Here is a 55,480-nt window from a genome sequence, read left to right on the forward strand (position 1 = left end):
GCAGGGGCTGTGCCTGCTGCCGGCGCACACCGCCGAGGTGGCCGGCTACGACCTCGTCGTCGCCGACACCGTCAACCACCTGCTGCGCGGCGTACGGCTGGCCGACGGCGAGGTGGTGACCGTCGCCGGCACCGGCCGGCAGTGGCGTTCCACGGTCGACGACCACTCGCACGACGCGCTCTCGGTCGACCTCTCCTCCCCCTGGGACCTGGCCTGGTACGACGACAAGGTCGTCATCGCGATGGCCGGCATCCACCAGCTCTGGTGGTTCGACCCGGTGAAGCGCACCGCCGGCATGTACGCGGGCACGACCGTCGAGGCCCTGCGCGACGGCCTGCTGGCCGAGGCGTGGATGGCGCAGCCGTCCGGCCTCTCCGTCTCCGCCGACGGCGCCCGGCTCTGGGTGGCCGACAGCGAGACCAGCGCGATCCGGTACGTCGAGAACGACGTCATGGGCACCGCCGTCGGGCAGGGACTCTTCGACTTCGGGCACGTCGACGGGCCGGCGGCGGAGGCGCTGCTCCAGCACCCGCTGGGGGTGTGCGCGCTGCCGGACGGCTCGGTGCTGGTGGCAGACACGTACAACGGGGCGGTCCGCCGCTTCGACCCGGAGAGCAACCGGGTCTCGACGGTCGCCGAAGGGCTGGCCGAGCCGAGCGACCTGGTGCTCACCCCGGCCGGCGAGGTGCTGGTGGTGGAGTCCGCCGCGCACCGGCTGACCCGGCTGGCGCCCGGCGCGCTCTCGGCGGCCGGCGCCAGCACCGTCGACGGTCCCCGGCACCGCACCGAGCGCAAGCCCACCGACGTGGCGGCCGGCGAGGTGGCCCTGGACGTGATCTTCACGCCCGCGCCGGGGCAGAAGCTCGACGAGACGTACGGCCCGTCGACGCGACTGGTGGTGTCGGCGTCGCCGCCGGAGCTGCTGCTGGAGGGGGCGGGGACCGGCACCGAGCTGTCCCGCCGACTGGTGGTCGACGGCACGGTGGCCGGGGGTGTGCTCCAGGTGACCGCGCAGGCGGCGACCTGCGACGCGGACGTCGAGCACGCGGCCTGCCACCTGACCCGCCAGGACTGGGGCGTACCGGTCCGGGTGGTCGAGGGTGCCGCCGCCCGGCTCCCGCTGGTGCTCAGGGGCCTGGACGACGCCTGACATCACGCGAACGGAGTGAGCGTCACCCCCGCGTCGATCAGGGCGGCGCGCACCAGTTCGGCGCAGCGGACCGCGCCGGGGGTGTCGCCGTGCAGGCAGATCGACTCGACCGGACACGGGACGACGCTGCCGTCGACCGCGACCACGGACCGCTCGGTGGCCATCCGCACGGCCCGGGCGGCCACCTCCTCCGGGTCGGTGACCAACGCCCCGGGTGCGGTGCGCGGCACCAGCGAGCCGTTGGGCAGGTAGCCCCGGTCGGCGAAGCCCTCGGCGACCACCCGCAGCCCGGCGCCGGCGGCGAGCTGGGCGAGGACCGAGCCGGGCAGGCAGAGCAGCGGCAGCTGGTCGTCGTAGTCGCCGACCGCCGCGACCAGCGCCGCCGCCTGGGTCTCGTCGCAGGCGGCGGCGTGGTAGAGCGCCCCGTGCGGCTTCAGGTAGCGGACCCGGGTGCGGAACAGCCGGCAGAACGCGTCCAGGGCGCCGAGCTGGTAGGTGACCTCGTCGCGCAGCTCCGCGAAGGCGTACGCGATGTGCCGCCGGCCGAAGCCGGCGAGATCCCGGTAGCCGACCTGCGCGCCGACGGCCACCCCGCGCTCGGCGGCGCCCTCGCAGACCCGGCGCATGGTGGACGCGTCGCCGGCGTGGAAGCCGCAGGCGACGTTGGCGGAGGTGACGAGGTCCAGCAGCGCGGCGTCGTCGCCGAGTCGCCAGATGCCGAATCCCTCGCCGAGGTCAGCGTTGAGGTCCATGGAACCTGACCGTAGTCCCTGGCCGGGCCTGCGCGAGCGGGGTCACGTCGTCCACCACCCCGACGACGGGGTACCCGCCGGTGGTCGGATGGTCGGCCAGGAAGATCAACGGTTGGCCGTCCGCCGGCACCTGCACCGCCCCGAGCACGATGCCCTCGCTGGGCAGTTCCCCGGCCACCGCGCGGGGCAGCGCCGCGCCGGTGAGTCGCGCGCCGACCCGGTTGCTGACCGGGCTCACCGTGTACGCGCTGCCGAACAGCCGGTCCAGCGCGGTGGCGGTGAACCAGTCGTCGCGGGGGCCGAGGCGCAGGGTCAGCCGCAGCTCGGTCGGGGTGGGCGCCGCGACGGTGACGTCCACCGGGGCGGGCGGTCCGGCCGGTGCGCCCAGGGGCAGCCGGTCGCCGTCGCGCAGTGGCGACGGGCCGAGCCCGGAGAGGGTGTCGGTGGCGCGGCTGCCGAGCACCGGCTCGACGGCGAACCCGCCGCCGACCGCGAGCCAGTTGCGCAGGCCGTCGCGGGGCGGGCCGATCCGCAGCACGGCGCCCGCCGGCACCGACAGCGGCCGACCCACGTCACCGGGGCGGTCGCCGACCCGCACGGCGGCCTCGGCACCGGTCACCGCGACCGCCGTCGCGCGGAGGAACCGCAGCTCGCAGCCGGTCATCGTGATCTCCAGGCCGGCGGCGGACTCCGGGTTGCCGACGAGCCGGTTGGCCAGCCGCAGCGCCGCCGGGTCGAGCGCGCCCGACCGGGGTACGCCGAGGTGCGCCCAGCCGGCCCGGCCCAGGTCCTGGACGGTGGTCAGCGCCCCGGCGCGGAGCACCTCGACCACCGGCGTCACGCGGCCACCAGGCGTACCCGGGTCCCCGGGGTGAGCCGGGCGGGCGGGTCGGCGTGCACGTCGAAGAGGCCCATCGTGGTACGCCCGACCAGCAGCCAGCCGCCGGGCGAAGCCGCCGGATAGATCCCGGCGTACGGGCCGGCCAGGGCGACCGAGCCGGCCGGCACCCGGGAGCGCGGGGTGGGCAGCCGGGGCACCGCCAGTTCGGCGGGCAGCCCGGTGAGGTAGGCGAACCCGGGGGCGAAGCCGCAGAAGGCCACCCGGAACGGGGTACGCCGCAACCGGTCGACCACCGCCGGCACGTCCACGCCCCAGTGCTCGGCGACGAGAGCCAGGTCCTCCCCGTCGTACGTCACCGGAACCTCGACCAGTTCGGCCGCGGCCTCGGGAGCCTCCCCGGCGACGGTCGGCGCGGCAGCGGCGGTCGGCGCGGCGGCGACGGTCGGCGCGGCGCTCCGCGGTGCGGCTGGTCCAGGCGGCCACGCGGCGATCCGCGCGGCCGCCGTGGCCGGGTCCGGCACCCCGTCGAGCAGGACGGTGGTGGCCGCCGGCACGATCTCGACGGCAGTCAGCTCACCGCGTTCGCGCCGCCGCCACAGCTCGGCCCGCCACGCCTCCACCTGGTCGGCGTCGGCACAGTCGATCAGCAGGGCGTGGGCACCGACGGGTCGGATCCGCATGCCGCCATACTCCCCGACCGGCGCATGGCACCAGGGTCGGTCGACCGTCGTCCCACGTGACCGGACGCACTACTTGAAAGTAACCTACGGTGTCGTAACCTAATGGCGTGACCACCCCCGCCCCGCTTCGACTGAAGCCGGTCGACATCGGTAAGCCCCGGATGCGCGGCTGGCTCCACACGTACGCATTCTTCGTCGCCGGACTCTGCGGCATCGTGCTCAGCGCCGTCGCCGCCACCCGGCCCGGCTGGGCCCCGCTGGCCAGTTGCCTCATCTACAGCCTGACGGTCTGCGGGCTCTTCGGCACGAGCGCGCTCTATCACCGGCGGGTGTGGTCCGAGCGCGGCTACCAGATCATGCGCCGGATGGACCATTCGATGATCTTCGTGTTCATCGCCGGCACCTACACGCCGTTCTGCGTACTGCTGCTGGAACCCCGACCGGCCACGATCATGCTGGCGCTGGTCTGGGGCGGTGCGCTCGCCGGCGTGGCGGTCAAGCTGGTCTGGCCGCACGCCCCGCGCTGGGTCTCCGCGCCGCTCTACCTGGCGCTCGGCTGGGTCTCGGTCGCGATGCTGCCCGACATCCTGCACCAGGGGGGCGTCACCGCCCTGGTGCTGCTCATCGCGGGCGGCGCGATCTACAGCGTCGGCGCGGTCTTCTACGCGCTCCGCCGGCCCAACCCCTGGCCCACCGTCTTCGGCCACCACGAGTTCTTCCACGCCTGCACGCTCGTGGCCGCGCTCTGCCACCACATCGCCATCTACTTCGCCCTCTTCGCCTGACGGACACGCATCCGGGGGCCCCGCCGCGTGGCGGAGCCCCCGGGAAAAGAAGCTGTCCCGTCCTGACGTCAGACGGTGCGGCGCGGCTGACGCACCTCGCGGTACTCCTCCACGACCCGGTCGTCCCGCACCGGCACGACCTGCTCGGCGACCACGCGCTCACCGCGCACCGGGGCGACCACGGCCCGACGGCGCGAATTCCAGAAGTGGAGGGTGAGCAGCAGACCGGCCACGCCGGCGAGCATCAGCACCCAGCCGACCACGGCCAGGTTGAGCCAGCCCAGATCCGCCTCCACGGCGAACGCGAAGATCGCACCCAACGCGATCAGGAAGATACTGCCACCAAAGCCCATCTCGTCGCCTCCTCGGCTGTCCCCTGGCGTTTCCTTCCGCCGCGGCCATCGGTGAGGTTGCGGCACCCATCGACTTACCCAAGCGCTCTGATCGCCAATCGGGCAAGCTGAGGACATGACCGACGCTTCCGCCCGGGGACGCACGCTGGTGCTGCTCCGGCACGCCAAGGCCGAGCCGCCCGGAGAGGTGGTGCCGGACGTGCAGCGTCCCCTGGCCGTACGGGGTCAGGCCGACGCGGCCGCGGCCGGCGCCTGGCTGGCCAAGCACGACCTGCTGCCGGACGTGGTCATCTGCTCGGCCGCCCGGCGCACCCGGGAGACGTGGCACGGCGTGGCGATGGGCATGACCGGCTCCCCACCGGAGGGCGGCTCGGCCGGCCCCGCTCCCGTCGTGCGCTACGAGGCCGACGCGTACGAGGCGCACCCGGAGGACCTGCTGACGCTGGTCCGGGACGTCGACCCGACCGCCCGTACGGTGCTGCTGATCGCGCACAACCCGGGCATCTCGCTCCTCTCGGCGCTGCTCGACCCGGAGCGGGCGGACCCGGACGGGTTGCGCACCAGCGACGTGGTGGTGCACCGGCCCGACGTCGACTGGCCGGAACTGGGCCCTCGCAGGGCACCGATCACCGACCGCCACACCGCACGCGGCTGAGCCACCCGCCGGTACGTGGCGGGTGGCTCAAGACGGTGACGCCACCAGTGGTGGCTCAGGACGGTGGTGCCGTCGGCGGCGGCGGATCGGGCGGCGGCGGCATCATCGCGGTCGGGTGCGAGAGCCGGTTCTCCTCGACGATCAGGGTCCGCGCCCGCTTCCGCCGGTCCTGCCAGAACCAGAGCGTGGTGAGCAGGACGCCCAGCCCGGCCAGGATGAACACCCAGCCGACCGCGCGCAGGTCGACCCACCAGACGTTGGCTCTGATGGCGAAGGTCAGGATCGCGCCGATGGCGATCAGGAAGATTCCGCTACCAATGCCCATGTGCGCTGCACTCCCCCGTGCGGTGGCTCTGGGCGTTCTCTGACGTGGCCTCGCGACGGTTACCCACCACACCGCCCGGCTACCCGGATGGCGTCCCCGAATAGCCGGCGGAACCCACACCGGCGGGCCAGCCACCGCTCTTCCGGACCGACCCGATTGTGCCGCCACGACTGCACACGGTGACTGCAACCCCAAAATCCGTGCCGCTACTCGCCGTAACTACGGCCACCAGGCAGCACCGCCCGCAAAAACGGGCATCATGCCTAATTGCTAACCACTGGATGCGACTGACACCCCCACCGGCACCCCTCCCCAGACGCTTTGCTTTGCATCCATGGACGCAACAGGCACCCAGAGTTGCTGGTGCCTCCGTGGATGCAGAGCAAAGCGTCTGGGGAGGGGCAAGTCGGAGAGGCGGCCGATTGATGACGCTGCGTGGTCGGCTTGATCCCAGACCCACTCCGCACCCGACCTGGGCCCAGCCCCGCCTCAGCCCCGCCCAGGCCCGGCCGCGCCCCTGCCCGCACTTCCGCACCCTTTTCGGTGTTGATCATGAGGTTATTGCCTTGGAATGCGCTTTCCGTAGGCCATAACTTCATGATCAACGTGCGCGGCGCGGCGGGGGGGTGGGGTGGGGTGGGGTGGACAGCGCCGGGCGGCGACCTGACGTGCCCTCGTGGTGCAGGGTGCGGGCCGCCGACGAAAGGCAGCGAACCAGGCTCGCGACGGTCGGAGGCAGCGAGACCAGGCTCGCGCGGAGGGGCGGAGGGGCGGAGGGGCGGAGGGGCGGAGGGGCGGAGGGGCGGAGGGGCGGAGGGGCGGAGGGGCGGAGGGGCGAAGGCAGCGGGAGCACGCTCGCGCGAGGGGGCGCTGGCAGCGCGGAGCGCGCTGGCGCGAGGGGCGGAGGCGGCGGGAGCACGCTCTTTCGGGGGTGACTCGCGTGCCTCCGACGACACCTTCGGCGACGCCCGGGGCGGTTTCGGGGCCGGCCGGCGGGTGGACGACGACGGCCGGCGAGCTGTTGCCCGCCGGCCGTCGTGCCGGTCATCTCCGGGTCGTTCCCGACCCCGCCGCCGCGCCGTGGGGCGCTACGGCGTACCTCAGAAGGCTTCCTCCGGGAGGTCCATGACGTCCAGGTCGGTGCTCTCGACGATCCGCCGGTCGGCGCCGATGCGGGGCAGCACCTCGCGGGCGAAGAACCGGGCGGCGGCCACCTTGCCGGTGTAGAACGCCTTGTTGGCGGCGGAGACCTCGCCGGCCAGGGCCTTCAGGGCCACGTCGGCCTGCTTCTGGAGCAGCCAACCGACGACCAGGTCGCCGATCGCCAGCAGGAAGCGGCGGCTGCTCAGGCCGACCTTGTAGAGCGCCCGGGTGTCGCCGCCCTGTGCCTCGCCCAGCCAGCCGGTCATGACGCCCAGCATGTTCTGGATCTCGGCGAGCGCCTTGCCCAGCGCCAGCCGCTCCTCCTTGAGCTGACCGTTGCCGGCCTCGGTGGCGATGAACTCCTGGATCTCGCCGGCGACCGCCATCAGGGCCTTGCCGTTGTCCCGGACGATCTTCCGGAAGATGAGGTCGAGGCTCTGGATCGCCGTCGTGCCCTCGTAGAGGGTGTCGATCTTCGCGTCCCGGACGTACTGCTCCAGGGGGTAGTCCTGGAGGAAGCCGGAGCCACCGAAGGTCTGCAGCGACTCGTGCCCGAGCAGCTCGTACGCCCGCTCCGAGCCGACGCCCTTGACCAGCGGGAGAAGCAGGTCGTTGACCCGCTTGGCGAGCTTGGTCGCCTTCTCGTCGCCCGCCGCCTCGGCGATGGCGACCTTGTCCTGCCAGGTGGCGGTGTAGCAGACCAGGGCGCGCAGGCCCTCGGCGTACGCCTTCTGCAGCAGCAGCGAGCGGCGGACGTCCGGGTGGTGGGTGATCGTGACGCGCGGCGCGGTCTTGTCCGCCATCTGGGTCAGGTCGGCGCCCTGCACCCGGCTCTTGGCGTACTCCAGGGCGTTCAGGTAGCCGGTCGAGAGGGTGGCGATGGCCTTGGTGCCGACCATCATCCGGGCGTTCTCGATGATCATGAACATCTGCCGGATGCCCTCGTGCTTCTCGCCCAGCAGCCAGCCCTTGGCCGGTACGCCGTGCTCGCCGAAGGTCACCTCGCAGGTGTTGGAGACCTTCAGGCCCATCTTGTGCTCGACGTTGGTGGCGAAGACGCCGTTGCGCTCGCCCAGCTCACCGGTGTTCTCGTCGAAGTGGTACTTCGGCACCACGAAGAGGGAGAGGCCCTTGGTGCCCGGGCCACCGACGCCCTCGACGCCGACCGGGCGGGCCAGCACGTAGTGGATGATGTTGTCGCTCAGGTCGTGCTCGGCGGACGTGATGAAGCGCTTCACGCCCTCGATGTGCCAGGAGCCGTCGGGCTGCTGGATGGCGCGGGCCCGGCCGGCGCCCACGTCCGAGCCGGCGTCCGGCTCGGTGAGCACCATCGTGGAGCCCCACTGCTTGTCGGCGAAGAGCTTCGCCCACCGCTTCTGCTGCTCGGTGCCCTCGACGTGCAGCACGTGTGCGAAGGACGGGCCGGAGGAGTACATCCACACGGCGGCGTTGGCGCCGAGGATCAGCTCGGCGAGGGACCACACGAGCGCCCGGGGCGCGTTGCTGCCGTCCAGCTCCGTCGGGAGCTCCAGCCGCCAGAACTCGGAGTTCATGAACGCCCGGTACGACTTCTTGAACGACTCCGGCAGCGGCGCGGTGTGCGTGGCCGGGTCGAAGACCGGCGGGTTGCGGTCGCTGTCCGTGTAGCTGGCGGCCAGATCCTCACGGGCGAGGCGGTCGACCTCGGCGAGGATGTCGCGTGCGGTGTCGACGTCCAGGTCCGTGTACGGCTCCTGGCTGAACGCCTGGTCCGCCCCGAAGACCTCGAAGAGGTTGAACTCGAGGTCCCGAAGGTTGCTCTTGTAGTGGGTCATGCTCGCTGGCCCCGCTTCCGGACAGGTGTTACCGATCAGTAACTCCAGACTGTATTACCGATGGGTAGGCAGCGACAAGCCGATCACCGAAGTGACGGCGATTACACACTTGTCGTTCGGGTTGCGAAGGCGGGCGCCGAGCGGCCCCGGCTCAGCTCTCGGCCGCGCCGACTTCCCAGCTGGGGACGGCCACCGTGGCGGCGCCGCGCGAGCCCGTGTACTCCATCAGGACCAGGGCGATGTCGTCGTCGAGCCGGCCGTGCACCCACTCGACCAGGGCGGTCTCCAGCGAGGCGAGCCCGTCGCCGACGGTGCCGTGGCCGAGCAGCCGCCAGGCCCGGTCGGCGGTCGGGAAGAACTCCCCGTCCCGGCGGGCCTCGCCGAGGCCGTCGGTGAAGAGCAGCAGCCGGTCGCCGGGCTCCAGCCGCTCGACCCGGGGGCGTACCACCGGCATGAAGCCCAGCGGCGGGGCGGGGGCCGGCGGTTCGAGCGGGATGACGGCGCCCCGGCGCAGCAGCAGCGGCGGCGGGTGGCCGCAGTTGACGATGGTGAGCGTCCCGCCCCGCTCCTCGACCAGCGCGGCGGTGACGAAGTCCTCGTCACCCACGCTCCGGGCCACCGCCCGGTCCAGGTCGGTCACGACGGCCCGCAGGTCCGCCCGCTCGTACGCCACGTGCCGGTACGAACCCAGCACGATGCTGGCGAGCCGCACCGCGTCTAGGCCCTTGCCCCGCACGTCGCCGATGATCATCCGCACCCCGTACGGCGTGTCGACCGCCTCGTACAGGTCACCGCCGATCTCGGCGGTGGCGGTGGACGAGATGTACCTGGCGGCCACCGAGAGCGTGCCGACCTGCGGCCCGAGCGGGCGCAGCACTGCCTGCTGGGCGACCGAGGCCAGCCGGGACAGCTCGGCGATGCGTTCGGCCTGCCGCTGCCGTACGGCCGCCGTGGCCACCGCGATGGCGGTGCCCAGCGCGATGCCCGCGACGGCGACCGTGGTGGGCAGCGCCGCGGTCGCCTCCCAGAGCGCGAAGCCGGTGCCCAGGGCCGTGGCGGCCAGGCCCACGCCGAGCACGATCCGCCACGACGCCAGCGCGGCGGTCAGGAACGGCGCGGCCACCATGAGCGCGATGTAGTTCGCCGGACGGCCGTCGGCCAGTTCCACGGCCGAGACGATCGCGAGCAGGACGAAGGCCGCGCCGAGGCCGGCGCGGGATCCGGGGCTCAGTGGGCCGGGGCCCGACTGGAAGGGTCGCGTGCGTACGAGGGACAGCATGCCTGATGGACGTGAGCGGGTGAATGAACCTGGCCCGTCGTCCGAGGATGTTCTGCCCACCCGGATCGTGTCGCCGGACCGATCGCCACCCGGCCGGCGCTCAGCCGAGCACCTCGTAACGGACCTCCACGTGGCCGGCATCGAGCGAGGCGATCTGGGCGAACGCGGCCCGGGACAGGTCGAGGCAACGCCCCTCGATGAACGGGCCACGGTCGTTGACGCGTACCGTCACGGACTTGCCGTTCGCCGGGTTGGTGACCCGGACCTTCGTGTTGAACGGCAGGGTCTTGTGGGCGGCGGTCAGCGCGGACGGATCGAAGTTCTCGCCGTTGGCGGTGAGCTGCCCCTCGGAGTAGAACGACGCGCCGCACGAGCCGCTGTCGACGACCGGGCGGGCGGTGCTGCTCTTCTTCGTCGCGGTGGGCTTCGGCGCCGCGGTGCGTGGCTTGCTCCGGGAGGGGGCCTGGGCGGACCGGCTGGCCTTGGGGGTGGCGGTCGCGCTCGGCGACGCGCTGGCGCTCGGCGATGCGGCCGGCGGGGTGGCCGGGGAGCTGGGGGCCGCGCTGGTCGGCAGGCCGGTGGGCGCGAGGTCGACCGCGGTCGGCCGGGTGGGCTCCGCGTCCGAGGTCAGCTGGACGGCGCCGACGGTGCCGCCGACGGCGAGGGCGACCCCGACCGCTGCGGTGGCCGCGATGCCGGCCGGCGAGGAGAACATGCGGGTACGGGAGTGCCTGCCAGCCACCGGCCCGGTCCTTTCGTCATCTGAACAAACCGGATCGGACCGTAACGAGAGAAGCACATCCGAAGTCAACGTGATCATGGTGGTATGACCGCAATTGCAGTGATACGTGTAGCCGATCATCCGATCCGACGTGGGCCGGGCGGCCCGGGTGCGGGACGGACCGCCGGCCCGGTCCCCGTCGGGGTCACCCACTCGACGGCCAGTCAGACCGCGTGGCGCAGGATGGGTCCATGCCCTCCGAGCTGAGCGGACGCCTCGCCGCGCTGGTCAGGTGGATCGATCCCGGCCCCGGCGCCACGCACCTGGTCAGCGACGTCTCCGGCTGGTGGCGGGACCCGGAGGTCCTCGCCCGGCTGGGACCGGCCCTCGTGGAGCCGTTCCGGGCCGCCCGGCCGACGGTGGTCGTCTCGCCGGCGGTCACCGGATACCTGCTCGGTCCGCTCGCCGCGACGGCGCTCGGCGTCGGCTTCGTGCCGGCCCACAAGCCGGGCGACGGTCGGCTGCCCGCCGGGGCGCTCACCTGGGCGCAGAGCCCGCCGGACTTCCGGGGCCGACGGGTCGACCTGGCCGTGCGGGACCACGGCCTGCAAGGGGGTGACCGGGTGCTGGTGGTGGACGACTGGGTGGCCACCGGGGCACAGGTCCGCGCGCTCTACGAGATCTGCGCCGCGCGGGGCGCGGAACCGGTCGGCACCGCCACGGTCGTGCTGGACTGCCCTCCGGCGATCGCCGCCGAGCTGCGCGTACGGGGGCTCGTGGACGGGGCGGATCTCACGGCTTGACCTGAACCCCGGTTGAGGTCGGAGGATCGCCGCATGGGTGAGGAGATCCTGGACGAGGCGTACCGACGGCTGCACCGCACCGGCCCCGAGTACAAGGGCTGGCTCTCGAACCACGGGCCGATGGCCGTGGAGGCGCTGGTCCGGCACGGCCACGACGGGGTGGTGCACCGCTGGCTGGACGCGTACCTGGGGCGGTTGGACGAGCTGCCGCGCGGCCTGCGGCCGATCGAGGACTGGCGCGAGGCGCTCGGCGACCCGAAGCGGGCCGGGGACTGGCTGGCCCACTTCGACCGGGAGCTGCGGGAACGGCCCTGGCGGGAGGTGCTCGGCACCTGGTGGCCCCGGCTGCTGCCGGGCATCGCCGCCGGTGCCACCCACGGCGTCATCCGGGTCGGTCACGCCGTCCGCGCCCTGGGGGCACCCGCCCGGCCGCCCGGCAGCGCCCCGCGCGAGGCGGCGGAGAGCCCGGAGCGGCTCGCCGAGCTGGGCCAGGCCCTCGCCTACTGGGCCGCCCGGTGGCAGCCGGTCCCCGGCGCCGACCGACCCAGCGGTGCGGGAACGGTCGACGCGGATCACGCCACGTTGGCCGGGGAAGGCGCTGTCCCCGGCGACGGCCACGCCCGGCCGGACGCATGGCACCCGTCGACCGCGGGCGACCCGGCCGGACGAGACCTGCCGACCCCGGGCACCCCGGTCGCCGGCGATGTCGCGCCGCACGTCGCCGCCGCGCTGGCCGGGCTGCCCCGCATCGCCGACCGGACCGGGGGCATCCGGGAACGACTGGGCCGGCTGCCAGCCGTACCGCGGTGGCCGGCCGCGGTGGCGGCGCTGCGGTCGGCGGGGACACCGGCCGGGGCCGAGCGGGACCTGGTCGCGCTGGTGCACGGCGCCAGCCTCGACTACCTGCGCTTCGGGCACGCCGAGCCCGTGATGCTGGTGCACGCGGTGACCGCCCCGACGGCGGTGCTGCGTACGCTGCCGGCTCTCGATCCGGCGCTGTGGGCGGCGAGCGTCGCCGCGGCCTGGTCCGCGACGGCGGCCGTGACCTCGGTGTACGCCCCGGAGCGCCCGGCCGCGCCATCGACGTTGGCTGCCGGCGCCCCGGCGGAGGTCTTCGCCCGGGCCGCCCGGCACGGCGACGCGCACGTGGTGAAGCTGGCCGACGCGGTGCTGGACGCGCACGCGGCGAGCGGCGACGAGCGGGTGCTCGCCGCCGCCGGCTATGCCGGTCACCTGATCTGAACGAAGTCCTCGACCGACGTGCAGACCCGGCCGAGCGCCTCCGCCGAGCGCGCCAGCGGGCCCGGCACCATCAGCGCGTGGTCGGCCTGCTCGATCTCCACCACGTGCGGGGTGAGCCGGCGGGCGAGCGGGCCGTCCCAGGACGGGTCCGCCGTGCCGCCCACCAGCAGGAACGGCGCGGTGGCGCGGCGCAGGCCGTCGACCACGGCGGGCACGTGCAGCAGCGGGGTGAGCCAGACGGCCGGCAGCCCGCGGTCGGCCGCGAGCGGCGTGGCCATCGAGCCGAGCGACTTGCCGACCAGCAGGTGCGTCGGCTCGGCGAGGGTCGGGGCGACCTGCCCGACCACCCATTCGATGGCCGGCCCCGGCCCGTCGCGGTCGGGGGCGAACTGCTCCGGCACCTCCCACGAGAGGGCGTGCAGGGCGTAGCCGACGCGGCGCAGCGCCTCGCCGGCGTAGACGAAGAGGGGGAACCGGGTGTCGTAGCCCCGGCCGGGGATGAGCACCGCGCGCCTGTCCGCCATGCCGCCTCCCGATCGTCGCCCCACCCACCGTAGCGCCCGCCACACCGACGGTGGGGGCGGAAATGCCACGACGGTTGATCGACGGCGACGGTACGGTCGGCAGGATGTGGCCTCGGATCGGTGGACTGCGCGCCCTCGCCCTCGGCACTCCCGGTGAGCTGCGTACGCGGCTCAACGCCCTGGTGCTCGCCGGGGTGAAGACGGCGACCGCCGGGCTGACCACCGAGTACGCCGAGGAGGGCGAGGAGCTGGAGCACGCCGGCGAGCGGCTGGCCCTCGTCGACGACGAGGACGCGCTGGTCGGCGTCGTGGAGGTCACCGGCGTCGAGGTGGTCCGCTTCGCGGACGTGCCGTGGGACTTCGCCCGCTCCGAAGGGGAGGGGGATCGTTCCATCGAGGAGTGGCGCGCCGGTCACGCCGCCTACTGGGCGCGCGTGGGCACCCCCGTCACCGACGACAGCGAGGTGGTCTGCATCCGGTTCCGGTTGGTCTCCGGCGGCGACGGCGGCATCACCACCGGAGACCTCGGCACCTGAGGTCGCCGGCTCGACGCGTCCGCCGGCCGGGCTGACGTCTCCGGCGAGGGCGCCCGGTCAGGCGCGACGCAGCTCGGGCAGCAGGCGGGTGGCGACGTCCGCCAGGACGGCCTCGTCGCCGGCGTACCAGCTGCTGGCCCGGGGCCAGTGGGTGACCACGTCGGTGAAGCCGAGGGCGGCGGCCCGGCCGACCTGGTCGGCGAAGAACTCGGCGCTGCGCAGCGAGAAGACCGGCGCGGAGTCGAGCGAGAGGTAGCGGTCCAGGGTGCCCGGGTCGCGGCCGGCGGCGGCGAGCGTCGCGTCCATCCGGGCGGCGGCCTCGGCCACCCCGTCCCACCAGCGCTCCAGGTCGTCCTCGTCGGGCCCGGTGGTGACCCAGCCCTGGCCGAACCGCGCCACCAGCCGCATCGACCGGGGCCCGTTGGCGGCCATCACGAACGGCACCCGGGGCGTCTGTACGCAGCCCGGGTTGTTCCGCGCGTCCACGGCGGTGAACCACTCCCCGCGCCAGGTCGTGCCGTCCTCGCGCAGGATGAGGTCGAGCAGCTCGGCGAACTCGGCGAGCCGGTCCACCCGCTGGCGCGGCGGCAGCGTCTCCCCGCCCAGGACGGCCGAGTCGAAGCCGATGCCGCCCGCGCCGAGGCCGAGCAGCAGCCGCCCGCCGGAGACGTCGTCGAGCGCGGTGACCTGCCGGGCGAACGCGGCCGGATGGCGGAAGTTCGGCGAGGCGACCAGCGTGCCGAGCCGGATCCGGGAGGTCACCGTCGCGGCGGCGGTCAGCGTGGTCACGGAGTCGAACCAGGGCCCGTCGACCAGGTCCCGCCAGCCCAGGTGGTCGTACGTCCAGGCGTGGTCGAAGCCCCACTCGTCCGCCTGCGACCAGCGGCGACGCGAGTCGGACCAACGCTGGTCGGGAAGGATCACGATGCCAATCCGCATGATCGCCAGCCTAGGCCTCGTGGCGGAGGGCAGGCCAGGCCGTCGCGGTCGGGGCGGGCCTTGACCATATATCGATGATCTGAATATGGTGTCGCCCGTGACCGCGATGCGAGAGCCGACCTTCCTGATCCTCACCGCGCTCGCCGGTGGCCCCCGGCACGGCTACGGCATCATCCGCGAGGTCACCGCCCTGTCCGGGCAGCGCGTCACCCTGCTGCCGGGCACCCTCTACGCCGCGCTCGACCGGCTGCACGCCCAGGGGCTCGTCGCGCCCGACCGCGAGGAGACCGTCGACGGCCGGCTCCGCCGCTACTACCGTCTCACCCCCGACGGGATCCGCGCCCTGGACGTCGAGACCGCCCGGCTGCGCCAGCTCGCCACCGCCGCCGAGAGCCGGCTGCGGGCGCTCCGCCCCGGCACCGCCTGACCGCCCCGCACCCGCACCCGCGTCTGCCGCACCCGCACCGGCCCGCCGGTGCGTACCGATCGGAAGGACAGTCATGCCGACGACCGGCGACCCGCTCGCCCGCCGCTACCGGCGGCTGCTGTTCTGCCACCCCCGCGCCTACCGGCAGGCCCGGGCCGACGAGATGGTCGGGGTACTGCTGGACGCGGCGCCGCCGGACCGCACCCGGCCGACGCCGCGCGAGGCCGCCAACCTGATCCGGCACGGCCTGCGTTGCCGGCTGGGACGACCGGCCAGCCGCACGGTCGGCGTCTGGGCCACCCTCACCGCCGTCATCTGCGGCCTGTTCACCGCCGCCCTCGCCACCCGGGCCGCCTGGGAGACCTCTCCGCCGCAGCCCGACCGGGCCGAGACCGCCGCCGTCTTCGCCGCCGTGCTGCCCGGTCACGACCTCGGCGACGTCGACCTGGCGCCGGCCTTCTTCACCTTCTACAGCCAGCCGCTCACCGTCCGGGCGCTGGACAACCTGCTGCTCGGGGACGGCGGCGAATACCAGCAGAGCGCCGTCGTGGCCGGCACGGCCGGCACACCCCCGATGCCCGCCGACGAGACGCTCGCCCTGGCGCAGCGGCGCCTGCGCGAGACCGGCTGGCAGGCGTACGAGCCGGAGGTCCGCAGCAACCCGGGCTGTGTCGACAAGACGTGCGCCCAGGTCGTCACGATCACCGACACCACCCTGCTCGCCCGGCGCGGCGACACGGTCCTCCAACTCCAGGTGGCCGCCCCGCCCTCGCCCGACGGCAGCAACCTGTCGCTGGCGCTGAGCCGGACGGCCCCGCCGGCCGTGCTGCCGGCCGGCGTCGCCGGTGGCCTGCTGGGAGCAGCCCTCGGCTGGCTGGTCTTCGGCTGGGCCAGCCGGCGCACCGAGGCGGGAAATCCCGCCCGGGGAGCGGTCAGCGTCCTGTTCGCGATCACCCTGTTCCTCTGGTGGACGCCCGTACTGCTGACCGTCCCGAGCCTGCTCCAGCATCACCGCGCCGAGCCGCACCCGACGTGGCACCCGCTGTGGGAGTGGCTGGGTCAGCCGGCGGGCTCGCTGCTGTTCGTGGTGGGCGCGGCGAGCGCGCTGCTGGGGCTGGCGCTGGCCGCCGTACCCCGGCGCAGCCCGCAGCCGACGGCCGCCGTCGGCTGACCGCCGGGTCATCGGGCGGCGTGGCGACGTCGGACGTGGCGACGTCGGACGGCGGCCGTGTCCGACGAAACGCTCTCCGGCGCCAGTCCTACCGGCTCCGATCCGTCGTCAGTCCCACCAGAAAGACCAGGAGTGCAGGCCGAGGAGCTGCTCGGCGTAGGCGGTCAGGGACCCGGCGCCCTGCCAGACGTTGTCCGGGCAGAAGGCGAAATGCTCGGCCGCGACCGCCAAGGCGTGCCCGGTCGACGTCGGTGGCGCGGCGACGCTGAGGTTCAGCGTCGCGAACCCGACGCCGACCACCCGTACGCCGAACCGGTCCTCCCAACTCCGCAGCACCGCCGAGATCTCCCCGGCGTCGCCGGTGTGGTTCGCCGGGCCGTACCAGCCCACCACGGCGAGCGTGTCCGCGCTGCGGGTGGCCGGCACGAGCCCGAGACGCGTCCGCCCGTCCACGAGGAACTCCGCGCACTCGTCGGCGAGCACGTCGGGCGCCTCCGCCAGGTCGCCGGGCAGGGCGAGGCCGGGCCAGTCCTGGCCGAACGGGGCCGTGACGTCCGACGTGCCGTCCTCGCCGGTCGTCGCACAGTCGGCCCACCACCGGGCCAGCACCTTCGCCACGTCGTGCTGCTCCGGCGACGACATGTCGGCCGGAGACACCTCGCCGTCGGCCCACGGGCGGCTCTCGTCACTCGACAGCCCGCTCAGCAGCAGCGGCCACAGCCCGGACTCCGGATGCCGCGACCGCATCCGCGCCCACAGTCCCGGATCGACCGGGGCGTCGCTCAGCCAGTACGGCGGCGGTCCACCGTCCTCCGGCTCGACGGTGCGGCCGGGCGGCAGCGTCGCGGGCGGTAGCGAACTCAGCAACCGGGAGAGGTCCGAAATCACGGCGAAAGCGTAGGCGGCCCGTACGACCAATCCTGGCCTGCCCGCGACGCCCCGGGCCTACGGGGCCTCGGACCGTTCGTCGTGCCGCGGCACCGCGCCTGGTCGCCGTCGATGCTCGGTGTGAACGCGGCGATCTCGCCGCCGTCCGGCCCGGGCGGTGGATTTCGGTGGCTGAGTCCTGCCCGCAGGGGCTAGAACGGTGGTCGTGACCGCCGACATGGACGCCGACGAGGTCCACGCCGTCCTGGCCGCTCTCACCGCCGCCGGGTGCCGGGCCTGGATCGGCGGCGGCTGGGGCGTCGACGCGCTCGTCGGACACCAGACCCGCGCGCACCGCGATCTGGACCTGGCCATCGCCGCGGAGCAGGAGGCCGCGGCGTTGAACGCCCTCGGCCGGCTCGGCTACGTCGTCGAGACCGACTGGCGGCCGGTCCGCGTCGAGGTCGTCGCCGACGGGCGGGGGCGGGTCGACCTGCATCCGCTGGCGTTCGACGAGGCCGGCGACGGCCACCAGGCCGGCCTCGACGGCGGCACCTTCCGCTGGCCGAAGGGCTGCTTCACCACCGGCACCATCGTCGGTCGCCGGGTCGACTGCATCTCGGTCACCCAGCAGCTGCTGTTCCACAGCGGCTACGAACCGCGCGACGTGGACCGCGCCGACCTTGCCTGGCTGCACCGCCTCGCCACGCGCCCGGCGCCCGGCGACGAGCGAAGGCCCTGAGCCGGCGGCCGCTCCGGACCTGGGCTTCGCCGGAACCGTCCATCAGCGGCTCTACCTGCCCGGGCCCCGTCGTCGGGCTGGCCGGTACGGCTTCAGCCCGGACGCCGTCCCACGCCCGGGGAACATCCACGCTGCGCAGCGGTCCGGCGGGCCGGCGGTCAGGCGGTCAGGCCGGTGTCAGGATCAGCCAGCCGAAGCCGACGACGTCGCGGTAGCCGGTGAGGTACTCGACGCGCCGCTCGTCGGCGAACGCGCGCGCCTCCGGCGTGCCGAGGCGCTCGATGCCCGCACGCCAGTCGGACTCGAAGTCGTCCCACTCGGCGAGGGTGGACACGGCGACGTGCAGCGGTCGGAACCCGGCGTCCACGGCGAGCTGGGCCAGGCCAGCCAGGTCGGGCATGTCGCCGAAGATCTCGCGGACCTGCGCGCCGGGGTTGGCCTGGTAGAAGCCGTCAGCGAACAGCAGCCTGCCGCCGGGCAGCGTGAGCCGGTGCAGCGCGGCGAGGGCTCGCGCGGCGTCGCCCCAGATCTGGCCGGCCCCGACATTGACGACGAGGTGGGCGGGCCGGTCCCAGGTGGCCGCGTCCGCGCCGTGGAAGGTGACCCGCTCGGCGGCATCCCGTTCCGTCGCGCGCAGCCGGGCCCGTTCACAGTCGATGGCGTGGCGTTCCACCCCGTCGCCGGCGATGCCGTGGGCCTCGCACAGCCGCAGGAGCAGCTCGCCGTTGCCGCAGCCCAGGTCCAGGGCCCGCCAGCCCGGCCCGGTGGGGGTCAGCCGCCGGACCAGGTCCGCCACCCGCTCCTCGCCGAGCGGCGAGTTGAAGGTCAGGTTGGCCGCGGCGGCGGCCAGGTAGGTACTGCGATCCTGGCTGTTCACCGGCACACGGTACGACAGCGGGCCCGTGCCCGAGGGCAACGAGAACGTTGGTCGAGGGCTCCCGTCCTGGTCAAGGCCTCAACATGGAACGATCATGTCCGTGGAGAGTCTGGGAGCCCTCGGCGCGGTGCTCTGCGGCGCGCTGAGTTGCCTCCTCGTCTGCCTGATGCTCTGTGCCGTCGCTGCGGCTTGGGCAGCTTGGCCCACACGCCGGAAGTAGCCACTGCCGGCTCGGTCGCCGCAGACGTTCAAGCGACTCTGATACCGCGGCGGCCGACCTGGGGCTGGGACTCCTGTTTCTCGGCGGCGCGCTGCTCCGGTTCAGTCGCACCCGGCGGGTTTCCCCTCTTCGCCCGGCGGTGAGCGGTGACCGCGCCGTCCGCGTGAAGGAGCCGCACCACCGGCCGTGGAGCGCGAAACGCCTGTGTCCGGTGGCCGCTTGGTTGCGTTTCGTGCCCACCTGACCGGCCAACCCTCTGGTTACTGGCCCGTGGATGGCCCGTCGGAATCAGCCTGGCGCTCGGCTTGCCAGTTGGCGTGTCCCTTCAGCAGGTAACCGGTCCAGTAGATCGCGAACAGGATCAGGAAGCACGTGAAGAACACCCCCGAGACGATGCTCGCAATGACGAGTGCTTCCCTTCCGTCAGATAGTCCGTGTACGGCAAATCCGGCGAGACCCAGGAAGAAGAAGATGACCATGTAGATGGGCAGCGCCGGGCTGTCAGCCGGGTGAGGAACGCGAGGCAACCATGGGGCGTGAGAGTCTTTGTCGATCACGCTGTGAGTATCGAGGACCCCGGCGGTAGGAGCTAGCGGGTCTCCTCGCCGAGCCGTCGTGGACCGTCCGATGTCGACCGGAGGTCGCCGGCCGGCTGAGAATGCGCGGGGCTGATGGCACGCGGCGAGATCATTGGCCTTGGAACGCCGAAGGCCGGTGTGGGTGACTCGGGGGACCGAGGGCAGCCGGCGTAGCCGGTGCGGCAGCGGATCACCAGAAGCTCGACGGCGGCCAACCACCCTGGCGGTCGTCACAGCCTGGTCCCGGTCGCCGGTCTCCAGCCGGTGCGGGCGCGGTAGCACGCGCTATTGCCCTTCGCCGACCGATATGCGATAGACGTCCGCAGACCGATTTGCGATACCTCAGTGCGCTGATCGCGGCAGGTGATTACGCTTCGACATTTGCCCCGCTGCACAATACGGCGACTGTTTCCATGCGCTGTGCTGGGTGTCGCGTCGGGCGTCTAGCGGAGGGGCGATATGGATTTCACGCTGCCGGACGGCCGGGTCCTGGGCTGGGCGGAGTACGGCGATCCGGACGGGCCGCCGGTGGTGTTCCTGCACGGCACGCCGGGCTCGCGGATCAGCCGCCCGGACGACACGGCATTGGCGGGTGTCCGCCTGATCACCGTGGACCGGCCCGGGTACGGTCGGTCCACACCTGTCCGACAGCCGACGCTCCTCGGGGTCGCTGACGACGTCGGTGCACTGATGAGCTCTCTGCGGATCGAGCGCTTCGGGCTGATCGGGTTCTCTGGCGGCGCGCCGTACGCCGTGGCCTGTGGGGCCCGGTTCCCGCATCGACTGACCGGGGTGGTCCTCGCAGGCTTCACCGGCCCCTATCGAGAGCTGCGCACGGTGGGTGGCTGGCAGCGGTTTCAGGCGTGGGCCTTGCGGACCGTTCCGGGGTTCGGGCCCCGCTACGTGACCCGCGCCGCCGCATGGTACGCCGAGGATCCGCTCAAACAGCATCGGCAACTGCTTGCCGCGGGCCAGGACCCCTGGATGCAGCCCTACGAGGAGTCCAACCGCGAAGGTGCCCGCCAAGGCGCGGCCGGGCTGGCCGGCGACTGGCTCGCCACCGACATCCGCCCATGGGGGTTCCGCCTGCGCGACGTCCCCTGCCGCGTCCTCATCTGGGCTGGTCGACACGACCCCGGCCGAGCCGTTCCCGACGCACCGCTGATCGCCGCACGGATACCCAACGCCAAGATTCGCATCAGCGAGGACGCAGCACACACGCCCTCGCCGGCCCACTGGCAAGCGATGCTGACGTGGGTAACGAGCGGCTGAGAATCGGCGGTCCCATAGGGCGGCGGAACCCGAGCGGATTGAAGCCCATCCGCTACTCGGCATGACAGGGCATTGGTCGGGCGGCTGACCTGCCGCCCCTCGATCGCCGGCCCCTGCCGCACATCACCTGACGGCGCTGTGTAGCAAACCGGCTGATCGCAGGCAGATGTGCACATCCGATCTGCCAAGGCGACGATGCCGCCCGCTGGCCGGCGAACGCAACGAGCCATACCCGCGCGATCGCCATGGCAGCGTCCGGTTCCCTATTGCGGCCCCACCGGTGGGGACTGTCGTTGCCCGCCGTGTCGAAATGTCTGAGCACGCCTGAAGGGTGCCGGGAAAGAATGTGGACATTCCGGCGGATGCGCGGCCCTGCCACGCTCAGGCCCTTGCTGGGCCCCGCGCCCTGATACCGCGCCTTAGCGTGGCAGGGTGGCAGCACCCCGCAGGGCACCGCCGTCGGAGATGAGCCGTCGGTTGACGTTCCTGTTCGCGTTGGCGGCGGGCGTGGCCATCGGCAACCTGTACTGGGCGCAGCCGCTACTCGGCTTCATTGCAGGCGACCTGCGCGCCACGACCGCGACAGCCGGCTGGCTCGTCACCGCGACGCAGGTCGGGTATGCCGTCGGCGTGCTGCTGCTCGTACCGCTCGGTGACGTCCTGGACCGCTGCCGGTTCGTCCCGGTGATGCTGTTGACCTCGGCCGCCGCACTGCTGCTGTGCGCGCTGGCGCCGTCGATCGGTCTACTCCTCCTCGCACTGGGCGTGCTCGGCATGACGACGATTTCCGGGCAGGTCCTCACACCGCTCGCCGGGGACCTGGCCGGCGACACCCACCGCGGTCGGATCGTCGGCGTCGTCGGGTCCGGGACCCTCACCGGGATCCTCGCCTCCCGCACGATCAGCGGGTTGGTCGCCGGCACCGCCGGGTGGCGTACGATCTTCGCCCTCGCCGCGATCGTCGCCGTCCTGCTCGCGGTCGTGCTCTACCGCGCGATTCCGCCGCTGGCACCGCGGACGCGCATGCCGTACCCGCAGCTCATCGCCTCGGTAGGCGCGGTGGTCATGCGGGAGCGGGCAGCCCGATGGACGCTGGTCCTGGCCGCCACAGGGTTCGCCACGTTCTCGCTGTTCTGGACGGCGCTGACGTTCCTGCTCAGCGGCCCACCGTTCCGGTACCCGGTAGCGGTGATCGGATTGTTCGGGTTGGCCGGCCTCGCTGGTGTCCTTTCCGGCCTGCACGGCGGTCGTCTGCACGACCGCGGCTGGTCGCTTGCGGCCACCGGCACGGCCTGGGTCCTGGCCCTCGGCGCATTCGTCGTCGCGGCGTTCGCCGGCCGCTCCGTCGTACTCATCATCATCGCGATCATCATGCTCGATGTCGCCCTACAGACGCAGGCTCTCCTCAACCGGGCGCGGCTGTTCGCCCTGTCCCACGAGGCCCGCAGCCGGATCAACACGGCGCTGGCCACCGGCAACTTCATCGGCGCTGCTATCGGCTCCGCCGCCGCGATCACGCTCTGGTCTGCGGGCGGCTGGACAGCGATCACGATCGCGGGAGCGGTGCTCTGCTGCTTCGCGCTCACCGTTTGGGCGCTGGGACGTCGGGGCCCACTCGTGATCGCTTCGCCGTGACAGGAAGGCGGGCCGGACGCAGCCCGATGACCCGGACGACGGCATGGCCGCAGAGTGGTCCGGCGCCGGTAGTGGCCCGTGGCATGATCACGGGCTCGGGGAACGTCGAAGGCCCCGGTCGGGATCTGCGTCCTGACCAGGGCCTTTCGCGTGGAGCGGGTGACGGGAATCGAACCCGCACTGTCAGCTTGGGAAGCTGATGTTCTGCCATTGAACTACACCCGCAGGCGGCACCACTGTACCTGAGTCGTCACGACGCTGCACCCAGGTACCCCTCCGACACCACCCGGCGCCACGATCTTGGCAGCTAACGGCCCCCGGAGGGGCCTCAACTTACCAAGATCGCTCCGCGCCACCGCCCGCCGCCACCACGCCAGCCACGCCACCACCCCGCCGCGTCACCGTCAGCCACGAACCGCCCGGCCACGTGGCACGACGTGCCCGAGCCGCCCGCCGTGGCCCGGATCCGGACCGCGGGTCGCGTCCCGCGTCAAGCAACGTCGATGCGCGCCCAGCCGCTGCCAGGAAATTTCCACCGCGGCAACATATGGCCATTCTCAAATTCATCGATGGGTTGTAACGTCTGCCCATCGTTCCAGTCACGGCGTGACATACCCCCTGTCGCGTCGCCAGAAAGAGGTGGGCCCATGGGACTCCGTCCCAACCTGCTGACCCGGCGTACGGCCGGCGTCGCGTCGACGACCCTCGCGCTGCTGCTCAGCACCGCCGCCGTGGGGGTCGTACCGGCCGCTTCGGCCTTCTCCGCCGCCCCGACCGAGGTCTGCGTCGAGCCGGCCGACGTCCACTCGGACGCCCGCGTCAAGCCGGGCAGCGGCGCCAAGCACGAGCCGAACGAGCTGACCCTCGCGGAGACCCGCGAGCGCGAGGCCGACATGGCCGCCGCGCTGCGCGAGCGGGCCCGGTTCCGTACCGGCGCCGGGGCCTCCACGATGGCCGCCGCCGTCACCATCCCGGTGGTGGTGCACGTGATCCAGGAGAACAGCACCCGGGCCGGCGGCAACATCCCCGACTCGATGGTCAACTCGCAGATCAACGTGCTGAACCAGTCGTTCAGCGGGGCCACCGGCGGCGCGTCCACCGCGTTCAGCTTCCAGCTCCAGAAGATCAACCGGGTGACGAACCCGTCCTGGTACCCGATCGTGCAGGGCTCCTCGGCGGAGCGGTCGATGAAGACCTCGCTGCGTACGGGCGGCAAGAACACCCTCAACATCTACCTGGGTGAGCTGAGCAACGGCCTGCTCGGCTGGGCGACCTTCCCGACCCGCAACCTCAACAGCATGGACGGCGTCGTCGTGCTGAGCGAGTCGCTGCCGGGCGGCACCGCCACCAACTACAACCAGGGCGACACGGGCACCCACGAGGTCGGCCACTGGCTGAACCTCTACCACACCTTCCAGGGCGGCTGCTCCGGCTCGGGCGACAGCGTCAGCGACACCGCTGCCGAGGCGTCGCCGGCCTCCGGCTGCCCGACCGGGCGGAACACCTGCACCGCCCCCGGCGTCGACCCGATCACCAACTTCATGGACTACAGCTACGACTCCTGCATGTACCAGTTCACCGCCGGGCAGGCCAGCCGCATGCTGACCGCCTGGAACGCGTACCGCGCGGCGTAGTTACGCCGTACGACTCCACAGGTGCCGGCCTCGCTCGACGGGGCCGGCACCGGCGTCTGTGCGGCCGGGCACGCGGGAGTCGGGCGGTGGTCACGGTGCGGCGCCCCGGAGGGGGACGGCCCGGGGCGCCGCACCGCGTCTCAGGCGGCGGGGCGGGCGGCGTGGTCGCCGACGCGCCCCGACCGGGTCTCGGGCACCAGCGCGGTGCCGGCGTCAGCCGCGCGGGGGTCGAGCCACACCTGGACGGCGGGCCGGCCGTGCCACTCGCTGGCGCCGCCCGCGACGCCGGACTCGCGGCGGGCCAGCATCGCCACGTCGACGGTGAACTCGAAGACCCGCCAGTCGACCTGCGGCGCGGCCCGGTGGCTGCGGGCCAGCCGGGCGACCCGCGCCGGGTCGGTCACCGGCCGGGCGTGGCCGGCGACGTAGGCTTCGTCGTCGCTCTCCTCGGGCGGGAACGAATGCAGCGCGTAGCGGCCGTCGCGCTCCAGGTCGCGCCGCTTGGGCGAGTCGACGACGAAGCAGAAGAGCCCCTCGTCGGTGATCACCGGGGACACCGGGTGCACCCGGGGACCGCCGTCGGCGCGGACGGTGGCCAGGTAGCCGAAGCCCGGCCCGTACTGCTGCATGAGGAGGCGGATCCCGTCGGCGAGGCGGGGCTCGTCGGCGGCGAATTCGGACCAGGAAGCCATGCCGGCATTCTATCGAACAATTGTACGAAGATGCACTCCGACACGCAGGTCACGCGTGTCGGTCGCTAAGGTGTGCGGATGCTGCTCTCCGACCGCGACCTGGCCTCCGAGATCGAGGCGGGAACGCTCGCGCTGGAGCCGTTCGAGCCCGCGCTGGTGCAACCGTCCAGCATCGACGTACGCCTGGACAAGCTCTTCCGGGTCTTCAACAACCACCTCTACACCCACATCGACCCCGCGCAGCAGCAGGACGACCTCACGTCGATGGTCGAGGTGCCCGAGGGCGAGCCGTACGTGCTGCATCCGGGCGAGTTCGTGCTCGCCTCGACGCTGGAGGTGATCACGCTCGGCGACCAGCTCGCCGGCCGCCTGGAGGGGAAGAGCTCACTGGGCCGACTGGGCCTGCTCACCCACTCCACGGCGGGCTTCATCGACCCGGGCTTCTCCGGTCACGTGACCCTCGAACTGTCCAACGTCGCGAACCTGCCGATCACCCTCTGGCCGGGCATGAAGATCGGTCAGCTCTGCATCTTCCGGCTCTCGTCGCCGGCGCAGCACCCGTACGGCTCGGCCGTCTACGGCTCGCGCTACCAGGGGCAGCGCGGCCCGACCCCGAGCCGCTCCTGGCAGCACTGGCGCACCTGGCCCACCCGCTGACCCGGCCTGCGAGCGCGCGGAGGGCCCCCGCCGGGCAGGGACCCTCCGCGCGCCTCAGCCGGGTCGGCCGTAGCTGTGGATCGGGCCGTCGTCGACCTTCTTCATCTTGATCGGCACCCCGGCGCGGGAGGCGTGCACCACCCAGCCCCCGCCGACGTACATGCCGACGTGGTGCAGGTCGCTGTAGTAGAAGACGAGGTCGCCGGGGCGCAGCTCGCCCCGGCTGACCGACGCGGTGGCCCGGCGCTGCTGCGCGGCGTTGTGCGGCAGCGACACCCCCGCCTTCGCCCAGGCGGCGAGCATCAGGCCGGAGCAGTCGTACGAGTTCGGCCCCTCGGCGCCCCAGACGTAGGGCTTGCCGATCTGCGCGCAGGCGAACTTCACGGCGGTGCCGGCCGGGCCGCCGGGATAGCCGGCCGGGCAGGGGGCGGGACGCAGCGGCCCGCCGCCGCCGTTGCCGTAGACCCGCAGCCGTAGCTTCTGCAACCGGTCGATCTCGGCGTTGATCTGCTTCTTCTTCGCCGCGAGCTGGGCCTCGGTGCGGCTGAGCTGGACGACCATCTCGTCCAGCGGCGCCTTCTTGGCGGCCAGCCGGTCGCGCAGCTCGGCGACCTGCCGCACGTCCTGCTGCTGGTGCTGGGCGAACTGGTCGAGCAGTTCGAGCTGCCCGATCATCTCGCTCGGCGAGCGGCTGCCCAGCAGGGCGTTGACGACGGAGACGTTCTCGCCCTTGTAGGCGCGGGCTGCCAGCGCGCCGACCTTCTCCATCGCCTGGTCGACCTGCTTCTCCAGCGGCCCGATCTGCGCGGCGAGCGCGTCGGCCTGCTTCCGCCTGGCGGCCAGGTCCTGGCGGGTGGCGTTGTGCCGTTCGATGGTCGGTTCGAGCTTGTTCCAGTCCTCGTCGATCTGCCGCTCGATCTCGGCGACCGTCGGTTCGGCGTGGGCCGCCGTGGCGCCGCCGGTCAGGACGACGGCGAACGCGGCCAGGGCGGCGAGGGCGGTGGTGCAGCGGTACCAGCGTGGGCGCGGCGCAGCCGTCACCGGGTCGGCGAGGGCCGACCGGGCCGACGGTGGCCGCGGGGCATGGTGTGCCACCGGGCTTCGTACTCCTTCTTCCGTACCGCCTACCGGGTTAGCTGACGGGTTCGGGCGGGAAGGGGCGCCCTACCGCAGGACTGCGGATTCACCCCGGGGAACCTGGGTCCCCGGCTCGCTCGGGAGCGACTCGGCGGTGTCGGACCGTCACCGCCCTGGTTGGACGGAATGTCACCGGCCGACGAATGACCAGAGTAGAGACGACCGTTATCGATCCGCAACCCTACGGGCAGTGACACTCCGTACCCACCCGGATCGGGCGGATCCGCAACCCGGGCGACGAAGATTTTCTTCCTTCTGAAGTGTCTGACGGAAAGGTATTGACCAGAGGCGGCGGGCGGGGCGAAGGTGACCCCACCTTTGCCCGTCCGAACTGGGGGTCTGATGCACCTGTCAGCGACATCGAGGAGCAGACGCGTCCTGCTGGCCGCCGCCGTGGCCGCCGCCATGGCGGCGACGCCGCTCACCGCCGCCGGATCCGCCGCCGCGGCAGCGCCGGTGAACGACCGGCAGCAGCAGTACGCCGCCGCGGCCGCCGAGTACGGCGTACCGGAGAGCGTCCTGCTCGGGGTCTCCTACCTGCAGTCCCGCTGGGACACCAACGCCGGCACGCCGAGCACCAGCGGCGGCTACGGACCGATGCACCTCACCGACGCCGAGCACGTCACCGCCCTCGCCGGCGGCACGCACCACGACGAGGGCACCGAGGACCCGCGCGGCGACGACTCCCGCCCGTCCCTGGCCGAGGCGGGCGAGCCGCCGGCCGCCACGCCGCCCGCCGAGGCCGCGCTGCGGACCGTCGACGCCGCCGCCGAGTTGACCGGCGCCAGCGAGGAGTCGCTGCGGACGGACGTCACGGCGAACATCCGGGGCGGCGCGGCGCTGCTGGCCGCGTACCAGAAGGAGATCGGCGCCCCGGTCGGCGCCGGCACCGACCCGGCGGCCTGGTACGGCGCGGTGGCCCGGTACTCCGGCGCGGACAGCGCCGACGCCGCGGCGGCCTTCGCCAACGAGGTGTACGCCACCATCGCCACGGGCGACAGCCGGGTGACCGACGACGGGCAGCGGGTCACGCTGGCCGGCCGGGCGGTCCAGCCGGACCGCTCCTGGCTGGACCGGCTGCGCCTGCGCAAGCTCGCCCGGCCGGACGGGCTGGAGTGCCCGAGCGACATCTCCTGCGAGTGGATCCCGGCGCCGTACGAGAACTACGGCCCCACCCTGGGCGACTACGGCAACCACGACCTGGGCAACCGTCCCACCCAGCAGAAGATCGAGTACATCGTCATCCACGACACCGAGGGCTACTTCGGCCCCAGCGTCAACCTGGTCAAGGACCCGAAGCGGGTGGGTTGGCACTACACCCTGCGCTCGGTGGACGGGCACATCGCCCAGCACATCAAGACCAAGAACGTCGGCTGGCACGCCGGCAACTGGTACGTGAACGCCAAGTCCATCGGCCTCGAACACGAGGGCTTCGCCGGGCACGGCACCTGGTACACCGAGGCGATGTACCGCACCTCCGCCAAGCTGGTCCGACACCTGGCGCGGGCGTACAACATCCCGCTGGACCGCAACCACATCATCGGGCACGACAACGTCCCCGGCACCGTCGCCGCGAACGTGCGCGGCATGCACTGGGACCCGGGACCGTACTGGGACTGGTCGCACTACTTCGACCTGCTCAAGGCGCCGTTCAAGTCGACCGGCACGCACCGGACCGGGCTGGTCACCATCGACCCGGACTTCGCCACCAACCAGCCGCCGTTCACCGGCTGCAACCGGCAGCCTCCGGGCGTGCCGAACCCGCCCCCGGCGACGGCCCCCTGCCCGCTTCGCGGCTCCTCCGCGCTGTTCCTGCACAACGCCCCGAGCCACGACGCGCCGCTGGTCAACGACATCGCGCTGCGGCCCGACGGCACCCCGAACACCACGTACGTCTCCGACCACGGCGCCCGCGTCTCGGCCGGCCAGACGTACGCGCTTGCCGAGGTGCAGGGCGACTGGACCGCGATCTGGTACCTCGGCCAGAAGGGGTGGTTCCACAACCCGGCCGCCAAGCCGACGGCGAAGTGGACCGTCGGGTTCGTGGTGACCCCGAAGGCCGGTAAGGCCACCATCCCGGTGTACGGCCGGGCCTACCCGGAGCAGGCCGCGTACCCGGAGGGCGTGCCGTACCAGGCGATCTCGCCGCTGCAGTACACGCTCTCGGCCGGCCAGCGGTACGCCGTCGGCAACCTGCTCCCCGGCGAGTACTACCGGGCCACCACGTTCGACGGCTCCGCTCCCCACGACCAGACGGTCGTCCGGGGCGACAACAGGTACGTGCAGGTCCAGTTCGGTCACCGGATCATGTACGTCAACCTGGACGACGTGAACCTGGTGCCGTCCCCGCTGGGCGCGCCCCGCTGATCCCACCGCACGACGAGGGCCCTCGGTCGATCCGACCGGGGGCCCTCGTGTCGTTGCGGGTGCGGGACGAGCTGGCCCGTCAGGGCCGGCGGAACCCGGCCACCGGCATCGTGTTGATGCTGGAGACGTTTACCGGTTTGCCGGCCCGCGGCGCGTGCACCATCTTGTCGTTGCCGAGGTAGAGGCCGACGTGACTCAGGTCGGACTTGAAGAAGACCAGGTCACCCGGGCGCGCCTCGGAGCGTGGGATGGCCTTGCCCTCGTTCCACTGCGCACCCGTGAAGTGCGTCAGGTGGACCCCCGCCGCCTTGTAGGCGTACTGGGTGAGGCCGGAGCAGTCGAACGAGTTCGGGCCGGTGGCACCCCAGACGTACGGGTCGCCGACCTGCGCGCAGGCGGTCCGGATCGCGGTGCGGGCCTTCTCGCTGACCACCCCGTTGATGGTCGGGCACTTCTCCGTCTTGACCGTCGTCACCGGCATCGACGCCTCGAGCTTCTTGATGTCGGCGTCGATCTGCTTCTTCTTCGCGGCCAGGTCGTTCTGCTGCTTCGTCTGCGACACGATGAGCGTGTCGAGCTTCTGCTTCTCCGTGTCGTACTTCTGGCGGACCCGGGTCACGCCCTCGAGCTGCTTGCGCTCCTGCGCGGCCAGCCGGTCCAGCAGCGTCAGCTGCTCGGTCAGCGTGTCGGGCTTGGCGCTGACCAGCAGCGCGCCGATGTCGTGGGACGGGCCGGAGATGTAGTAACGGGAGGCGAGATCGCCGACCCGGTCCATCGCCAGCTCGCTCTCCAGCGCTAACGGCTGGATCTTCTTCTGCAGGTCCTCCGACTTCTTGCGGTTGACCTTCAGCTGCGCCCGCACCTTGTTGTACTGCTCGATGGTGGGCTCGAGCTGCTCCCACTTCTGGTCGATCGCGGCCTCGATCTCGTCGACCGAGGGCTCGGCGTGGGCGGGCGCGGCCAGCATGCCGGCGCCGACCGCCGCCGCGGCGACCAGGGTGAGCAGACGGTGGGCGACCCTGCGCAGGCCACCCGGACGAGCAGACCGTCCCGGTGCGTGACGATGAGGGGGCATGGTTGCCACCGGCACCGACTCCTTTTGCAACCCGGCCGCTTGGCGCCTCGCGCGAGGGAAGAGGGGCGAGACAGACGACCCACAGCGGCCGGTGCCCAACATTAGGGAAGGCCGGCAGCGGAATCAAGGCGATCGAGGGCCACTTCACGCCTGCGCAACCGCTTGCGTACCAAGGGTGTCGGCCCGCCTGCCGACGATCGCAGTCAATACGTCGTCGAGCGTGACCACCCCGAGGGGGCGGCGACCGTCGCTGACCAGCACCATGTGCCGCCGCTCCCGGCGCATCGACAGCAACAGGTCGGCGAGCGTACGGTCCGGCGGCACCACCGCCAACGGCCGGTAGACGTCCGCCGGCACGGGGGCCCGCCGGCTCGCGCCCGCGTACCCGAGCACGTCCTTGACGTGCACGAAGCCGAGCACCCGGCGGGTGTGTCGCTGCACCACCGGGAAGCGGGACCGCCCCGTCAGGGTGGCCAGCACCTCCAGCGAGGCGGGCGAGACGTCCTCGGCCACCGTGGTCACCGTGGACCACGGTTGCAGGGCGTCGGCGGCCGTCCGGCTGTGCAACGCGAGCGCGCCCGTGATCCGGGCGTGCTCCTCCGCGTCGAGCAGCCCCTCCGTACGCGCCTGCGACACCAGCCCGGCCAGCTCCTCGGCGGTGAAGACCGTCTTCACGGCTTCTGTCGCCTCGACCCGCCACAGTCCCAGCACCCGGCGCGACGCCCACTTCATCGCCACCAGCAGCGGCTTGGTGGCCAGGCAGAACGCCAGCATCGCCGGCCCCAGCCAGAGCGCCGACGGCTCCGGCCCGGCCAGGGTGATGTTCTTCGGCACCATCTCGCCGACCACGGTGTGCAGGAAGACCACCACCCCGAGGGCGAGTACGAAGGCCACCGGGTGGACCACCCCCTCCGGCAGCCGCGCCGCGCGGAACGCAGGCTCCAGCAGGTGCGCGAGGGCGGGCTCGGCGATCGCGCCCAGCCCCAGCGAGCAGATGGTGATGCCGAGCTGCGCCCCGGCGATCATGAGCGGGATCTGGTTCATCGCCGACAACGCCCAGCGGGCCCGCTTCGAGCCGGCCGCCAACGGCTCGACCACCGTGCGCCGGGACGCGATCAGCGCGAACTCGCTGCCCACGAAGAACGCGTTGCCGAGCAGCAGCGCGACGGTGACCAGCAGCTCAGGCATCGCCGTCCGGCTCCTCGGGACGGAGCACCCGGACCTGCTCGATCCGGTGCCGCTCGACCTCCACGACGGTGAACTCGAAGCCCGACTCGTCGACCGTCTCGCCCGCGAGCGGAATGTGCCCCAGCCGGGCCATCAGGAACCCGGCGAGCGTCTCGTACGGCCCCTCGGGCAGCCGGAAGCCGGTCTGCTCCGCCAGCTCGTCGGAGCGCAGCACCCCGTCGACGAGGACCGTCCGCTCCCCGCCCGGCACCCTCAGCCCGACCGCGCCGGCGTCGTCCACCGCGGCCGGGTCGAACTCGTCGGCGATCTCCCCGACCAGCTCCTCCACGAGGTCCTCCGTGGTGACCACGCCGTCGGTGCCGCCGTACTCGTCGACGACGATGGCGAGGTCGGCACCCGCGCTGCCGAGTGCGGCCAGTACGCCGTCGAGGTCCAGGCTCTCCGGCACGTACACCGGTTCGCGGGCCACCGACCCGACCGTTGTCGAGCCGCGCAGGGCCAGCGGCACGCCCAGCGCGTCCGGCACCCCGGCGACGCCGGTCACCAGGTCGAGGGTCTCCTCGTACACCGGGAACCGGGTCCGCCCGGTCCGGCGGGACAGCGCCAGCAGCTCCGCCACGGTGGCGGTGGCCCGCAGCGCGACCACGTCGACCCGCGGGGTCATCGCCTCGGCGGCCCGCTTGTCGCCGAACCGGATGGTCCGGCGCAGCAGCATGGCGGTGTCCGGCGGCAGCGCCCCGGCCCGCGCCGAGATGGCCGCCAGCAGCCCCAGCTCCTCCGGCGAGCGGGCGCTGGCCAGCTCCTCCTGCGGCTCCACGCCCAGCAGCCGGACCAGGCGGTTCGCCGAGTCGTTCAGCGCCCGGATCAGCCAGCCGAAGGCGCGGGAGAAGGCGCGCATCGGGCCGGCGGTCGCGAGGGCGGTGGGCATCGGCCGGGCCAGCGCGAGGTTCTTCGGCACCAGTTCGCCGAAGAGCATGGAGAGCAGGGTGGCCAGGGCCAAGGCGAGGAACGGGGTGAACCGGCTGGCGGCGTCCCCGGCGACCGGCCGCAGCAGCGGGGTGAAGAGGCGGGCCAGGGCGGGCTCGGCCAGGTAGCCCGTGAGCAGCGCGGTGAGGGTGATGCCGAGCTGCGCCCCGGAGAGCTGGAAGGAGAGCTCCCGCAGCGCCCGGCGTACGGTCGCGGCCCGGTTGTCACCCGCGGTCGCCCGCCGCTCGATCTCGGGGCGGTCCACCGTGACCAGGGCGAACTCGGCCGCGACGAAGAACGCGTTGCCGCCGGTCAGCAGCACGAAGCCGACCAGGGGCAGCAGCGTGGTCAGCAGCAGGCCATCGATGGTCGTCTCACCTCGGCGAAATTCTCGCACGGGCGGCGGCCCCGGTCACGGGCGGAAGATCTGCCGGGCTCGCCGGCCCCGGCTACCGTCGGTGCATGGCCCCGCTCACGCTCGCCCACGAACTCGCCCTGCTCGGCTACGACGACGCGGGCGTCAACCAGCTCGGCCGGCCCACGCTCGACTACGGCCTGGCCGGCGCCCTGCTGCTGGAGCTGACGCTCGCCGGTCGGGTCGAGGTCGCCGACGACCGGCTCGTGGTGACCGATCCGACCCCCGTCGGGCAGCGGCAGCTCGACGACGCGCTGACCCGGATCGCCACCGAGCCGAAGCGGCGCAAGCCGAAGGACTGGGTCAGCCGGCTCGCCAAGGACCTGCCCGAGCAGGTGCTGGACGGGCTGGTCACCGCCGGTGTGCTGCGCCGCGACTCGGACAAGGTGCTGTGGATCTTTCCGCGTACCCGCTATCCGTCCACCACCGGCGCGGAGCCGGCGGTGGAGACGCAGGCCCGGCAGCGGATGGTCGCCGCCGTGGCCGCGGACGGCCCGGTGGACGGGCGGACGGCCGCGCTCATCGGCCTCGTCCGGGCCGTCGGCCTGGACCGCAAGCTCTTCGCGGAGCTGCCGAAGGAGCACGTCAAGCGCCGGCTGACCGAGATCGCCGCCGGGGACTGGGCGTCCGCCGCCACGAAGAAGGCCATCGAGGAGATCCAGGCGGTCATCCTGATCACGACCACCACGGCCGTCACCACCACGATCATCACCACGACCTCCTGAACGACGACGGCGGCGGCACCGGAGGGTGCCGCCGCCGTCGGGCGTCGCAGGGGGTACGCGTCAGCCGGCCGCCGGCGCCCGCTCGGTGTCGCCCGGCGCCTGCTCGGGCTTGACCGAGCGGAGCAGCACGCTGGCCACGTCGACGACCTCGACCTGCTCGCCGGCGCCCTTGCCGTTCACCCCGTCGTTGAGCATCGTCGAGCAGAACGGGCAGCCGACGGCGACCGTCTTCGCCCCGGTGGACATGGCCTCCTCGACCCGGTCCACGTTGATCCGCTTGCCGATCTTCTCCTCCATCCACATCCGGGCGCCGCCGGCGCCGCAGCAGAAGGAGCGCTCGCTGTTGCGCGGCATCTCGATGAGGCCGCCGTCGCCGCTCGCGCCGTCCCCGCCGGCGATGGCGCTGCCGAGCACCTCACGCGGCGGGGCGAAGACCCGGTTGTGCCGGCCCAGGTAGCAGGGGTCGTGGTAGGTCACGCCACCGTCGACCGGCTGCACCGGGGTGAGCTTGCCGGTGGCGACCAGGTGCGCCAGGAGCTGGGTGTGGTGGACCACCTCGAACTCGCCGCCGAGCTGGCCGTACTCGTTGCCGAGGGTGTTGAAGCAGTGCGGGCAGGTCGCGACGATCTTCCGCTTGCTCTTCTCCCGGCCCTCGAACGCCTCGTTGAGGGTCTCGACGTTCTGCTGGGCGAGCATCTGGAAGACGAACTCGTTGCCGATGCGGCGGGCCGGGTCGCCGGAGCAGGTCTCGCCCTCGCCGAGGATCGCGAACTTCACGCCCGCCTCGTTGAGCAGCGTGGCGACCGCCCGGGTGGTCTTCTTGGCCCGGTCCTCGAACGCGCCGGCGCAGCCGACCCAGAAGAGGTACTCGAAGTCGTCGACCTCGCCGACCCGCGGCACCTCGAAGTCCAGGCCCTTGGTCCAGTCCTCGCGGGTGTTCTGCGGGGCGCCCCACGGGTTGCCCTTGTTCTCCAGGTTGCGCAGCATCACGCCGGCCTCCGACGGGAAGCTCGACTCGATGAGCACCTGGTAGCGGCGCATGTCGACGATGTGGTCGACGTGCTCGATGTCGACCGGGCACTGCTCGACGCAGGCACCGCAGGTGGTGCAGGACCAGAGCACGTCCGGGTCGATGATGCCGCCTTCCTCGGCGGTGCCGATCAGCGGCTTCTCGGCCTCGGCGAGCGCGAGGACGTCCATGTGGGCGAGCTGGGCGGCGGTGGCCTTCTCCTCGCCGGTCAGGTCCTTGCCGCCGCCGGCCAGCAGGTACGGCGCCTTCGCGTACGCGTGGTCGCGCAGGCTGAGCACCAGCAGCTTCGGGGACAGCGGCTTGCCGGTGTTCCAGGCCGGGCACTGCGACTGGCAGCGGCCGCACTCGGTGCAGGTGCTGAAGTCCAGCAGGCCCTTCCAGGTGAACTGCTCGACCTGGGCGACCCCGAACTGGTCCTTCTCGGGGTCGGCCTCCTCGAAGTCCAGCGGCTTGCCCTGGCTCGTCATGGGGCGCAGGGCGCCGAGGCCGGAGACGTTGGCGCCCGGGTCACGCTTGAAGAAGATGTTGAAGAAGGCCAGGAAGCGGTGCCAGGCAACGCCCATGGTGACGTTCAGCGAGATCACGATGAGCCAGGTCATCGAGATGACGATCTTGATCAGTGCGGCGACGCTGACGCCGGCCGCCCAGTTCGGCAGCACCCCGCCGACGGCGTGGCTGAGCGGGGCGGCCCAGACCGGGTACTCGAAGTGGTCGGTGGCGACCTTGAAGCCCCGGATGACGAAGCCCATGATCAGTACGGCGAGGATGATGCCCTCGACGAAGTAGCCCTGCCACATGGTCGAGCCGGTGAACCGGGACTTCCCGCCCGGCCGGGTGGGCCGGTTGCGGAGCCGGATCGCGATCAGCACCAGGATGCTGACGATGCCCAGGATCGCGAGCCACTCGGTGACCAGCCCGTAGATCGCCCAGTTGCCGACCAGCGGCAGCCCGCCGGTCGGGGAGACGACCTCGAAGTACGCCTCCAGCACCAGCAGCGACAGCACGATGAAGCCGACCATCACGAACCAGTGCGCCGCACCCACCACGCTCCAGCGGAGCATGCGGGTGTGGCCGGCGGTCTCGGCCAGCATCGTCTTCGTGCGGGTGCCCGGGTCACCGAAGCGGGTCGGGTCCGGCTGACCCAGCCGGATGACGGCCACCATCTTCATGACCGCGCGTACCGCAAGCCACACCGCCACGGCGGTGATGGCGAACGCGAGGATCGTGGTGACGATCTGGACGCTGCCCATCGAGTTGGCCTCCCGGTCTGCTGCCTGTCGAGCGGCTCGGCGACCGGGGCCCGGGTCAGGGCACGACCGGCGAGCAACAGCTGCCGCACCCTCGACCGGACCGGTCGATGACCTCGCTCCGCTCGGTCATGCAGTGCAGCCTACGCGCAAGGTTACCCAGGAGTAACGTGAGTCATCTCGCACCGGGCCGCGCCGCCCTGCGCACACCTTAGGGCGAAGACACCCCAACCGCCGGGTAGGGGTTCCACCGAGTGACATGGATTGCCACCCACCGGCCGGGGCCGGACGGCGTCGACGGCAGGGCTGACCGCGCCCGGACGACCCCGCCGCCGGTCCGGCGGCGGGGGTGCGGCGCTCAGCGCCGACGAGTGAGCGGGACGCTCAGCGCCGGCAGGTGAGCGGGACGCTCAGCGCCAGCGGGAGAGCAGGATCAGGGAGGCGACCATCGCGCCGAAGCCCACCGCGAGGTTCCAGTAACCCCACGACATGACCGGGTACTCCTGCTCGGAGAGGTAGTAGATCACCAGCCAGCCGATGCCGAAGACGATGAGGGCGACCGCCGAGACCGGGAGCCACACCGGGCTAGGCTTGCGCGTCGCCGCCGTCGCCGTCGGACGGACGTCCGTCGGCGGGGTGTACACCTTCTTCTTGCGAACCTGAGACTTGGGCACGACGCTCTCCAGAGGGGTTACGACCTCGTCCGGCCTGACAACCGGGCGCGGGGGCGACGGTCCATGGCCAATAATGTTCGACAGCTAGCGTAGTCCCGAAGGCCCGTCCAATCCACGAATGGGGCGAGGCCAGTGCACGGAGTGACCGAAAAAGGCGGGACTGTTCGGGTCGCCGCGGCGGCTCGCGCCTCCGCGGGCTGAACCAGACGACGGGGAAGGAACGCTCGGTGGAGTACACATCCGGCGCGGCCTCCTGGCAGAAGGTGCTCCGGCGGGCGGTCGCCGGGCTGCTGCCTCGACGCCCGCGGCAGCGACGACCGGGCTGGTCGATCGGGGTGCCGCTGATCGCCGCCGCGGCCGGGCTGCTCTTCACCACCACGGCGACCACCGCGGGCGGCACCGCCCTGCGCGAGGACCGCCGCCCCCAGCTCAACCAGTTGATCGAGGACCGGCGCGCGGAGGTGGCGGCCAGCGAGCGGCGGGCGTCCGACCTGCGCGCCGAGGTCGAGGGCCGCACCAGCGCCCTGGCCAGCTCCGACGGGCCGATCAGGGAACAGCAGGACCGGGCCGCCGCCAGCCGGGCGGACGCCGGCTTCACCGCGCTCGCCGGCTCCGGGGTGACGGTGGAACTCGACGACGCGCCCCGGCGCAACGACGGCACGCTGCCCGCCGGGGCCACCAACGACGACCTGGTCGTCCACCAGGGAGACGTGCAGGCGGTGGTGAACGCCCTCTGGGCGGGTGGCGCCGAGGCCATGTCCATCATGAACGTCCGCGTGCTGTCGACCAGCGCGGTACGCTGCGTGGGTAACACCCTGCTGCTGCACGGCCGGGTGTACTCCCCACCATTCAAGATCGTAGCAATCGGCGACCCCGCTGCCCTGCAGCAGGCCCTCGCCGACTCACAGGGAGTCCGGTTGTTCAGGGACCTGGTCGACGACTACAAGCTCGGTTACAAGGAGACCGTCTCCTCGGTGACCGTGCCGGCGTTCGAGGACTCGACCACGCTGCGCTCGGCGACGGTGCCCAGGTGAACCGCGTACCGGACGACCGGCCCGAGGACCGCGACGGCCGTCACCGCGACCAGGACGACGGGCCGACCGCCTTCCTGCCCAAGGTCGACCGGCCAGGGCCCGCCCCGGCCCGCCCGACCCCGGCCGGCGCCTGGCCGGAGCCCACGCTCCCGCCCCGCTCCCCGGCTCCCCGTCCGCCCCACGGGCCCGACCCGGCCGCCGGCGACGCTCGCGCGCCTGCCGGCCCCTCCGCCGGATGGTCTCGCGCCACGCCCGACCCGACCCGCCCGGCACCGGAGCCCGGCCGTCCCGCGAACCTCGGCCATTTCCCGCCGAGCGCCGACCCGACCCGCTCCGCCGGCAGCCCCGCCCGGCCCACCGAGCCCGGCCGTCCCGGTCCGGCGGACCACGGCCGTCCCTGGCCCGCCAACTTCGGGCGGCCCGGCTCCGCCGACTCCGACCGGCGCGGCCCTGTCGACCCCGGTCGCCCCGGTCCTGCCGAGCCCGGCCGCCCCGGTCCTGCCGAGCCTGGCCGCTCCGGTCCTGCCGACTTCGGCCGCGAGGAGACCACGGACTTCGGCCGCCTTGGGCCCGCCGAATCCGACCGGCGCGGGTCCGGCTTCGACCGGCATGGGTCCGGCTTCGACCGGCATGGGTCCGGCTTCGACCGGCGCGGGTCCGGCGACCTCGGCCGCCCAGCGCCTTCGCGCTACGACCGGCTCGCTGACCTCGGCCACTCCCGGCCCGCTGACTTCGACCGCTCCCGGCCCGCCGATGCCGATCGTTCCCGGCCCGCCGACTTCGATCGGCGTGGAGGCGGCGACTTCGACCGGCCCGACCCTGCCGACTTCGGTCGGCCGGGGCCCGCCGACCGTCGGCCGGAGCCCGCCGACCTCCGCCATGTCAGCCCGACCGATTCCGGCCCGTCCGCCCGGGCCGGTGCCGGCGGGTCGCCGCCGTGGCCCGGTGCCGGCCCGGTCCGGCCGGCCACCCCACCGCACCCCGCGTCGCCGTCCGACGATCTCCGGCTGCCGGGCGCCACCGGGGCCACCGGTCCCGGCGGCGACCGCTCCGTCCGTCCGCCGGTCGATCGGGCCGCCGCCAGGGAAGGCCGGCCGGCCGCCGACGCGCCGACCGCCTTCATCCCGAAGGTGGGCGCGTCGGCCAACGGCCCGTCGACCCCGGTCTCCCCGGCCGGCCCGGGCCGCGACGTCGATCCCGGGGCCACCGCCCTGATCCCGGCCGTCTCCGGGCGTACGCCGACCGCCCCGGCCGCGCTCGTCGAGTCGACCGCCCTGATGGGCGCGGTGCCGCGTCCTCCGAAGACGGACGAGCCGGAGGGCTCCGACACTCCCGCCGAGCAGCCTCGGCCACGCCGGGGCGAGCGGGTGGTCCAGTTGCGCCCGGAGCAGACCGGTGAGGGCTACAAGAGCGTCTACTCGGAGCTCACCCGGCCGTCGCTGGGCTCCCGGCTGCGTACCGGCATCCGGGTCAGCGGCGAACTGCTGATCACCTTCGGCCTGGTGGTGCTGCTCTTCGCCGGCTACGAGGTCTGGGGCAAGTCCGCGATCGTCGACGCGCACCAGAACGACCTCAGCCAGCAACTGGCGCAGGCCTGGGGCCCCGAGGGCGACCCGACTGTGGCACCGTCCGCCAGCGCGTCCGCCAAGCCGAAGCCGCCCGTGCAGGGCAAGCCCATCGCCGGGCTCTACATCCCCAAGCTCGACAAGAACTGGGTCGTCGTCGAGGGTGTCACCCAGAAGGACATCCGGTACGCGCCGGGCCACTACCCCTCCAGCGCCCTGCCGGGCCAGGTCGGCAACTTCTCCGTCGCCGGGCACCGCAACCGGGCCACCTTCTGGCGGCTCGACGAGCTGAACGACGGGGACGCCATCGTGGTGGAGGGCAAGACCGACTGGCACGTCTACAAGGTGACCCAGAGCCGGATCGTCAAGCCCACCCAGGTCGAGGTCGTGGCGCCCGTGCCGGGCAAGCCCGGGCAGAAGCCGACCAGGTCGATGCTCACCCTGACCACCTGCAACCCGAAGTTCGACAACTACCAACGCCTGATCATCCACGCCGAGCTGACGCGCAGTCAGCCGAAGTCGGCGGGGCGCCCGGCGGAACTGGGGGCCTGACGGTGTACGGCTGGATCTGGCGCAAGCTCCCCTTCGGGCTGCCCGGCAAGCTCGTCGGCAGCCTGCTGATCACCAGCGCGATGGTGGCCCTGCTCTGGTACGTGGTGTTCCCGTGGGCCGAGCCCCTGCTGCCCTTCGACGACGTGCAGGTCACCCAGGACGCCGGCGATCCCGGCGGCGACTCGGTGCCGGGCGGCGGGGAGAGCGGCGACGCCCCGCCCGGCGACGAGCACGAGTTGCCGTACGACACCGACCAGAACAACACCCCGCCTGCCTCCCCGGACGAGTGAGCCCCTGATGCGTGTCCTGGTGATCGACAACTACGACTCGTTCGTCTTCAACATCGTGCAGTACCTGGGCCAGCTCGGCGTGGACTGCGACGTCCGGCGCAACGACGAGATCGAGGTCGCCGAGGTGGGCAGGGTCGGCGCGGCCGGCGTCCTGCTCTCGCCCGGCCCCGGCAGCCCCGACCGCGCCGGCATCTGCCTCGACGTCATCCGCGCGTACGGGGGCGAGCTGCCGATCTTCGGTGTCTGCCTGGGTCACCAGGCGATCGGTGAGGCATTCGGCGCCACGGTGACCCGCGCCCCCGAGTTGCTGCACGGCAAGACCTCCGAGGTGCGCCACCACGGCACCGGGGTGCTCGCCGGTCTGCCGGACCCGTTCACCGCCACCCGCTACCACTCGCTCGCCGTGCTGCCCGAGACGCTGCCCGAGGAGCTGGAGGTCACCGGCTGGACGGGTTCCGGGGTGGTGATGGCGATGCGGCACCGTACGCTGCCGATCGAGGGTGTCCAGTTCCACCCGGAGTCGGTGCTGACCGAGGGCGGTCACCTGATGCTGGCGAACTGGCTCGCCGCCTGCGGTCACCCGGAGGCGCTGGAGCGGGCCCCGGCGCTGGCCGCCGAGGTGGACGCGCGCCGCCGCGCAGCCTTCGCCACCGCCTGACGGGCGGCCTCTGTCGGATCGTCAGTACTCGTCGTCATCCTGTCGACGGGCGCGCGCGGTCAGGAGTGTGACGGCCAGGACCGTCACCGAGACGACGCCGACGGCCTGACCGATCCGGCCGATGCGCTTCGCGTTGCAGGTCCGGTGCGCCTTCTCCCAGTAGTCCCCGTCCGAGGGGCCTGCCCATAAGTCCAGGTCGAGCCTCAACGCGTTGCCGCAGCTCTTCTGTTCGTGGTCCCCCGGCCCGAGGATGTGGACCGGTAGGGCCAGCAGGAGCACCACCACGGCGCTCCCGAGCCAGGCGACCCGGGTCGGCGTCACCCAGGTGTCGAATCTCGATCTGCCCCGCTCGGTCCCGGCCTTCATCCGGCGATGGTAGAACATCCGATCGCCGCCCCCGGCAAGTCACTCAGCTCGATGCCAGAGGGCCTTCCTGTTACGCCCGCCCACCGCGCGGTCAGCCCGTCAGCGCATCCGCCACGCCGGAGTTCACGGGCGAGCGGACGGCGGGCGGCCTGCCCCGGACCGCGTCCCATGCCGCCTTGCCGCTGGCGAAGTAGTCGCGGACGCCCTTGCCGACGAGCAGGACGGGTCCGCAGCCGGAACAGCGGGCGGTCACCCCGTCGACGTCGAGGCCGAGGTGCCGGCACAGCGTCACCGCGCGGGACAGGTGGTAGGACTGGGTCACGATCAGGGCCCGTTCGACGCCGTACACGTCGCGCGCCCGGGCGCAGGTGTCGTAGGTGTCCAGGCCGAACGGGTCGGCCACGACGCGGCGAGGATCGACGCCGAGCCGCTCGGCCAGGTGGGCGGTCATCGCCGCCGGCTCGTCGCCGGACGTGCCGCCCCCGTCGCCCGACACGAGGACCACCCGGGCCCGCCCGCTCTTCACGAGAGCGGCGGCGGTCTCCAGGCGGCCGGCGAGGCGGTCACCCGGCTGACGGCGGTCCGCCGCCACCGCCGTACCCAGGACGATCACGACGTCGGCGGCGGGCGCGTCGGCCTCGCCGTACAGGTGGCCGCGGGCGGCGGTCGTCGTCCAGAGCCAGGGGAGGCTGGCCAGGAGCAGCGCAACCAGGCCCAGGATCGCCGCGCGGATCAGGCGCCGTCGCCACCGGCTCGAACGATCCGCCGCACCGGTCGCCGGCCGCCCGTCGTCGATCGGCGGAGGGCGCCGCCCGGCGGCGTCGGCAGGGCCCTGACCGGCGGCGTCCGCAGGGTGCCGCCCAGCAGGGTCCTCCGCGCTCAAGAGCGGGGTCAGCGCTCGGGCAGGCGGATCGGCGGGGTGGTCGGCAGCGGGAAGCCCCCGCCGCCGCCGTCACCGGGGGTGGTCGGCGTGACGCTGGGCGTCGGGCTCGCCGAGTCGGTGGGCGTCGGCTCGGCCTGCGGCACGGTGACCACGATCGTCACGGTCTTGCCCCTGGCGAGGTTGCTCCCGGCCGGCGGGGTCTGCGAGGTCACCTGGCCGGCCTCCTCCGGCGGCACCTCGCGGCCCCGCTTGACGTCGACCCGGTAGCCCGCCTCGTCCAGCTCCTCCTCGGCGTCGTCCTCGCTGGAGCCGACCACGTTGGGCACCTTGCCGACGTTGCCCTTGGAGACGGTGAGCGTGACCGTGCTCTTCGCGGCGACCTGCTTGCCCTCCCCGGGCGACACATCGAGGACGATACCCGCCTTCTCGGCGTCGTCCCTCTCCTTCTTTTCCACCTTGAAGCCGGCCGCCTCCAGCCGGTTCTTTGCGCCCTCGTAGGTGGAGCCGACGAGGTCCGACGGGATGGCCTTCATCTCCACGCCGCCGCAGACCCGGACGACGACATCGCGGTTCGCCTCCAGGGATGAGTTGGCGGGCGGGTCCTGGTTGACGACCTGGCCCTTCTGGCAGGTGCCGAAGACCGGGTCGCCCTCCTTGGGCACCAGGTTGGCCTGCTCGATCCGGGCGAACGCCTCCTGCTGGGTCAGGCCGGTCACCGTGGGGACCGTGGCCAGGTCGTCGCCGTCGCGCTGGCTCAGCAGGGCGGCGGCGAGGGCGATCACCGCGAGGACGCCCACCGCCGCGAACGTCGCGATCAGCCAGGAGGACGCCTTCCGACGGCGCGGGTCGCCGACCCGGGCCGGCATCTGCCGGGTCTGCGGGGCGCCGGGGGCGCCCGCGTAGCCGGCGGCGGCCGGAGCGAGCTGCGTCGTCTCCTCCTGCGGCAGCACCGGGGTCGCCATCACCGGGCGGCCGGCGGCCGCGCGGAGCAGGTCGGCCCGCATCTCGCCGGCGCTCTGGTAGCGGTTGAGCGGGTTCTTCGACAGCGCCTTGAGCACGATCGCGTCGACCGCGGGATTCACGTCCGGGTTGATGTCGCTCGGCGTCGGAGGCGTCTCCCGCACGTGCTGGTACGCCACGCTGACCGGGCTGTCGCCGACGAACGGGGGATGCCCGCAGACCAGCTCGAAGAGCACGCAGCCGCCGGCGTAGACGTCGGAGCGGGCGTCGACCGCCTCGCCGCGCGCCTGCTCGGGCGAGAGGTACTGCGCCGTACCGATGACCGCGCTCGTCTGGGTCATGGTGGTGGCGCCGCTGGCCAGCGCCCGCGCGATGCCGAAGTCCATCACCTTGACCTGGCCGGTCTGGGTGAGCATCACGTTGCCGGGCTTGATGTCGCGGTGGATGATGCCGTGCCGGTGGCTGAACTCCAGGGCCGCGCACATGTCGGCGCAGATCTCCAGCGCCCGGCGCGGCTGGAGCCGTCCCTCGACGCCCAGCACCTCCTTGAGGGTCCGCCCGTTGACGAACTCCATCACGATGAACGGCAGCGTCTCGCCGGTCGGCGCGGTCTCCTCGCCGGTGTCGTAGACGGCGACGATCGCCGGGTGGTTGAGGGACGCGGCGTTCTGCGCCTCCCGGCGGAACCGCATCTGGAAGGTGGCGTCCCGGGCGAGGTCGGTCCGGAGCATCTTGATCGCGACGTCCCGACCGAGCCGGAGATCACGACCGCGGTGCACCTCGGCCATGCCGCCGTAGCCGAGCAGCTCGCCGACCTGGTACCTGCCACCGAGCAGGCGGGCCTGCGCTGTCATCGCGTCTGTCGTCCTTCGCTCGTCGTCTCGTCGCTGCCCGACCGGGGCAGTTCCTGTCGACGGTACGACGTTCCGGTCGGATCGTCGCGTCCGTCGGGCCACAGCGCGCCGGACGTCACCGTCGGCGGAGTGCCCGCGCTCGACTTCGTGCCTTCCCGCACCTGGTAGGAAATCACGCCGGAGCAGACGAGGACCAGCACGGCCACGACGATGGCGAGGAAGACCATCCCGGGCCGGGACCGCTGCCCGCCCGGCTGGTGCGCCGGCGGGACGGCGTGTCCCGCGTACGGCATCGGCCGGGCCTGCGGCACTGGCGCCGCGCCGCGCGGGTAGCCCGTCGGCGCCATCTGCGGGTGCTGGACGGGCGCGGCGGGCGCGACCGAGGTGGGACGGTGGGGCGCGGCGGCCGGCCGGGTGTTCGCCACGGGCGGCCGGTGGGCCGCCATGGGCGGACGAGGCGGCTGCGCGGCGACGTTCGGCTGCCGGTGCGGCGGCGACACCGGCGGACGCGGCGGCGGCACCTGGGCGCGGCCGGGCGGGCCGGCCGGCGACGCCGGAGCGGCGGAGATGGGCTGACCTGCCGCCCGGGCCTGCTGGGAGAGCTGGGCCTTGAGCTGACGGGCGACCCCCGCCAGCGTGGCGGCGCTCGGCCAGCGTGCCGCCGGGTCCTTCGCCAGGGCCCGCTCGACCACCGCCCGGACCTGCGGCGGAATGTCCGCCGGCAGCGGACGGGGCGTCTCCCGCACGTGCCGCATGGCGATGTCGAGGGGATTGTCGCCCTCGAAGGGGCGTCGGCCGGCGAGGCACTGGTAGGCCACCACACCGAGCGCGTAGACGTCGGACGCGGGCGTGGCGACCCCGCCGGTGGCCTGCTCCGGGGAGATGTACGAGGCCGTGCCGAGCACCGAGCCGGCGGCGGTGAGCTGGGCGACCAGCTCCGACCGGGCGATGCCGAAGTCGGTGAGCACCAGGGTGCCGTTGGGCCGGACCAGCAGGTTTCCGGGCTTCACGTCCCGGTGCACGATGCCCTTCACGTGCGCCGCGTGGAGCGCGTCAGCCGCCTGGGCGACGAGCGCCATCGTGCGGGCCGGGGTGAGCCGGCCGACCCGGGCCAGGGTGGCCGACAGCGCGTCGCCCTCGACGTACTCCATGACCAGGAAGGCGATCTGCTGGTCGTTGCCGAAGTCGTAGACGTCGACCACGCCGGGGTGGTTGATCGTGGCCATGGTGCGGGCCTCGCCCCGGAAGCGCTCGGCGAAGTCGGGGTCGTCGAGCAGCGCGGGGAGCAGGCTCTTGACGGCGACCGTACGGCCGAGCACCTGGTCGGTGCCGCGCCAGACGTCACCCATGCCACCGCTGGCGATCCGCTCGTCCAGGCGGTAACGGTTGCCGAGCTGCACCCCGGGGCTCAGCATGTCAGCGGCCCCCGGGGTCGGCGATGGCGGCGCGCATGATCTGCCCGGCGATCCGGGCCGCCTCGGCGCTGCCGCCGGGGCCGGCCTGCTCCAGCATCACGCAGACCGCCGAGACCGGCGTGCCGTTCTTGTCCAGGGCGAAGCCGATGAACCAGCCGTGGTCGGGCCGGTCGGGCGCCGACTGGGCGGTGCCGGTCTTGCCGCCGACCGTGTAGCCCCTGAGCTGTGCGTTCGTGCCGGAGCCGTTCTCGACCACGCTGACCATCATGTCCCGCAGGTCTTTGGCGACCTGGCCGCTGACCGGCTGCCGCAGCTCCCGGGGCTTCGCGGTGTAGTAGCTGGTGGTGCGGTCCGGGGCGAGCAGCTGGCGGACCAGGTACGGCCGCATCTGGCTGCCACCGTTGGCGACGGACGCGGCGATCAGGGCGCCCTGGAGCGGGGTCATCCGCACGTCGCGCTGCCCGATGGAGGACTGGGCCAGCGCGGCCGGGTCGGCCCCGCCGTCGGCGTTCTCCATGCTGCCGGTCCGGCTCGCCGCCACCGGGTGGCCGGCCTCGTTGAGGTGGCCGACGGTGAGGTCCTCCTGCTCGAAGCCGAACTGCCGGGCCTTCTCCTTGATCTTGTCGGCGCCGAGCCGGACGCCCATCTGCGCGAAGCCCGTGTTGCACGACTCGGTCACCGCGTTGATCAGGGTGACCTCGTCCTCGGGGCAGATCGACGGGGCCGCGTTGCGGATCGGTGTGCCCGAGGTCGGCGGGGTCCAGCTGGCCCCTGCCGGGATCCTCGTCTGCTGACCCACGCCGCTTTCCAGCGCCGCGGCGGCCACCACGATCTTGAAGGTGGAGCCCGGGGGCAGCACCTCGCCGAGAGCCCGGTTCTTCAGCGGGCCCGCCGGGTCCTGCTCCAGCTTGTTGTACGCGGCCGTGGCCTCGTTGGTGCTGTGGCTGACCAGCGGGTTCGGGTCGAAGCTGGGCATCGAGACCAGCGCCTGCACCGCCCCCGTACGCGGGTCGACGGCGATCGCCGCGCCCTTGGCCGCGTCGACCCGGTTGTTGCGCAGCTGCTCGAACGCGGTGTTCTGGGCGCCCTTGGAGACCGTCAGCAGGACGTTGCCGCCGCCGGACTGGTCACCGGTGAACATGTCCTTGACCCGGTTGGCGATCAGCGCGTCGCTGGTGCCGGCCAGGAAGTCGTTCTCGAACTTCTCGATGCCGGTCTCGGCGAGATTGACCGGCTTGTAGCCGAGGATGTGGGCGTACCTCGCCCCACCGGGGTAGCTGCGCTGGAACTTCAGCTCGCCGTCGGTCTCCTTGCTGAGCGCGAAGGCGGTGCCGCCGGCCTCGATGTTGCCGCGCTTGCGCTCGTACTCGGCGACCTGGACCCGACCGTTGTAGTCGCTGGTGCGGTACTCGTCGGCCTTGTAGGCCTGGATCCAGTTCAGGTTCGCGAAGAGCAGGCCGAAGAGAACCATGACGACGACGCCGACGCGGCGCAGGGGTGCGTTCACGGCCTGATCACCTCCGTGGGGGCACCGTGCAGCTGCTCCGGCGGACCGCCGGACGGTCGGGCCGCCTTGCCGCCACCGCCGGCGACGGGGCGGCGGGCACCGTCGGAGATCCGGAGCAGGGCCGCGATGAGCAGCCAGTTCGCCATCAGCGAGGAACCGCCGGCGGAGAGGAACGGGGTGGTCTGCCCGGTCAACGGGATGAGCTTGCTGATCCCGCCGACGATCACGAAGACCTGGAGCCCGAGAGTGAAGGCAAGGCCGCCGGCCAGCAGCTTGCCGAACGAGTCCCGGACTGCCAGCGCCGCGCGCAGCCCTCGCTCGACGATCAGCAGGTAGACCACGAGCAGGGCGGAGAGGCCGAAGAGGCCGATCTCCTCGCCGATGCCCGCGAAGATGAAGTCGTTCTGCACCTCGGGCAGCAGGCCGGGCTGGCCGCCACCGGGACCCGCGCCGAACAGGCCGCCCGTGCCGAGCGCGAGCAGGCCCTGCACGAGCTGGTAGCCGTCGTTGTAGGGGTCGGCGAACGGGTCCAGCCAGATCTGCGCGCGCAGGTAGAAGTTGGCGAACGGCCCGCCGACCACGTCGCCGAGCACGTACGCCAGGTAGACGCCGCCGAAGAACAGCACCAGACCGATGAGCAGCCAGCTGACCCGTTCCGTGGCGATGTAGAGCGTCACCACGAACATGCCGAAGTAGAGCAGAGAGGTGCCCAGGTCCTTCTCGAAGACGAGGACCAGGACACTGACCAGCCAGACCGCGACCACCGGACCGAGGTCCCGCCCGCGCGGGAAGTCGATGCCGAGGAACCGGCGGCTCGCCAGCGACAACACCTCGCGCTTGCGCACCAGGTAGTAGGCGAAGAAGACCAGCAGGGCCAGCTTCGCGAACTCGCCCGGCTGGATGGAGAAGCTGTCGCCGAACTTGATCCACAGCTTCGCGCCGTTGATCTCGGAGAACCGGCTGGGCAGCACCGCCGGGATCATCACCAGCACGATGCCGGCCAGCCCCAGCGTGTACGCGTAGCGTGACACCGAGCGGTGGTCCCGCATGATGGTGAGCAGCCCGGCGGCGAGGATGACCGAGACGAGCGTCCAGGCGAGCTGCCGGCCGCCCGTGCCGGCGAAGATGGCCAGGTCCTCCCGCTCGGTCGGTGCCGCCTTGCCCAGGTCGATCCGGCGCAGGAAGCCGACCCCGATCCCGTTGAGCAGGGCGACCGCCGGCAGCAGGGCCGGGTCGGCGAAGGGCGCCAGGAACCGGATCACCAGGTGCAGGCCGAGGAACACGGCGGTGAGCGCGGCGGCCGGCATCCAGAAGTCGGCCGTGACGGTGTCGAGCACCTTCGCCTCGACCATCGCCCCGTACGCGGCCACCAGCACCATGGCGACCAGCAGCAACGACAGCTCGGCGTTGCGCCGGGACCGGGCCAGGCGTACGCCGGGCTGCTCGCCCGTGGTGGCGGGCGAGGATGCCGGAATGGCCGCTGCGGTCACGGAACGTCCTCGGATCGAGCCGCGCCTACTCCGGCGACCGGCACGCGGCGGGGTCGAGCGCCGGCGAGTCGGTGTCGGAGGGCGGGGCGTCGGGCGTGGTGGTCGGCGCAGCCGGCGTGCTCGGCCGGCCGCTGACCGGGGCGCTCGCACTCGCGCTGACGGTCGGAGCGGGCGACACCGGGACGGAGGTCGGCGTCGGGACGGTGGTGACGGCCGCGGCGCTCGGACTCGGGCTCGGCGGGCAGATCGGCTTCAGGTTCGGGTTCATCGGGTCGTCGCTGGTCAGCTCGGCCAGTCGACGCTCGGCGTCGGGCTCGCTCTTGGCCGGGATGCCCTGCTTGACCTGCTCCTGGGCGGCCAGCGTCAGGTCCTCCAGGTCCGCTGGGCTCTTGGAGTGCACGGTCGACAGGTTCATCCCGGCGATCTCGCCCTGGATGCCCCGGAACACCGCGACCTGGCCGTTCTCGGTCGCCCCGACGTAGTACTGCCGCTGGGTGTAGCTCCAGCCGCCGAAGACCGCGCCGCCGACGAGGACCAGCAACGCCACCGAGATCGCGGCGGCCCGCACCGGCCGACGCCTCGGGCGCTCCGACTCGTCGTCGGCGCCGGCCGTCGGTTCCTCGGGAACGGGCGGGCGCGGCGCGGAGAGGGCGGACGCGCGGGCGGCCGGCGTGGACACGTCGGCGGAGGTCGCCATGCCCCGGTCCCGGGCGGCGGCGCCGCCGACGATCGGGCTCGCCTCGACGATGTCCTGGTCGGTGGCGTCGGCAATGATCACCGTGATGTTGTCCGGGCCGCCGCCGCGCAGGGCGAGCTGCACCAGCCGCTCCACGCACTGCTGCGGGTCGGTGTATTCGCGCATCGTCTCGCCGATGGTGTCGGCGCTGACCACACCCGAGAGGCCGTCGCTGCAGATCAGGTAGCGGTCGCCGGGGAGCACCTGACGGACGCTGTATTCCGGGTCGATGTCGCGGCCGTCGAGCGCCCGGGTGAGCAGCGAGCGCTGGGGGTGGCTGCTCGCCTCCTCGGCGCTGATCCGGCCCTCGTCGACGAGCATCTGGACGTACGTGTCGTCCTTGGTGATCTGCGCGAACTCACCGTTGCGCAGGAGATAGGCCCGCGAGTCACCGATGTGGACCATGCCCAGCTTGCTGCCGGAGAAGAGGGTCGCGGTGAGCGTGGTGCCCATCCCCTCCAGCTGAGGGTTGGCGTCCACGGTGTCGCGGAGCTGCTGGTTGGCGGTGCCCACGGCCGAACGCAGCGCGTCGACGAGGGCGTCACCTGGGACGTCCTCGTCGAGCGGCGCCATGGCACCGATGACGATGTTGCTGGCGACGTCACCGGCGGCCATGCCGCCCATGCCGTCGGCGACGGCGAGAAGCCGCGGCCCGGCGTAGACGGAATCCTGATTACCGTCTCGGATCAGACCGCGGTCGCTGTGGGCCGCATAGCGCAGGGTCAGAGTCATGGCCGTAATTCGAGAGAAGTGCGGCCGATCCGGATCGGCACGCCGAGGGGGACGGGGGTTGGTCCGGTGACCTTAGCGCGATCCAGGTACGTGCCGTTAGTCGAGCCGAGGTCCTCGACGAACCACTGGCCGTCGCGCGGCACCAGACGGGCGTGCCGCGCCGAGGCGTAGTCGTCGGTGATGACGAGGGTGGAATCCTCCGCCCGGCCGATGGTGATCTGCGCTTCGCCGAGGGTGATCCGGGTCCCGGCCAGTTGGCCGGCGGTTACCACGAGCTGGTGGGCCGCCCTGCCCCGCTTCGCCTTCGTCGGTTTCGCCGCCTGCCCGAGCGAGGCGCCGACGGCCCGGGGGGCGGCCACCAGCCGGCCCGACCGGGCGCCCGCGAACAGGTCCCGGCGGATCACGCCGACCACCGTGAACACGAAGATCCACAGCAGGATGAGGAACCCGAACCGGGCGACGGTGATGACGAGCTCCGGCAAGGCGGGTCAGCCGTCCACGCGGAAGGTCAGCGTCGTGGTGCCGAGCTGGATCATGTCGCCGGGATTGAGCGCGACGGCGGAGACCCGCTGGCCGTTGACCATGGTGCCGTTGGTCGACCCCAGGTCGGTCAGCACGACCTGACCACCGTCGAAGTCCAGCCGGGCGTGTCGCCGCGAGATCCCGACGTCGGGCAGGCGCAGGTTGGCCTGGTCGCCGCGGCCGATCACGGTCGAGCCCACCTGGAGGGGGTAGGTGCGTCCGTCGCCGGAGACCAGCCGCACGTTGCGGCCGCCGCCGTGGCCGGGCGGAGGACCGTAGCCGCCGCCCTGGTCGTAGGCCGGGTAGGCGGGCGGGCCCGCGTCGTAGCCGGGCGCCGAGACCGGGGCGACCTCGCCGCCGGTGTAGACCTCGGCGGTGACCCGGAACATCCCGGTGTCCAGCCCCTCGCCGCGTTCGATCTCGACGATCACGTCGCCGTAGACCGTCCAGGCCTGCTCGCCGATGAACTCCGCCTGCGACTGGGCCAGCTCCTGGGCCAGCGCGGCGGCGTACGGCGCCAGACGACTGTGGTCGTAGGGCGAGAGATCGATCACGTAGCGGTTGGGCACCAACGTGCGCCCACCGGCCAGGATCGCCTTGTGCGCCTCGGCCTCCCGCTGCATGGCGTTGAGGATCTCCACGGGGTGGACCACCCCTTTGAAGACCTTGGCGAAGGCCCCCTCGACCAGGCCTTCCAGACGCTTCTCGAAGCGTTGCAGCACGCTCACCGGCTCCTCCTCGGGTCCCGAGGACATGATGGTATCCGGCCGGCGCGCGCGCAGCTCACACGCCGCTCGGCCGTCTGACGGCGGCCCGTTCGGACGGGCCGATAATGCCGTGCTACTCTTTCGTCCGCCACGAACGGTAACCGCTCCTCGGACGGTAACCGATCGTCACAACGACCACGGACCGGCTAGGATGTCCGAGGCCCGCTGGAGACAGCAGGTCCGGCACAGACTACAGTGTTCGAGGTCAAGCCACGGGGAAGTGGCGGAATGGCAGACGCGCACGGTTCAGGTCCGTGTGCCCGAAAGGGCGTGGGGGTTCAACTCCCCCCTTCCCCACCAATACGCGAGGGCTCCGCAGCGATGCGGGGCCCTCGCGCCGTATCGGGGCGTGCCGTACGTCACGCTATGCTCCGATGGTTTCTGCCTCCGATGGACCAGGAGTGGCGTGTGAGTGTCGCGTTCGTGACCGGGTCGGGCGGTCTGATCGGCTCCGAGGCGGTCCGGCACTTCGCCGGCCTCGGTCTCGAGGTCGTCGGCATCGACAACGACATGCGGCAGGAGTTCTTCGGCGCGGAGGCGTCCACCGCGTGGAACGTCCGCCGGCTGACCGACGAGCTGGGGTCCGCGTACTCGCACCACAGCATCGACATCCGCGACCGGGCCGCGCTGGCCAAGCTGTTCAAGCGGTACGCCACCGACGTCGCCGTGGTGATCCACACCGCCGCTCAGCCGTCGCACGACTGGGCGGTGCGCGACCCGTTCACCGACTTCGACGTGAACGCCGCCGGCACGCTCAACGTCCTGCAGAACGTGCGGGAGCACTGCATCGAGGCGCCGCTCATCCACTGCTCCACCAACAAGGTCTACGGGGACCGGCCGAACAGCCTGCCGCTGGTCGAGCTGGAGACCCGCTGGGAGATCGAGCCGGGGCACGCGTACGAGCAGGGCATCCGCGAGGACATGTCCATCGACGCCTGCCTGCACTCGATCTTCGGCGCCTCCAAGGTGGCGGCCGACGTCATGGTGCAGGAGTACGGCCGCTACTTCGACATGCGGACGGCCTGCTTCCGGGGCGGGACGCTGACCGGCCCGGCGCACTCCGCGACGGAGCTGCACGGCTTCCTCGGCTACGTGATGCGCGCCAACATGGAGCGCCGCACCTACAAGATCTTCGGCTACCAGGGCAAGCAGGTCCGCGACGCCATCCACAGCTCGGACGTGGTCAGCGCGTTCGAGGCGTTCTTCCGCAACCCGCGCTCGGCGGCGGTCTACAACCTCGGCGGCGGCCGGCACTCGAACACCTCCAACCGTGAGGCGTTCGCGCTCGCCGAGCAGATCACCGGCCAGGAGATGGTCACCGAGTACGTCGAGGCCAACCGGATCGGCGACCACAAGTGGTGGATCGGCTCGAACGAGGCCTTCCAGGCCGACTACCCCGAGTGGAAGCAGGTCTACGACGTGCCCATGATCATGCGCGAGATCTACGAGGCCAACGTGGACAAGTGGGTGCCGGGGGCATGACCGGCAGGGGCAAGCGGAACGTCCTCGGGGTCCTGGTCGACGCCACCGACTACGCCGAGGCGACCGAGCAGGTGGTGGCCGCCGCGCAGGAACGCCGCCCGCTGGCGCTGACGGCGCTGGCCGTGCACGGCGTGATGACCGGGGTGCTCGACCCGGCGCACAACGCCCGGCTGAACTCCTTCGACGTGGTCACCCCCGACGGCCAGCCGGTGCGCTGGGCGCTCAACCTGCTGCACGGCGCGGGGCTGACCGACCGGGTCTACGGCCCGAACCTGACCCTGCACGTGCTCGCCCGGTTCGCCGACGAAGGGCTGCCGGTCTACCTCTACGGGTCGACCGAGGAGACCCTGGCCAGGCTGATCCCGGCGCTGGAGCGGATGTTCCCGGCGCTGAAGATCGCCGGGGTGGAGCCGTCGAAGTTCCGGGCGGTGCAGCCGGGCGAGGACGTGGAGATCGCCGACCGGATCCGGTCCAGCGGGGCCCGGCTCGTGCTGGTCGGACTCGGCTGCCCGCGCCAGGAGGTCTTCACGTACGCCATGCGACCGCTGCTGGACATGCCGCTGATGGCGGTCGGGGCGGCCTTCGACTACCACGCCGGCCTGCTGCGCCAGCCCCCGCCGTGGATGCAGCGGGCGGGCCTGGAGTGGTTCTGGCGTCTCGGTCTGGAGCCGAAGCGCCTCTGGAAGCGCTACGTGATCCTCAACCCGGCCTACCTGACCCGGCTCGCCGGGCAGAAGACGGGGCTGTGGAAGGCGAAGGCGCCGGCCCCGGCCACGGAGCGTCCCGCCAGCTTCTCGGTCTGACCGCCTTCTCGGTGTAAGAAAGGGCCCCTTCCTATCGCGTACGCGATAGGAAGGGGCCCTTCCCTGCACTCAGGTCAGAGGGTGAGGGTCCAGGTGTTCAGGTAGCCGGTGTCGCCCGAGTAAACGTCGCGCACCCGCAGCTGCCAGGTGCCGTTCGCCGCCTCGCTCGACAGGTTCGCCGTGTAGGTGGCGTTGATGTTGTCCGCGCCGTCGAAGATGCTGCTGTTCTTCAGCCGGTAGGTCGAGCCGTCCGGGGCGACCAGGTCGATGACCACGTCACCGCGGTAGGTGTGCGCGATGTTCACCGCGACGGTGGAGGCCGCCGAGGCGTTGCGGGCGCAGCCGGCGATCACGATCGAGCTGCTCACCGCGACGTTCGTGTCCGGGATCGCGAGGTCGGTGCCGTTGGTGCCGGAGCAGCCGCCGCCGGTGCCGGTGACCGTCAGCGAGTAGGTGGCGGTCCTGCTGCCCGAGGCCGCGGTGCCCGTCACGGTCACCGAGTAGGTGCCGGCCGGCGTGCTCGCCGAGGTGCTGATGGTCAGCGCCGAGGAACCACCCGAGGTGACGGTGGCCGGGCTGAACGAGGCGGTCGCCCCGGACGGCAGCCCGCTCGCCGAGAGGCTCACCGACTGGGCGGAGCCGTTGGTCGTGGCGGTGGCGACCGTGGCGGTCACCGAGCCGCCCGGCGCGGTCGAGCCGGACGTCGGCGAGACCGAGACGGAGAAGTCGTCGGTCGGCGGCGGGGTGTCGCCGTTGACGACGTAGAGCAGCTTGTTCGGCGAGCCGGTGCCCGGGTTGGTCACCACGTTGCTGGTGGCGTTGTTCACCAGGTAGTCGCGGACCTGCTGCGGCGTCCAGGCCGGGTTGGCGCTGGCCACCAGGGCCGCGACGCCGACCACGTGCGGGGTCGCCATCGAGGTGCCGCTGATCGTGTTGGTGGCGGTGTCGTTGGTGTACCACGCCGAGGTGATCGACGAGCCGGGCGCGAAGATGTCCAGGCAGGTGCCGATGTTGGAGAACGACGACCGGGCGTCGGTGTTGGTCGTGGAACCGACGGTGATGCCCTCGGCAGTCCGGGCGGGCGAGGTGTTGCAGGCGTTGCCGCCGGAGTCGTTGCCGGCCGCCAGGCCGTAGCTCACGCCCGAGTTGATGGAGTTGCGCACGGCGGTGTCGAGCGAGGCGTTCGCGCCGCCGCCGAGGCTCATGTTGGCCACGGCCGGCTTGACCGCGTTGGCGGTCACCCAGTCGACGCCGCCGATGACGCCGGCGTTCGTGCCGCTGCCCTGGCAGTTCAGCACGCGTACGCCGACCAGCTGGACGCCCTTGGCCACGCCGTACGCCGAACCGCCGACGGTGCCGGCGACGTGCGTGCCGTGCCCGTTGCAGTCGTCGGCCGAGCCGCCGTCGACGGCGTCGTAGCCGGAGACCGCCCGGCCGCCGAAGTCGCTGTGGCTGAACCGGATGCCGGTGTCGATGATGTAGGCGTGCACGTTGCTCGCCGTGTTCGGGTACGTGTAGGAGCTGTTCAGCGGCAGGGCGCGCTGGTCGATCCGGTCCAGGCCCCAGGAGGGCGGGTTGGTCTGGGTGCCGGCGATGGAGACCGTGTGGTTCTGCTCGACGTACGCCACGGCGGGGTCCGCGGCGATGCGGGCGGCGGCCCTGGCGTCGACCCGGACCTCGAAGCCGCGCAGGGCGGCGCCGTAGGTGCGGGCGACCGCGCCGCCGTGCCGGCCGACCAGCCGCTGCGCGGTGTCACCGACGCTGCTGCGGGCGACCGAGGTGTCCTTGAAGACGACGATGTAGCTGTCGGCCACGGCGGTGGCGCCGCCAGCGGCGCGGATCGTGCCCACCGGTTCGGCGGCCATGGCGGGCGTGGCGGTGGCCACCATGGCCAGCGCGGCCACCCCGACGAGTACGGACCTGCGTGGAAGACCCATCTTCTACTCCCTCCGACCGGCACCGACCGTCCAACTGTTCGAGACGAGTGAATCGATGAATGCCGATCAAGCTGAGGGTAGGGGGGCGCAAACGGGAATTCAAACATGTCGACTTCCCCATACCACCGGAGGGATGACCCCCTAGGGGCGGCGGCTGCGGGACGAACCGGGGACCTGCCCGGATTCACGGTCGTCGAAAACGGGCAAGGCTGTCGGTCATGGAGATTCACCTGACCGTGCTGCTGTCGCTGGCCGCCGTCTGGCTCGTCGCCGGCTGGCTCGCGGACGGGCTGCCCCGGCTGGACCACGCCCGGGCCCTGCGCCGGCGTACCGGATGGGTGCTCGCCCTGACGCTGACCGGCCTGGGCCTGACGGCCGCCGTGCTCGGCGCGGGGCTCTCCAGCGCCGGCACGACCCCCGCGGACCGGGCGGCTGCCGGCCTCGCCCTCGCCGCCGCCCCCGCGCTCGTGGTCGCGGCCTGCACGGTGCGCCGGGTACGCCGACTGCGGGCGGGCGCGGGCGCGCTCTCGTCGGCCCCGGGCACCCCGGCGCCGCACGGCCTGCGGGCCTCCGCCGCGCACCCGCTGATCGGGCTCCCGGTGCAGGTCACCGGGCTGGCGATCCTGCCCGCGGTGGCTGCGGCGAGCGCCCCGGACCTGCTCTCCGGACCCGGCGTGGCCGGGCCGGCGGTCACCCTGGGCGTGCTGGGCGTCGCCGCCATCGGCGTACGCCACGCCCTGCGGCACAGCCGGCTCGTGGAGCGGGCCGTGCCGGTACGGCCCGCGTCAC

At 72.6% G+C, this 55,480-nt stretch carries 53 protein-coding genes, 2 tRNA genes and 1 riboswitch (3 of these 56 running past the window's edge); of the genes, 23 read left to right on the forward strand and 32 right to left on the reverse strand.

Annotated features, from left to right (window positions below; genetic code table 11):
- Positions 1–1,150, forward strand: partial view of an NHL domain-containing thioredoxin family protein gene (locus ACLQ20_RS18785; RefSeq protein ID WP_425856905.1) — the 3' portion only. The gene continues 692 nt to the left of window position 1, outside the view; 1,150 of the gene's 1,842 nt are visible here — the last part of the coding sequence; the start codon falls outside the window, past its left edge; it ends in the stop codon at positions 1,148–1,150.
- Positions 1,151–1,152: 2 nt separating this feature from the next.
- Here the strand turns inward: ACLQ20_RS18785 and ACLQ20_RS18790 are convergent, their stop codons facing one another.
- From ACLQ20_RS18790 to ACLQ20_RS18800, 3 genes are read right to left on the reverse strand one after another with little or no spacing between them, the layout of a single operon-like run.
- Entirely contained in the window at positions 1,153–1,902 is a 750-nt protein-coding gene (locus tag ACLQ20_RS18790; RefSeq protein WP_358118907.1) for a LamB/YcsF family protein, read from the reverse strand.
- Entirely contained in the window at positions 1,886–2,743 is an 858-nt protein-coding gene (locus ACLQ20_RS18795; RefSeq protein WP_151456782.1) for a biotin-dependent carboxyltransferase family protein, read from the reverse strand. The genes ACLQ20_RS18790 and ACLQ20_RS18795 overlap by 17 nt, the downstream gene beginning before the upstream one ends.
- Positions 2,740–3,423, reverse strand: coding sequence for a 5-oxoprolinase subunit B family protein (locus tag ACLQ20_RS18800; protein ID WP_327030108.1), 684 nt, complete (start codon positions 3,421–3,423; stop codon positions 2,740–2,742). The genes ACLQ20_RS18795 and ACLQ20_RS18800 overlap by 4 nt, the downstream gene beginning before the upstream one ends.
- Positions 3,424–3,530: 107 nt before the next feature.
- On the opposite strand from ACLQ20_RS18800, the gene trhA reads away from it, so the two are divergent.
- Complete coding sequence (trhA, locus tag ACLQ20_RS18805; RefSeq protein ID WP_425856910.1) at positions 3,531–4,208, forward strand: PAQR family membrane homeostasis protein TrhA; 678 nt, start codon at positions 3,531–3,533, stop codon at positions 4,206–4,208.
- Positions 4,209–4,276: 68 nt separating this feature from the next.
- On the opposite strand, the gene ACLQ20_RS18810 is transcribed toward trhA, so the two are convergent.
- On the reverse strand, positions 4,277–4,561 hold the full coding sequence (locus tag ACLQ20_RS18810) for a DUF6458 family protein (RefSeq protein ID WP_132235282.1): 285 nt from the start codon (positions 4,559–4,561) through the stop codon (positions 4,277–4,279).
- A 115-nt stretch (positions 4,562–4,676) separates the two neighbouring features.
- Between ACLQ20_RS18810 and ACLQ20_RS18815 the strand changes: the two genes are divergently transcribed.
- Positions 4,677–5,216, forward strand: coding sequence for a SixA phosphatase family protein (locus tag ACLQ20_RS18815; RefSeq protein ID WP_425856914.1), 540 nt, complete (start codon positions 4,677–4,679; stop codon positions 5,214–5,216).
- 55 nt (positions 5,217–5,271) lie between these two features.
- Here the strand turns inward: ACLQ20_RS18815 and ACLQ20_RS18820 are convergent, their stop codons facing one another.
- The 4 genes from ACLQ20_RS18820 to ACLQ20_RS18835 form a co-directional block, all read right to left on the reverse strand.
- Positions 5,272–5,541, reverse strand: a complete 270-nt coding sequence (locus ACLQ20_RS18820) for a DUF6458 family protein (RefSeq protein ID WP_013730795.1) — start codon at positions 5,539–5,541, stop codon at positions 5,272–5,274.
- 1,100 nt (positions 5,542–6,641) lie between these two features.
- A complete protein-coding gene (locus ACLQ20_RS18825; RefSeq protein WP_327030106.1) occupies positions 6,642–8,498 on the reverse strand; it encodes an acyl-CoA dehydrogenase in 1,857 nt (618 codons plus the stop codon).
- 151 nt (positions 8,499–8,649) lie between these two features.
- Positions 8,650–9,777, reverse strand: coding sequence for a PP2C family protein-serine/threonine phosphatase (locus ACLQ20_RS18830; protein WP_151454363.1), 1,128 nt, complete (start codon positions 9,775–9,777; stop codon positions 8,650–8,652).
- A 100-nt stretch (positions 9,778–9,877) separates the two neighbouring features.
- Entirely contained in the window at positions 9,878–10,519 is a 642-nt protein-coding gene (locus tag ACLQ20_RS18835; protein ID WP_425856918.1) for a septal ring lytic transglycosylase RlpA family protein, read from the reverse strand.
- A 230-nt stretch (positions 10,520–10,749) separates the two neighbouring features.
- Between ACLQ20_RS18835 and ACLQ20_RS18840 the strand changes: the two genes are divergently transcribed.
- The gene (locus tag ACLQ20_RS18840) at positions 10,750–11,301 is read left to right on the forward strand and encodes a phosphoribosyltransferase family protein (protein ID WP_151454362.1); all 552 of its coding nucleotides are present in this window, start codon (positions 10,750–10,752) and stop codon (positions 11,299–11,301) included.
- A 33-nt stretch (positions 11,302–11,334) separates the two neighbouring features.
- Complete coding sequence (locus ACLQ20_RS18845) at positions 11,335–12,543, forward strand: questin oxidase family protein (protein ID WP_425856920.1); 1,209 nt, start codon at positions 11,335–11,337, stop codon at positions 12,541–12,543.
- Here the strand turns inward: ACLQ20_RS18845 and ACLQ20_RS18850 are convergent.
- On the reverse strand, positions 12,531–13,067 hold the full coding sequence (locus ACLQ20_RS18850; protein WP_151454360.1) for an alpha/beta hydrolase: 537 nt from the start codon (positions 13,065–13,067) through the stop codon (positions 12,531–12,533). The genes ACLQ20_RS18845 and ACLQ20_RS18850 overlap by 13 nt on opposite strands.
- A gap of 104 nt (positions 13,068–13,171) precedes the next feature.
- On the opposite strand from ACLQ20_RS18850, the gene ACLQ20_RS18855 reads away from it, so the two are divergent.
- Positions 13,172–13,603, forward strand: a complete 432-nt coding sequence (locus ACLQ20_RS18855; protein WP_425856922.1) for an ASCH domain-containing protein — start codon at positions 13,172–13,174, stop codon at positions 13,601–13,603.
- Between the two features lie 57 nt (positions 13,604–13,660).
- Here ACLQ20_RS18855 and ACLQ20_RS18860 read toward each other — a convergent pair whose 3' ends face one another.
- Positions 13,661–14,542, reverse strand: a complete 882-nt coding sequence (locus ACLQ20_RS18860) for an LLM class flavin-dependent oxidoreductase (RefSeq protein WP_151454358.1) — start codon at positions 14,540–14,542, stop codon at positions 13,661–13,663.
- A 106-nt stretch (positions 14,543–14,648) separates the two neighbouring features.
- Between ACLQ20_RS18860 and ACLQ20_RS18865 the strand changes: the two genes are divergently transcribed.
- Together ACLQ20_RS18865 and ACLQ20_RS18870 are read left to right on the forward strand one after the other, a co-directional pair.
- A complete protein-coding gene (locus tag ACLQ20_RS18865) occupies positions 14,649–14,969 on the forward strand; it encodes a PadR family transcriptional regulator (protein ID WP_425857218.1) in 321 nt (106 codons plus the stop codon).
- A gap of 73 nt (positions 14,970–15,042) precedes the next feature.
- Positions 15,043–16,140 carry a hypothetical protein gene (locus tag ACLQ20_RS18870; protein ID WP_425856925.1) on the forward strand — a complete coding sequence of 366 codons (1,098 nt, stop codon included), beginning with the start codon at positions 15,043–15,045 and terminating at the stop codon, positions 16,138–16,140.
- A 108-nt stretch (positions 16,141–16,248) separates the two neighbouring features.
- Here the strand turns inward: ACLQ20_RS18870 and ACLQ20_RS18875 are convergent, their stop codons facing one another.
- Positions 16,249–17,028: a DUF4253 domain-containing protein gene (locus ACLQ20_RS18875; protein WP_425856928.1), complete on the reverse strand. Its 780-nt coding sequence runs from the start codon at positions 17,026–17,028 to the stop codon at positions 16,249–16,251.
- Positions 17,029–17,233: 205 nt separating this feature from the next.
- Here ACLQ20_RS18875 and ACLQ20_RS18880 point away from each other — a divergent pair, with 205 nt between their 5' ends.
- Positions 17,234–17,749: a nucleotidyltransferase domain-containing protein gene (locus tag ACLQ20_RS18880; protein WP_425856931.1), complete on the forward strand. Its 516-nt coding sequence runs from the start codon at positions 17,234–17,236 to the stop codon at positions 17,747–17,749.
- 166 nt (positions 17,750–17,915) lie between these two features.
- On the opposite strand, the gene ACLQ20_RS18885 is transcribed toward ACLQ20_RS18880, so the two are convergent.
- Positions 17,916–18,626 carry an SAM-dependent methyltransferase gene (locus ACLQ20_RS18885; RefSeq protein ID WP_425856933.1) on the reverse strand — a complete coding sequence of 237 codons (711 nt, stop codon included), beginning with the start codon at positions 18,624–18,626 and terminating at the stop codon, positions 17,916–17,918.
- Positions 18,627–19,106: 480 nt separating this feature from the next.
- Positions 19,107–19,403, reverse strand: a complete 297-nt coding sequence (locus tag ACLQ20_RS18890; protein WP_151454354.1) for a hypothetical protein — start codon at positions 19,401–19,403, stop codon at positions 19,107–19,109.
- Positions 19,404–19,883: 480 nt separating this feature from the next.
- Here ACLQ20_RS18890 and ACLQ20_RS18895 point away from each other — a divergent pair, with 480 nt between their 5' ends.
- Together ACLQ20_RS18895 and ACLQ20_RS18900 are read left to right on the forward strand one after the other, a co-directional pair.
- On the forward strand, positions 19,884–20,696 hold the full coding sequence (locus ACLQ20_RS18895) for an alpha/beta fold hydrolase (protein WP_425856936.1): 813 nt from the start codon (positions 19,884–19,886) through the stop codon (positions 20,694–20,696).
- Between the two features lie 432 nt (positions 20,697–21,128).
- Complete coding sequence (locus ACLQ20_RS18900; RefSeq protein ID WP_425856939.1) at positions 21,129–22,331, forward strand: MFS transporter; 1,203 nt, start codon at positions 21,129–21,131, stop codon at positions 22,329–22,331.
- 151 nt (positions 22,332–22,482) lie between these two features.
- Here the strand turns inward: ACLQ20_RS18900 and ACLQ20_RS18905 are convergent.
- Positions 22,483–22,556 (reverse strand) — tRNA-Gly (locus ACLQ20_RS18905).
- Positions 22,557–22,978: 422 nt separating this feature from the next.
- Here ACLQ20_RS18905 and ACLQ20_RS18910 point away from each other — a divergent pair.
- Positions 22,979–23,965, forward strand: a complete 987-nt coding sequence (locus ACLQ20_RS18910; RefSeq protein WP_151454352.1) for a zinc metalloprotease — start codon at positions 22,979–22,981, stop codon at positions 23,963–23,965.
- A 140-nt stretch (positions 23,966–24,105) separates the two neighbouring features.
- On the opposite strand, the gene ACLQ20_RS18915 is transcribed toward ACLQ20_RS18910, so the two are convergent.
- Positions 24,106–24,657 (reverse strand): pyridoxamine 5'-phosphate oxidase family protein, encoded by a 552-nt coding sequence (locus tag ACLQ20_RS18915; RefSeq protein WP_151454351.1) that lies wholly within the window; start codon positions 24,655–24,657, stop codon positions 24,106–24,108.
- A 78-nt stretch (positions 24,658–24,735) separates the two neighbouring features.
- On the opposite strand from ACLQ20_RS18915, the gene dcd reads away from it, so the two are divergent.
- Positions 24,736–25,314 carry a dCTP deaminase gene (gene dcd / locus ACLQ20_RS18920; RefSeq protein ID WP_121397319.1) on the forward strand — a complete coding sequence of 193 codons (579 nt, stop codon included), beginning with the start codon at positions 24,736–24,738 and terminating at the stop codon, positions 25,312–25,314.
- A gap of 54 nt (positions 25,315–25,368) precedes the next feature.
- Here the strand turns inward: dcd and ACLQ20_RS18925 are convergent, their stop codons facing one another.
- A complete protein-coding gene (locus ACLQ20_RS18925) occupies positions 25,369–26,409 on the reverse strand; it encodes an NlpC/P60 family protein (RefSeq protein ID WP_425856944.1) in 1,041 nt (346 codons plus the stop codon).
- Between the two features lie 12 nt (positions 26,410–26,421).
- Positions 26,422–26,555: riboswitch (cyclic di-AMP (ydaO/yuaA leader) on the reverse strand.
- A 238-nt stretch (positions 26,556–26,793) separates the two neighbouring features.
- Here ACLQ20_RS18925 and ACLQ20_RS18930 point away from each other — a divergent pair.
- A complete protein-coding gene (locus ACLQ20_RS18930) occupies positions 26,794–28,818 on the forward strand; it encodes a peptidoglycan recognition family protein (RefSeq protein ID WP_327030077.1) in 2,025 nt (674 codons plus the stop codon).
- 79 nt (positions 28,819–28,897) lie between these two features.
- On the opposite strand, the gene ACLQ20_RS18935 is transcribed toward ACLQ20_RS18930, so the two are convergent.
- The 3 genes from ACLQ20_RS18935 to ACLQ20_RS18945 all read right to left on the reverse strand — a co-directional run bounded on the left by ACLQ20_RS18935 (position 28,898) and on the right by ACLQ20_RS18945 (position 32,387).
- The gene (locus ACLQ20_RS18935; RefSeq protein ID WP_151454348.1) at positions 28,898–29,893 is read right to left on the reverse strand and encodes an NlpC/P60 family protein; all 996 of its coding nucleotides are present in this window, start codon (positions 29,891–29,893) and stop codon (positions 28,898–28,900) included.
- A 144-nt stretch (positions 29,894–30,037) separates the two neighbouring features.
- On the reverse strand, positions 30,038–31,081 hold the full coding sequence (locus ACLQ20_RS18940; protein ID WP_358118872.1) for a hemolysin family protein: 1,044 nt from the start codon (positions 31,079–31,081) through the stop codon (positions 30,038–30,040).
- Positions 31,074–32,387, reverse strand: coding sequence for a hemolysin family protein (locus ACLQ20_RS18945; protein WP_425857219.1), 1,314 nt, complete (start codon positions 32,385–32,387; stop codon positions 31,074–31,076). The genes ACLQ20_RS18940 and ACLQ20_RS18945 overlap by 8 nt, the downstream gene beginning before the upstream one ends.
- Positions 32,388–32,509: 122 nt before the next feature.
- Between ACLQ20_RS18945 and ACLQ20_RS18950 the strand changes: the two genes are divergently transcribed.
- Complete coding sequence (locus ACLQ20_RS18950; protein ID WP_151454346.1) at positions 32,510–33,187, forward strand: GOLPH3/VPS74 family protein; 678 nt, start codon at positions 32,510–32,512, stop codon at positions 33,185–33,187.
- Positions 33,188–33,247: 60 nt separating this feature from the next.
- Here the strand turns inward: ACLQ20_RS18950 and ACLQ20_RS18955 are convergent, their stop codons facing one another.
- Both ACLQ20_RS18955 and ACLQ20_RS18960 read right to left on the reverse strand, forming a co-directional pair.
- Positions 33,248–35,467, reverse strand: a complete 2,220-nt coding sequence (locus ACLQ20_RS18955; protein WP_327030075.1) for a (Fe-S)-binding protein — start codon at positions 35,465–35,467, stop codon at positions 33,248–33,250.
- 407 nt (positions 35,468–35,874) lie between these two features.
- A complete protein-coding gene (locus ACLQ20_RS18960) occupies positions 35,875–36,138 on the reverse strand; it encodes a cell division protein CrgA (protein ID WP_151454344.1) in 264 nt (87 codons plus the stop codon).
- A 227-nt stretch (positions 36,139–36,365) separates the two neighbouring features.
- On the opposite strand from ACLQ20_RS18960, the gene ACLQ20_RS18965 reads away from it, so the two are divergent.
- The 4 genes from ACLQ20_RS18965 (at position 36,366) to ACLQ20_RS18980 (ending at position 40,237) form a co-directional block, all read left to right on the forward strand.
- Positions 36,366–37,172 carry a DUF881 domain-containing protein gene (locus tag ACLQ20_RS18965; protein WP_151454343.1) on the forward strand — a complete coding sequence of 269 codons (807 nt, stop codon included), beginning with the start codon at positions 36,366–36,368 and terminating at the stop codon, positions 37,170–37,172.
- A gap of 1,130 nt (positions 37,173–38,302) precedes the next feature.
- Entirely contained in the window at positions 38,303–39,289 is a 987-nt protein-coding gene (locus tag ACLQ20_RS18970; protein ID WP_370518959.1) for a class E sortase, read from the forward strand.
- Positions 39,290–39,291: 2 nt separating this feature from the next.
- Positions 39,292–39,579, forward strand: coding sequence for a hypothetical protein (locus tag ACLQ20_RS18975; protein ID WP_151455324.1), 288 nt, complete (start codon positions 39,292–39,294; stop codon positions 39,577–39,579).
- A gap of 7 nt (positions 39,580–39,586) precedes the next feature.
- Entirely contained in the window at positions 39,587–40,237 is a 651-nt protein-coding gene (locus tag ACLQ20_RS18980) for an aminodeoxychorismate/anthranilate synthase component II (RefSeq protein WP_327030074.1), read from the forward strand.
- 21 nt (positions 40,238–40,258) lie between these two features.
- Here ACLQ20_RS18980 and ACLQ20_RS18985 read toward each other — a convergent pair whose 3' ends face one another.
- From ACLQ20_RS18985 to ACLQ20_RS19025, 9 genes are all read right to left on the reverse strand, one after another.
- Positions 40,259–40,603 carry a hypothetical protein gene (locus ACLQ20_RS18985; RefSeq protein ID WP_327030073.1) on the reverse strand — a complete coding sequence of 115 codons (345 nt, stop codon included), beginning with the start codon at positions 40,601–40,603 and terminating at the stop codon, positions 40,259–40,261.
- Positions 40,604–40,694: 91 nt separating this feature from the next.
- Positions 40,695–41,486, reverse strand: coding sequence for a SanA/YdcF family protein (locus tag ACLQ20_RS18990; RefSeq protein WP_425856951.1), 792 nt, complete (start codon positions 41,484–41,486; stop codon positions 40,695–40,697).
- Positions 41,487–41,494: 8 nt separating this feature from the next.
- On the reverse strand, positions 41,495–43,300 hold the full coding sequence (gene pknB, locus ACLQ20_RS18995; RefSeq protein WP_425856954.1) for a Stk1 family PASTA domain-containing Ser/Thr kinase: 1,806 nt from the start codon (positions 43,298–43,300) through the stop codon (positions 41,495–41,497).
- Positions 43,297–44,715 carry a protein kinase domain-containing protein gene (locus tag ACLQ20_RS19000; protein WP_425856957.1) on the reverse strand — a complete coding sequence of 473 codons (1,419 nt, stop codon included), beginning with the start codon at positions 44,713–44,715 and terminating at the stop codon, positions 43,297–43,299. Before ACLQ20_RS19000 ends, pknB begins: the two co-directional genes overlap by 4 nt.
- Before the next feature lies 1 nt (position 44,716).
- The gene (locus ACLQ20_RS19005; protein WP_151455328.1) at positions 44,717–46,222 is read right to left on the reverse strand and encodes a peptidoglycan D,D-transpeptidase FtsI family protein; all 1,506 of its coding nucleotides are present in this window, start codon (positions 46,220–46,222) and stop codon (positions 44,717–44,719) included.
- On the reverse strand, positions 46,219–47,712 hold the full coding sequence (locus tag ACLQ20_RS19010) for an FtsW/RodA/SpoVE family cell cycle protein (protein ID WP_151455329.1): 1,494 nt from the start codon (positions 47,710–47,712) through the stop codon (positions 46,219–46,221). Before ACLQ20_RS19010 ends, ACLQ20_RS19005 begins: the two co-directional genes overlap by 4 nt.
- A 25-nt stretch (positions 47,713–47,737) precedes the next feature.
- The gene (locus tag ACLQ20_RS19015) at positions 47,738–49,180 is read right to left on the reverse strand and encodes a PP2C family protein-serine/threonine phosphatase (RefSeq protein ID WP_151455330.1); all 1,443 of its coding nucleotides are present in this window, start codon (positions 49,178–49,180) and stop codon (positions 47,738–47,740) included.
- Positions 49,177–49,662, reverse strand: a complete 486-nt coding sequence (locus ACLQ20_RS19020; RefSeq protein ID WP_121397334.1) for an FHA domain-containing protein FhaB/FipA — start codon at positions 49,660–49,662, stop codon at positions 49,177–49,179. The genes ACLQ20_RS19015 and ACLQ20_RS19020 overlap by 4 nt, the downstream gene beginning before the upstream one ends.
- A 6-nt stretch (positions 49,663–49,668) precedes the next feature.
- The gene (locus ACLQ20_RS19025; protein ID WP_151455331.1) at positions 49,669–50,457 is read right to left on the reverse strand and encodes an FhaA domain-containing protein; all 789 of its coding nucleotides are present in this window, start codon (positions 50,455–50,457) and stop codon (positions 49,669–49,671) included.
- A 226-nt stretch (positions 50,458–50,683) separates the two neighbouring features.
- On the opposite strand from ACLQ20_RS19025, the gene ACLQ20_RS19030 reads away from it, so the two are divergent.
- The 3 genes from ACLQ20_RS19030 (at position 50,684) to ACLQ20_RS19040 (ending at position 52,754) form a co-directional block, all read left to right on the forward strand.
- Positions 50,684–50,769, forward strand: a tRNA-Leu gene (locus tag ACLQ20_RS19030).
- A gap of 66 nt (positions 50,770–50,835) precedes the next feature.
- The gene (locus tag ACLQ20_RS19035; protein WP_425856963.1) at positions 50,836–51,951 is read left to right on the forward strand and encodes an NAD-dependent epimerase/dehydratase family protein; all 1,116 of its coding nucleotides are present in this window, start codon (positions 50,836–50,838) and stop codon (positions 51,949–51,951) included.
- Positions 51,948–52,754, forward strand: coding sequence for a WecB/TagA/CpsF family glycosyltransferase (locus ACLQ20_RS19040; protein ID WP_425856966.1), 807 nt, complete (start codon positions 51,948–51,950; stop codon positions 52,752–52,754). Before ACLQ20_RS19035 ends, ACLQ20_RS19040 begins: the two co-directional genes overlap by 4 nt.
- 74 nt (positions 52,755–52,828) lie before the next feature.
- Here ACLQ20_RS19040 and ACLQ20_RS19045 read toward each other — a convergent pair whose 3' ends face one another.
- On the reverse strand, positions 52,829–54,691 hold the full coding sequence (locus ACLQ20_RS19045; protein WP_425856969.1) for a S8 family peptidase: 1,863 nt from the start codon (positions 54,689–54,691) through the stop codon (positions 52,829–52,831).
- Positions 54,692–54,909: 218 nt separating this feature from the next.
- Between ACLQ20_RS19045 and ACLQ20_RS19050 the strand changes: the two genes are divergently transcribed.
- Positions 54,910–55,480, forward strand: partial view of a hypothetical protein gene (locus ACLQ20_RS19050; protein ID WP_151455335.1) — the 5' portion only. Its footprint extends 29 nt past the window's final position; the window shows 571 of its 600 coding nt (coding positions 1–571); the start codon lies at positions 54,910–54,912; its stop codon lies off the right edge, out of view.
- Positions 55,477–55,480 carry the final stretch of a hypothetical protein gene (locus ACLQ20_RS19055; protein ID WP_151455336.1) on the reverse strand. 404 nt of this gene lie beyond the right edge of the window, so 4 of the gene's 408 nt are visible here — the last part of the coding sequence; the start codon falls outside the window, past its right edge — the gene reads right to left on this strand; its stop codon occupies positions 55,477–55,479. The two genes, ACLQ20_RS19050 and ACLQ20_RS19055, sit on opposite strands and share 33 nt — an antisense overlap.

Source organism: Micromonospora sp. DT46 (assembly GCF_049841735.1).
GTDB classification, from domain to species: domain Bacteria; phylum Actinomycetota; class Actinomycetes; order Mycobacteriales; family Micromonosporaceae; genus Micromonospora; species Micromonospora reichwaldensis.

Bases quoted from the DNA above. Each gene is read 5' to 3' on its own strand.
- ACLQ20_RS18790 (WP_358118907.1), bottom strand. From the start codon at position 1,902: ATGGACCTCAACGCTGACCTCGGCGAGGGATTCGGCATCTGGCGACTC.
- ACLQ20_RS18800 (WP_327030108.1), bottom strand. From the start codon at position 3,423: ATGCGGATCCGACCCGTCGGTGCCCACGCCCTGCTGATCGACTGTGCC.
- ACLQ20_RS18810 (WP_132235282.1), bottom strand. From the start codon at position 4,561: ATGGGCTTTGGTGGCAGTATCTTCCTGATCGCGTTGGGTGCGATCTTC.
- ACLQ20_RS18815 (WP_425856914.1), top strand. From the start codon at position 4,677: ATGACCGACGCTTCCGCCCGGGGACGCACGCTGGTGCTGCTCCGGCAC.
- ACLQ20_RS18820 (WP_013730795.1), bottom strand. From the start codon at position 5,541: ATGGGCATTGGTAGCGGAATCTTCCTGATCGCCATCGGCGCGATCCTG.
- ACLQ20_RS18825 (WP_327030106.1), bottom strand. From the start codon at position 8,498: ATGACCCACTACAAGAGCAACCTTCGGGACCTCGAGTTCAACCTCTTC.
- ACLQ20_RS18830 (WP_151454363.1), bottom strand. From the start codon at position 9,777: ATGCTGTCCCTCGTACGCACGCGACCCTTCCAGTCGGGCCCCGGCCCA.
- ACLQ20_RS18840 (WP_151454362.1), top strand. From the start codon at position 10,750: ATGCCCTCCGAGCTGAGCGGACGCCTCGCCGCGCTGGTCAGGTGGATC.
- ACLQ20_RS18845 (WP_425856920.1), top strand. From the start codon at position 11,335: ATGGGTGAGGAGATCCTGGACGAGGCGTACCGACGGCTGCACCGCACC.
- ACLQ20_RS18850 (WP_151454360.1), bottom strand. From the start codon at position 13,067: ATGGCGGACAGGCGCGCGGTGCTCATCCCCGGCCGGGGCTACGACACC.
- ACLQ20_RS18855 (WP_425856922.1), top strand. From the start codon at position 13,172: ATGTGGCCTCGGATCGGTGGACTGCGCGCCCTCGCCCTCGGCACTCCC.
- ACLQ20_RS18860 (WP_151454358.1), bottom strand. From the start codon at position 14,542: ATGCGGATTGGCATCGTGATCCTTCCCGACCAGCGTTGGTCCGACTCG.
- ACLQ20_RS18865 (WP_425857218.1), top strand. From the start codon at position 14,649: ATGCGAGAGCCGACCTTCCTGATCCTCACCGCGCTCGCCGGTGGCCCC.
- ACLQ20_RS18870 (WP_425856925.1), top strand. From the start codon at position 15,043: ATGCCGACGACCGGCGACCCGCTCGCCCGCCGCTACCGGCGGCTGCTG.
- ACLQ20_RS18895 (WP_425856936.1), top strand. From the start codon at position 19,884: ATGGATTTCACGCTGCCGGACGGCCGGGTCCTGGGCTGGGCGGAGTAC.
- ACLQ20_RS18910 (WP_151454352.1), top strand. From the start codon at position 22,979: ATGGGACTCCGTCCCAACCTGCTGACCCGGCGTACGGCCGGCGTCGCG.
- ACLQ20_RS18915 (WP_151454351.1), bottom strand. From the start codon at position 24,657: ATGGCTTCCTGGTCCGAATTCGCCGCCGACGAGCCCCGCCTCGCCGAC.
- dcd (WP_121397319.1), top strand. From the start codon at position 24,736: ATGCTGCTCTCCGACCGCGACCTGGCCTCCGAGATCGAGGCGGGAACG.
- ACLQ20_RS18930 (WP_327030077.1), top strand. From the start codon at position 26,794: ATGCACCTGTCAGCGACATCGAGGAGCAGACGCGTCCTGCTGGCCGCC.
- ACLQ20_RS18935 (WP_151454348.1), bottom strand. From the start codon at position 29,893: ATGCCCCCTCATCGTCACGCACCGGGACGGTCTGCTCGTCCGGGTGGC.
- ACLQ20_RS18940 (WP_358118872.1), bottom strand. From the start codon at position 31,081: ATGCCTGAGCTGCTGGTCACCGTCGCGCTGCTGCTCGGCAACGCGTTC.
- ACLQ20_RS18950 (WP_151454346.1), top strand. From the start codon at position 32,510: ATGGCCCCGCTCACGCTCGCCCACGAACTCGCCCTGCTCGGCTACGAC.
- ACLQ20_RS18955 (WP_327030075.1), bottom strand. From the start codon at position 35,467: ATGGGCAGCGTCCAGATCGTCACCACGATCCTCGCGTTCGCCATCACC.
- ACLQ20_RS18980 (WP_327030074.1), top strand. From the start codon at position 39,587: ATGCGTGTCCTGGTGATCGACAACTACGACTCGTTCGTCTTCAACATC.
- ACLQ20_RS18985 (WP_327030073.1), bottom strand. From the start codon at position 40,603: ATGAAGGCCGGGACCGAGCGGGGCAGATCGAGATTCGACACCTGGGTG.
- pknB (WP_425856954.1), bottom strand. From the start codon at position 43,300: ATGACAGCGCAGGCCCGCCTGCTCGGTGGCAGGTACCAGGTCGGCGAG.
- ACLQ20_RS19000 (WP_425856957.1), bottom strand. From the start codon at position 44,715: ATGCTGAGCCCCGGGGTGCAGCTCGGCAACCGTTACCGCCTGGACGAG.
- ACLQ20_RS19015 (WP_151455330.1), bottom strand. From the start codon at position 49,180: ATGACTCTGACCCTGCGCTATGCGGCCCACAGCGACCGCGGTCTGATC.
- ACLQ20_RS19025 (WP_151455331.1), bottom strand. From the start codon at position 50,457: ATGTCCTCGGGACCCGAGGAGGAGCCGGTGAGCGTGCTGCAACGCTTC.
- ACLQ20_RS19035 (WP_425856963.1), top strand. From the start codon at position 50,836: ATGCTCCGATGGTTTCTGCCTCCGATGGACCAGGAGTGGCGTGTGAGT.
- ACLQ20_RS19040 (WP_425856966.1), top strand. From the start codon at position 51,948: ATGACCGGCAGGGGCAAGCGGAACGTCCTCGGGGTCCTGGTCGACGCC.
- ACLQ20_RS19045 (WP_425856969.1), bottom strand. From the start codon at position 54,691: ATGGGTCTTCCACGCAGGTCCGTACTCGTCGGGGTGGCCGCGCTGGCC.